Genomic DNA, 55925 nt, shown 5'->3' on the forward strand with positions numbered 1-55925 from the left:
GCGGGCTCGTCGATGGGGCGCAGGTGGCTGCCGGATCGGCGCGTTTCATGGAAACCCTCAATGTCGATATATCCATGCTCGCGGAAGTGTCGGAGACATATTCCGAAGCCGGGGCAACGTTGCTTTACATCGCTCATGACGGTGCGGCTATCGGCCTGCTTGCCGTTCGTGACCGGATCAAGGTCGGTGCGGCGGAAGCTGTCGCCGATCTGACCCGGGACGGCATTCGTGTGGTCATGGCGTCGGGCGACAATCCGAAAGCCGCCGCTGCCATCGGAGCCGAACTCGGGATATCGGAAGTGCATGGCGGATTGATGCCGTCCGACAAGGCGGATCTGGTCCGTGACCTGAAGGCTGCGGGGCGCACTGTTGCCATGGCCGGAGACGGCATCAACGATGCCCCGGCGCTGGCACTGGCCGATATCGGCATCGCCATGGGCAACGGCACGGATATCGCCAAGGAGAGCGCAGCAGTGACCCTGGTGAAAGGCGACGTGCGCGGGTTGGTGAAGGCCCGCCGCCTGAGCCGGGCGACCATGCGGAATATCCGGCAGAACCTGTTCTTTGCCTTCATTTACAACGCTTTGGGCGTTCCGGTTGCGGCTGGTCTGCTGTATCCGCTGTTCGGGCTGACCCTCAGCCCAATGCTGGCTGCGGCGGCGATGAGCCTTAGCTCCGTGTCGGTCATCAGCAACGCGCTCCGGCTCCGGTCGGCGAAACTCTGAGGAGACAGGCGATGCAAATCAGGGAGGTTGAACAGAGCGCAGGACTGCCGGCCAAGACCATCCGCTATTACGAGGAAATAGGTCTGGTCCGGCCGAACCGGCAGGATAACGGTTATCGCATCTATTCGACCGAGGATGTGCATCGGCTGCGTTTTCTGCAACGGGCGAGGGGACTCGGCTTCTCCATCGAGGATTGCCGGGCGCTGTTGTCGCTTTATGACGAGACGGGCCGGGAGAGTGCGGACGTTCGGGCCATTGCCGAAGCGCATCTGGATGAGATCGATCGAAAGATCCGGGAGTTGAAAGGGATGCGCCAGACATTGGCGCACCTCGTCCATGCCTGTCATGGCGACGAGCGGCCCGATTGTCCGATCCTCAACGATCTCGCGGGCATTGGAGATGGCGCATGAACTGGCGCTTTCTGGTTTCCGGCGCTGCCGTCCTCATCTTGCTCGGCCTTGCCGGTTATTCGCGTATGCAGGATCCGGAACGCCCGTCCGTGATCTCCAAGATCGTTCCGGGAGCAACTGAAGCCGAGAACAGTACTGTAATCAGGCTGCGGCCCGGGGATACCGGACTGGTCGCAGACGGGCGCGAGATTTACGCAGAGGCCTGCGCGAGTTGTCACGGCGCGGCCCTTGAAGGGCAGGCGAACTGGAAACAGCGTAACCCGGACGGCAGGTTGCCAGCCCCGCCGCACGACCCGTCCGGACATACCTGGCATCATCCCGATGGGCAGCTTTTTGCCCTTACGAAACTCGGCCCGGCCCGGATTGTCGGTGACGGTTACGAAAGCGACATGCCCGGTTTCGAGGGAACGCTCAGCGACAGGGAAATCGTCGCCGTGCTGTCTTTCATCAAGAGCACATGGCCTGCGGAAATAAGGGCCAGGCACGATGGCATTAACCGGCAGGCGGCCGGCGGCGGGTAACCAGCGGCGGGTAAAAGGATTGCCAAACGTAAAACGAACGTTTTACTTTTGGCGTCATGGATAAGCGCGAAGTCATTCTTTCAACCGCCGAGCAGGTTTTCTGCCGTGAGGGTTTCCGGGCAACCGGGGTCGACCGCTTGCTGGAGCCGGCCGGAGCCTCGACGCGCACGCTCTACAAGCATTTCGGCTCCAAGAACGGGCTGGCATTGGCCATTCTGAAGGGCCGTGACCAACGCTTCTTTGCCGCGATGAATGCCGTTGCCTGGACCGGCCCGGTCTCAGGTATGTTTGATGTTTTGCTGGATTGGATGCGTGAGGAGGGAGGCGTCGGCTGTCCGTTCCTGCGGGCGCTCGGCGAATATCACTCCGAAGACCCGGGGATCGCGGCCTTCGCTCAATCGCACAAGCAGCGCATGCGCGCGCTGATCGCCGAGCGGGTTGAGGCGACTGTCGGAGCCCCCGATCCGAGTCTGGCAGACCAGGTTTGGCTGCTCTTCGAAGGGGCGGTTTCCGCTGCGGCGGTCGCGGGCGACGAGATGGTGGATGCCGCGCGGGATGCGGCAGAGGCACTGGTCGCAGCGGCCTCCAAGAGGTGAAACCCGCGGGAACGATATCCTTCATTGCGGCCGGGTTTGCCTTGATTGCCGCTTCCTATGGGTTGGCGCGTTTCGCTTACGGACTGTTTCTTCCGGCGATAACAGCCGATCTCGGTCTCAGCCGGACTGAGGCCGGGTTGATCAGCGCCGGTGCCTTCGCGGCCTATTGCCTTGCGATTACCGTCGCGGCTCTGGCGAGCAACAGGCTCGGCGCGCGCCGGACTGTGCTGATTGCCGGTCTTGTCGCCACGACGGGCATGGCGGGGATTGCATGGTCCGATGGGGTCGGACAATTGGCTGCGGCTGTTTTCCTCGCCGGGGTGAGCACGGGGTTGGCATCGCCGCCATTGGCGCTGGCCGTCTCGCAGAGCATTTCCGGCGCCCGTCAGGGGGCGGCAAACACACTGATCAACAGCGGTACCAGTGCGGGCGTGGTCCTTTCCGGCCCGGTGGCGATCGGATTTGTTGAAGCTTGGCGGGAGGCTTATGCGGTCTTTGCGGTAATGGCACTCGGAGTGACGGTCTGGCTTGGTTATGCGATGCCAGCCGCCGCTTCGGTTGCTGCGCGTAGAGAGGAACGCGCCGGCCCGAATGCTCGTGTTTCCGGCGCTCTGAGACCGGTTCTTTTGGCGGCATTTCTCATGGGCATGACCAGCACGGCTGTCTGGACATTCGGGGGAGCGCTGTTGCACGGGCTCGCCGGGTGGGGAGAAGAGGCAATTGCACGGGTCTGGATCGTGATTGGTATTGCGGGAATTGTCGGCGCGGCTGCGGGGCCTCTGATCCGGCGTTTCGGGCTCAATCCGGTGCACCGGGTTTCGCTCGTCGCGCTCGCCCTATCCCTGCTTTTGATCCTCTTTTCCAATGCCTCTGGCGCTGTGCCCCTTATCGCCGCCGCATTATTCGGTGCGGCCTACATCATGCTGACGGGCGTCATTCTGGTATGGGGCGTTGAAATGGTTCCGAGCAGTCCCGCTTTCGGTCTGGGGGCCGGGTTTCTGGCGATTGCGGCGGGTCAGGTTGCAGGAGCGCCCCTTTTCGGGGCGCTCTATGACTGGAAAGGCGGGGAGGTCGCTTTGCTCGTATTCTCCGGCCTGGCCTGCACGGCGATGTGCGTGAGTGCCAGACCGGCGCGGCTACCCTAGTTTCAGTTTTTCTGTGCCATGTCCGGCAGTTGGTGCGCGATGCCCTTGTGACAGTCGATACAGGTTTTCTCGCCTGTCCCAAGCAGGCGCTCATGGTGGTCAGCCGCGCGTGGGCTTTGCTGAGTGAAATCCATGTAGGTGAAATCGTGGCAATTCCGGCACTCGAGCGAGTCGTTCGCTTCAAGCCGAGCCCATTCGTGACTGGCCAGTTCGAAGCGTTTTTCCAGGAATTTCTCACGCGTGCTGATGGTGCCGAAGATCTTGCCCCAGACCTCTTTCGACGCCTGCATCTTGCGGGCGATCTTGTCCGTCCAGTTGTGGGGGACATGGCAATCGGGACAGGTCGCACGGACACCGGAGCGGTTGGTGTAGTGGATGGTGGATTTCAGTTCGGCATAAACGTTGTCCCGCATCTCATGGCAGGAGATACAGAATTTTTCGGTATTGGTGATTTCGAGAGCGGTGTTGAAACCGCCCCAGAAGATGATCCCTGCGATGAACCCACCCATCGTCAGGAACGCGAGGGAGAAATAGCGCGACGGCCGCGTCAGGGTCTCCCAGTACGATTTCAGGATCCGGAAAAGCGACAATTGAAGGGCCTCCCGTCACCTGTTCAGCAGAGTGTCGACGTCAACGAAGGTGTTTTCCACCAGCGGTTTGGCGTCGGTCTGCGGAACGTGACACTGGTTGCAAAAGTAGCGCCGGGCCGAAACGGTGGCCCGCACCTGATTGTCGCGATCCATGTAGTGGGTCACGCTGATCATTGGTGCCTGGGACTGCTCGACCGCGGAGCGGCTGTGACAGGTCAGACAGCGATTTGAGTTTTTATCGACCTGATATCCCCTGATCTTGTGGGGGATCAACGGTGGCTGTTCCGGGTAGTTCCGGGCCTGCCGGAGGTCGTTGTTGGTGATCCGCCCCATTCGCGGGGCTTCCTTGTTCACCGATATCTCGGCCTCCCGAAGTGTTGCGGTTGGATCTTCCGCGAAGCTCACCAGTGCGGGGACCATGGAGGCGGTCACGATCAGCGCCAGAAGAAACGCTGCGTGCCGCACGGGCTTCATCAGGCCTTGGCGATTTTGACTGCGCATTTCTTGAAATCCGTTTGCTTGGAGATCGGGTCGGTTGCATCCAGCGTAACTTTGTTGATCAGCTGACTGGCGTCGAACCAGGGAACGAAGACGAGCCCTTGCGGAGGCTTGTTCCGGCCCCTTGTCTCGACGCGGGTGCGGATCTCGCCGCGCCGCGATGTGATGGTGACTTCATCGCCCCGGCGAAGGCCTCGTTTCTGAGCATCGTCCGGGTGCATGAAGACCACAGCATCCGGGAACGCCTTGTAGAGTTCCGGAACGCGCTGCGTCATCGAGCCCGAATGCCAGTGCTCCAGCACGCGGCCGGTGGAGAGCCAGAGATCGTATTCCTCGTCCGGTGCTTCCGCTGGCGGCTCGTAAGGCAGGGCGAAAATCCAGGCCTTGCCGTCCTTCTTGCCGTAGAACTGGACATCCTTTCCGGCCTCGACATAGGGATCGAGCCCCTCACGGAACCGCCAGCGCGTCTCCTTGCCGTCGACGACCGGCCAGCGCAGCCCGCGCACCTTGTGATAGGTGTCGAAGTCCGCCAGGTCGTGCCCGTGGCCCCGGCCGAAAGTCGCATACTCCTCGAACAGGCCCTTCTGCAGGTAGAAGCCGAAATCCTGGGACTCGGCATTCTCGAACTCGAGGCTCGCGTCCGACAGCGGGAACTTGTTCGCGGTGCCATTGGCAAAGAGCACCTCGTAGAGGGTCTTGCCGCGGTATTCGGGGTTCTTGTCCAGAAGATCGTCCGGCCAGACCTCATCCGTCTTGAACCGTTTGGAAAACTCGACGGTTTGCCAGATATCCGATTTCGCTTCACCGGGAGCCCGCACCTGCTGATACCAGAACTGGGTGCGGCGTTCGGCATTGCCGTAGGCGCCTTCCTTTTCAACCCACATGGCGGTTGGCAGGATCAGGTCTGCTGCCTGCGCCGTGACTGTCGGGTAGGCGTCCGAGACGACAATGAAGTTGTCCGGATTCCGGTAACCCGGATAGCCTTCCTCATTGATGTTGGCTGCCGCCTGCATGTTGTTGTTGCACTGGACCCAGTAGGCGTTGAGTTTGCCGTCCTTAAGCATCCGGTTTTGCAGCGCAGCATGGTAGCCGACCTTGCCTGGGATCGTGCCTTCGGGGATCTGCCAGATCTTCTCGGCGATATCCCGGTGCTCCTTCTTGGCCACGACATAGTCTGCTGGAAGCCGGTGCGCGAAGGTCCCGACCTCACGCGCTGTACCGCATGCGGAAGGTTGTCCGGTGAGCGAGAACGGGCTGTTGCCGGGCTCGGAGATTTTGCCCGTTAGAAGATGGATGTTGTAGATCAGGTTGTTGCACCAGACACCCCGGGTGTGCTGGTTGAAACCCATGGTCCAGAACGAGACGACCTTGCGGTTCGGGTCCGCGTAAAGCTCGGCCAATTCGATCAGTTGGTTCGTCGGCACGCCGGAGAGCTTCGAGACGCTATCGACGTCGTAGGCCGAAACGAATTTAGCGTAATCCTCGAAACTCATATCCGTGGAGCCGCCTGCCTTCTTGGCATTTTTGGCGTTTCTCTCCAGCTCGTGTTCCGGGCGGAGGCCATAGCCGATATCGGCATTGCCGAGCCGGAAACGCACGTGCTTTCCGACGAAGTTCTGATTCACACGATCATTCTGGATGATGTAGTTGGCGATAAAGTTGAGGATCGCCAGGTCGGTCTGCGGGGTGAAGATGAGACCGCTGTCCGCCAGATCGTAGCAGCGATGCTGATAGGTCGACAGCACGGTGACGTTGACATGCGGAGCGGAGAGCCGGCGGTCGGTTATCCGGGTCCAGAGGATCGGATGCATTTCCGCCATGTTCGAGCCCCAGAGCACGAATGCGTCGGTTTCCTCGATGTCGTCGTAGCACCCCATCGGCTCATCGATGCCGAAGGTCCGGATGAAACCGGCGACGGCCGAAGCCATGCAGTGACGGGCGTTCGGGTCGATATGGTTGGAGCGGAAGCCAGCCTTGTAGAGCTTGGAGGCGGCATAGCCCTCCCAGACCGTCCACTGGCCTGAGCCGAACATGCCGACCGGCGGCATCTCCCCGCTGTTGCGGGTCTTGGCGATGGCGGCCTTGAATTTCTCCGCCATGATGTCGAAGGCCTGGTCCCAGCTGACTTCGTGGAATTCGCCGTTCTTGTCGTACTTGCCGTCCGTCATCCGCAACAGCGGTTTCGTCAGCCGATCCGCGCCATATAGGATCTTTGAAAGGAAGTAGCCCTTCACGCAGTTCAGGCCGCGATTGACCTCTGCCTTGGCGTCGCCGTGTGTCGCGACGACGCGACCGTCCTTGACGCCGACCATGACCGAGCATCCTGTGCCGCAGAATCGGCAGGCGGCTTTGGACCAGCGCATTTCCGAGAGCTGGGCGGCGGCCTTCAGCTCTGCTGACTCGGCTGGAACGGGAAGGCCTGCACTTGCCGCTGCTGCCGCCGTCGCGGCTGCGACGGCCTGGACCTTGATATATTCGCGTCGGGAAAGCTTGGGACTATCGCCGTCTCTAGGCATTGTCGCCTCCGTCATCAATCTGGTGGTAGACGAGAGCAACGCTCATCACCCCGGGGGTCTGCTCGAAAAGGTCGACGAATTCGACCAATTCGTGATCGTTGCGCGTCTCGATCGTCGCGATCAGTTTTCCGATGCCGGGGGCATCGTGAAACTCGATGGAGGAGACCGGTGAAAAGCGCTGTCTGATCGCAGGCATGTTCTTCGGTTCGGCCTGAATGAGAATGCTGGCTATCTGATAGGGAGCGCTGGCGTCATTCGTGCCGGAACCTGTATCGCCGAAGAGAATTTTCCGCTTTGACGGGTCGACCCCGTCTTCTCGTTCCATGGCCATCTGCTTCTCCCACATTCTGGTCGTGGATGGATGTGGCGGCATCGCAGCGGCCGCCGTCACGCTTTAAGCGCCGGGCGGACCCGCGATGATCTGATAGATCCAGATCGCAAAGCCGAGGCCACCGACGAGTGTGACGGCGACGACTGGTGCCAGGACGATTGTCAGAAACAGGAAGGATTTGAGCTCGCGCGACTTCGCGGCCGACTGATCGGAATCCATTGCTCTCTCCCCAAGCCCATTTCGAGCCTTTGTTAATTCTTGCGCAGCATTTTGCCCGGGGAGCGATCCGCATCATTGATGCAGGTCAATATCGGAAGGTTTTTCTCTTTCCGTCAGGTCCCGAGGGCACTGCGTTTTACGAAGAGTGTCTAAAATTGAGTCCATTGCCTGAGATTTTCTTGGTTAACGCGAAAAAAGCATTTAAGCGGCGCGTTTCTAGAGCGGCAAGTACTGAGCCTCCGCCGATCCCAATGACCGGCGGAAGACGAATGACAATGCTGGGCTACCTCAGTTCGAGGACACGCGATACTCGTCCGGCAGGAAGAACATGCCGTCATTGTCTTCCGCGGCGTTATGGCAATCAGCGCAGAACTGGACCTTCTTGCTGTTCTTCCCGTTGGTGACGCCCATGGTTTTTCCGTTCGGAAAGATCAGCGCGTATTCCCAGTCGAGTGTGCCCGCGTTGAAGCCCGCCTCTTTCTTCACCATCGTGAAGAGAGGTGCGCGTTTGACCTCGCCCTTCATGGTGACGTGGAAGCCATCCTTGGCGAGCACGGTGCCGACCGGGACGGACTTGGTGTTCTCGAACTGGCCATAAGCCTTGCCGATGTTGTTACCCCAATTGTTCACATATCGGTTGCCGTGCGTGCCGGACTGATAGGGCAGGGTGTTGTAATGGTTCCAGGTGTGGAACTCCTTGGCGCCGGGCAGGTCGGACTTGGCAAAACGCGGGTACATCGTGGCCTTGATACATTCGTAGGCCGCTTTCGCTTCCTCTTCCGTCAGATCGGCCTTTCCCTTGACCTTCTTCGGACTGCCGGAGGCTTTCCATGCGTCCTCGACCCGTTTCACGGTGCAGGTGCTGGCTGCGGCGGCAAGCTGGTTGCTGTGATCCCAGACTGCGTCGAGCTGGGCCTCCAATTTGTCCATGCTTTCGGTCTCGGCCCGTGCGGGCAGTCCAGCGGCAATGACGAGGCCCAGAAAACCGACCGACGCCGAAAGCAGAACGAGGGATGTTCTGGTTAATTTCATGTCTCTCTCCTGAATGGCTGGCACCTGAATTGGAGCCTGTTTCAGGAGAGAGTGGCATGAGTTCAGATGTATGGCCGGTCACGCTCACTCAAACAAATGTGTGCGCGACGTGTGCATCAGTTTCAGGAGGCAGCCTGCGCGCGTTGCCCCTGTGCCCGCTTGTCCAGCCACCAGGCATATTGCGGCGGCCAGTTTTTGAATTCGGGATCCAGCCCGAAGGCGTCTGCAGCATGGCGCGGCCAGAACGGATTGTAGAGCGCCTCGCGGCCGATCGCGATCAGGTCCGCGTCCCCTGCTTGCAGGATGGCTTCTGCATGGTGCGGGTCTGTGATCAGGCCGACGGCCTGTGTCATCATGTCGACCTCGCGCCGGATCTCGGCGGCATAGGGCACCTGATAGCCCGGCTCCCGGACCAGCTTGAAGTTGGTTGCGCCTTTCGGGGACTGGCCGCCAGAGGAGCAGTCGATCACATCCACGCCGCGCGCCTTCAATTCTTTCGCAAAAGTCAGGCTGTCCTCCATCTCCCAGCCGCCTTCGATGGCGTCGACGGCAGAGATGCGGACAAACAGCGGCAGATTATCCGGCAATGCAGCCCGGACATCTTCCGCGATCTCCAGCGAGAGGCGCATCCGGCCTTCGAGATCGCCGCCATAAGCATCTTTGCGGAAATTGCCGAGCGGGGAGAGGAAGGTCTGCAGCAGGTAGCCATGCGCGCAATGGATTTCGACGGACTCGAAACCGGCATCGACCGAGCGTTTCGTCGCGTCCGCGAAGGCACCGCGGAGCCGCTTCATGTCATCGAGATCGAGCTCACGGGGCGTCAGCCAGCCGTCGGCCAGCGGCACCGGGCTCGGCGCTTCCGGCTGCCAGGGCGTGTCTCCATCGGCAATGTTCTCGGGTGTCAGCGGGCCGTTGCCCTTCCATGGGCGCTGCATGCTGCCCTTGCGGCCGGAATGGCCGATCTGGATCGCCGGGACGCTGCCTTCCGATTTCAGGAAAGTGGCGATCGGTGCCAGCTTTTTCGCCTGCTCGTCCGTCCAGATGCCGAGATCGCCGTGCGTGATGCGTCCGTCGCGGCTCACGGCCGTTACTTCCAGAATGACCATGCCGGCACCGCCGAGGGCGAATTTGCCGAGATGGGCCATATGGAAGTCGGTCGGCAAACCTTCTTCGGCGGAATACATGCACATGGGCGGGATCACGATGCGGTTCGGCAAGGTAATGTCGCGGAGCTGGATCGGCTGGAAAAGCAGTGGTGTGGATGCAGTCATTTAGTCCTCCCCATTTTTAGTCGTTCTCGTTTTTTCGGGGAGGATAACCGAAAACAGTCCAAATCGCGTAAGACAGGAAGGTTCTCCAAGGGTTAAGTCTTAAGCGCGCGTTCGGCACTTGACAGGGGCGCTCTGTGCGCCATCGTGCGGGTTGTTCCATTTCAGTGAAATCTTCCCGCCCGCAAGGAGCCGTTTCATGCCTATCGTCAATCGCATCGCCGATTTCCATGCCGAACTGACCGGCTGGCGACGCCATATCCATCAGAACCCGGAGCTTGGTTTCGAAGAGTTCGAGACCGCCGATTTCGTGGCGGAACGGTTGACGGATATGGGCCTTGAGATCCATCGCGGTCTCGGCGGCACCGGCGTGGTGGCAACGATCAAGGGCAATGGCGGGGATGGCCCGGCAATCGGATTGCGGGCCGACATGGATGCACTCCCGATCCAGGAAAAGGGTACGCCGGAATATCGGTCGAAGAATGACGGAAAGATGCATGCCTGCGGCCATGACGGCCACACCACCATGTTGCTCGGTGCCGCCAAGTATCTTGCCGAGACCCGCAATTTCGCCGGCACCGTACAGCTGATCTTCCAACCGGCCGAGGAAGGCAAGGGCGGTGGCAAGAAGATGGTCGAGGACGGCCTGTTCAAGCTGTTCCCGGTGGACGAGGTCTATGGCATGCACAACCGGCCGGAAATGCCGGTCGGCAGCTTCGGCGTTTCCGCCGGCCCGGTAATGGCCGCTCGCGATAACTGGGAGCTCTTCATCTCCGGCCGGGGCGCGCATGCGGCCATGCCGCATCAGGGGGTCGATCCGGTTGTGGTTGGCGCGAACATCGTGATGGCCCTGCAGACCATTACCAGCCGCAATATTGACCCGGCGGAAGCGCTCGTCATCAGCGCTACCCAGTTCCATGCCGGGGACGCCTTCAACGTGATCCCGGACGATATCATCCTGCGCGGCACCTGCCGGGTGCTGAACCCGGATTTGCAGGCAACCCTGCCGGAGAGCATCAAGAGAGTGGCGGACGGCATTGCCGCGACTTACGGGGCGACGGCGGAGCTGAACTATATCTCAGGCTATCCGGCGACCGTGAATACCGAGAAGGAAGCTGATTTCGCAGCCTCTGTTTGCGCCGAGATCGCCGGCGGCATGGGTACGGTAGACCGGGAGCTGCCGCCGAGCATGGGCGCCGAGGACTTCTCCTACATGCTGCAAGAGAAGCCGGGCGCCTATATCTGGTGTGGCAACGGTGACACCGCCGGCCTGCACCATCCGGAATATGACTTCAACGACGAAGCCCTGACCGTCGGCGCCAGCTATTGGAGCAAGCTGGTCGAAACCCGGCTAGCCAGATCGGCCTGAGGTCATGAGAGGCGCCAATGCGACGGTGGACCGCGATCTGCCGCAGAGACTGCATGTCTTTGGCGCCTCCGGCTCGGGCACGAGCACTTTTGGCCGTGCCTGGGCCGACCGCTACGGTCACAAGCATCTGGATACAGACGATTTTTACTGGATGCCGACCGAACCGCCTTTCCAGGAAAAGCGTCCGGCACCGGAGCGTATCCGGCTGTTGAAGCAGGCCTTCGCGGAGGCCGGAAGCTGGATACTGACTGGCTCGATGGTGTCCTGGGGCGAGCCGCTGATCGACAGTTTCCAGCTCGCTGTCTTTGTCTATACGCCCTTCAATCTGCGCTTGGAGCGTCTGATCGCTCGCGAGGAAGCGCGCTATGGCGCCGAAGCTCTTGAGCCGGGCGGAGCGCATTACGACGCGCATATGGCCTTTATAGAATGGGCGGCATCCTACGACACGGGTGGCCCTGAAATTCGCAGCCTGAAGATGCATGAGGCCTGGATCGAACGTCTGCCGTGTCCGGTCGTCCGCGTTTTTGGCACTGACACGACCGAGACTCAGATCGAGCAGGTTAGCGATTTAGTTTGGGCCTAGTGCGGTTCTGGCACCTCGATCCTTCCCGCCATTCTTCGTTTCTGAACCTGTTTTAGCTTTGCAGGCGTTCGCGGGTTACGGAGGAGATAGCCGCGTCCGCTCCGTCACGGGAATCGAGCCCGGACATGACGCCTTTCTTATCCTCCGCAGGGCGGTTCTGGCTCAGCTTCCACTTGCCGTCGATCCGGGTAATCGGAATTTCGAAGCCGATGATGCCCTTGAGGTGGGATTGCACGAAATTCTCCGGTGCGTCGTTCACGGCCCACGGCTCGGCGTTCTCCGCCTCGTGTTTGTCCGTCAGCCGAGATACCTGATCGCGCAAACGTTCCGTATCCTCGAAGAAGCTGATCTGCCCGTAGGCATGGACGGCGACGTAGTTCCAGGTCGGCACCACTTTGCCGTGCTCCTGCTTGGTCGCATACCAGTTAGGAGTGATGTAGGCGTCCGGCCCCTGGAAGATCGCCAGCGCCTCGATATTGGATGCCTCGGTCTTGGTCTGGATATTTGCCTTGGCGAGATGCCCGGTCAGCGTGCCGTGTGTGCCTTTTTCGGCGTCCAGCAGCATCGGCACATGACTGGCGACCAGCCCGTCGGGGCCGAGTGTTACCAGGGTGCCGAAGGCGATACGGCGGATGGTCTCATGCAGCAGGGCGATATCGTCTTCGCGAAAATGCGGCGGTGTGTACATGAGATTTCTCCGGTCATGAAAGGCGCCGGCGCAAGGTTGCGCCGGCGCGTTCCTCAATCTGATTTCGTCAGATTGGCAGGATATAGGCGGTTTTCACCGTTGTGTAGAATTCCGACGCATAGCGGCCCTGCTCGCGGGCGCCGTAGCTGGAGCCTTTCCGGCCGCCGAACGGTACATGATAATCAACGCCCGCCGTCGGCAGGTTGACCATGACCATGCCAGCCTCGGAATTGCGCTTGAAGTCACTGGCGAATTTCAGGCTCGAGGTGCAGATGCCGGAGGACAGACCGAAGGTCGTGTCGTTGGCGACGGCGAGGGCCTCGTCATAATCCTTCACCCGGATCACGCTGGCGACCGGACCGAACACTTCCTCGCGGTTGATGCGCATGGAATTGGTCGTCTCGGTGAACAGGGCCGGCTGCAGGTAGAATCCCGGTGTAGCGCGTTCGAGACGTTCGCCACCAAAGGCCAGCTTGGCGCCTTCCTGTTGGCCGATCTTGATGTATTCCTCGTCCTGCGCGAGCTGGCTGGCATCGACCACAGGGCCGATATGCGTGCCCTCGGCGAGCGCGTCATCCACCTTCAGGCCTTTCAGTTTCTCGATGCAGGCGGCAACGAACTTGTCGTGGATGCCTTCGGTCACGATCAGCCGGGAAGAGGCGGTGCAGCGCTGGCCGGTCGAGAAGAAGGCGCCGTTCACGGCAACATCGACGGCGGTTGCGAGATCGGCATCGTCCAGCACGACGAGCGGGTTCTTGCCGCCCATCTCAAGTTGGTACTTCTTCATGGTGGCGGAACATTTCGCCGCCACATGCGCGCCGGTCGCGACCGAGCCGGTGAAGGTCACAGCATTGATCTTGGTGCTGGAGAGAATGGTCTCGCCAACGGTGCCGCCGCTGCCCATTACCAGGTTCAGCACACCGTCCGGCAGACCGGCTTTTTTCAGGATGTCGACCAGTGCCCAGGCGCAACCCGGTACCAGACCGGCCGGCTTGAAGACGATGGCGTTGCCGTAGCAGAGCGCCGGGGCGATCTTCCAGGCCGGGATGGCGATCGGGAAGTTCCACGGTGTGATGATGCCGACGACGCCAATCGGCTCACGGGTGATCTCGACTTCGAGGCCCGGACGGGTGGAGGCGATCTTCTCGCCTGACAGGCGCAGGCACTCGCCAGCGAAGAAATCGAACACCTGGGCGGCGCGGATGGTTTCGCCGATACCTTCGGGGAGAGTCTTGCCTTCTTCGCGGGCGAGCAGGCGGCCGAGCTCTTCCTTGCGGGCCATGATCTCGGCGGACGCGGCGGCCAGAATATCGTGGCGCTGCTGGATCGGGCTGCGGGCCCAAGCGTGGGAGGCAGCGACGGCGGCGTCGATGGCCTGTTCCGTTGCGGCGGCATCAGCCTGCGCGAACTGGCCGACCACGTCGCCAGTGTTGGACGGATTGATGTTATCGCTCGCGTTCGTGCCCTCGACCCAGTCGCCGGCGATCAGATTGCGGTGCAGTGTCATGAGTTCCCTCTCTCGCTTCCGATCCGTTTCGGACCGGGTTTTAAATCGGAGGCGAGCTTACGCCGCATCTGGCAGGGATCAATGGGCTCCGCAGATTTTTATTTTATGCTCATGTGGAAAGAGTAGGGACGGAGTGGATCAGAGCGCGATCCCGCGTTTTGAGAGGGAGCGGAAAAGGGCAAGCGCGCCATCCTCCCATTCCGGTAGCGCATCCGACCGGCCAACCACATTCTCGAGACACCCGAGCCGCGAGCTAGCGATGCGCACAACATCGCCGAGCTTGTGGGTAAAGCCTTCGCCCGGCCGGTCCCGGTCATCCGTCGGGGCGAACAGCGTGCCAGTATAAAGCACAGCGCCGTCCGGATACTGGTGACTGTCGAACATCTGTTGCGCCAGGTCCTCCGGGTCGCGGCTGATCACCCGCATGGTGCTGGAACCACTGAGCACATAGCCGTCCGTGCCGGTGACCTCGAGCGACAGGTCCGCGTTGCGGATATCGGTCATGGTGAAATGATTGTCCAGAAGGCGGATGAACGGGCCGAGGCTGGCTGATGCGTTGTTGTCCTTGGCCCGGCCGAGCAGCAGGGCGCTGCGACCCTCGAAATCGCGCAGGTTCACGTCATTGCCGAGGGTGGCGCCGACGATCTTTCCGTCCGGTCCGCAGACCAGCACGACTTCCGGCTCCGGATTGTTCCAGTCCGAGCGTGGGTGCAGCCCGACCCCGGCGCCGTGCCCGACCGACGACATCGGTTGCGCCTTGGTGAATATCTCCGCGTCGACGCCGAACCCGACTTCGAGATAGGGCGACCAGAGATCTTTCTCCAGCAGGGTCTTGCGCAGTTTCATCGCCTCGTCCGAGCCCGGCACGATGGAGAACACATCGTCGCCGATATCCCGGCCAAGCTGAGCCCGGGCCTCGTCCGCCTTCAGCGGATCGCCCTTGGTCATTTCCTCGACCACGCGCTCGATCATGCTGTTCGGAAAGGTCACTCCGGCTGCCTTGATGGCCTGCAGGTCGATGGGGGAGAGCAGGCGTGGCCCGGTTGCCTTCGGATCGAAGCTCGTTTCCAGAATGTCGCCGATCTTTCCGATCACCTTGCCTTCGGCGCCGCGCACGATGCTGGCCGGGCAGGCGGCTTTCAGGGCATGGGTAATGGTCGGGAGGCGGGCGGTGATATCGATGACATCCTCACCGCGCAGGGTGCAGACGGCCGGACCGTCCGCTGTGGACACCCTGCCCAGCAATGTGGCCTTGTCCAGATCGACCGGCAGATCCCGTGCGATACGATCACTCATCTCTCAACTCCTCCCATAGCCGGCGCCTCGTGCTTCTTCCGGCACAGCGGCCCGGTGAATATTCGCTCGGGCAAAATATTGCCTCTCTGGGATACAAAATACCAGAGAAATGAAAGCCTGTTCCGCATCGTGGAGTGCGCACTTTGTCGCAGACCGCCTCGGGTCTCTGAAATGCTGAGTCGCACGCTACGTGAAGTTCGGATGGTTTTCGAGGGGGGATTGGTTTGCCATGCAGAGAGCGCAATTCGGGGGGTCCTAAAGATTTTTCTTGCATCTGAAGCCGCAACGTGGCTTTTTTCGGGAAGTGCGCTGCGCGTAGATGGTGAGTTTCTCGTCAGCAGCGTCAATTCTAGCAATACGTCGTATCGATCGTTGCCAGAACGCCCAACAGGGCAGATTAACAATACGGCAGCTGATCTACGCAAGCTTCCAGAACAGAAAAGGGTCATCTTCCGCTGCCAGTTTGGCGCGATTTGGGGGTGACCGGTGAAAGAGCCTACTTGAAACAGTTTAACGACCTTGGCCAAGCCAAGTCCCACCTTCGAGCCGATACAGCCGAAGGACACAGCATTCCCACTCCAACTCCCATTCAGGACGAAGTGACCCCTGCCATGCAGGCGGCTGAGCGCGTTCAGCATCAGGCTGACGCGATCAAGAGCTCGTCCCCGATTCAATCCCGGCGGTCCGTTTTGGGCCCGCGCCGTATTGAAAAGAATGCGCGACGTACCGACATGTCGGGCGAACGCACACCTGGCCCCGATGCTCCGACGGCGGGACTTTTCCGCATGTTGGGCAATATCGGTGCCACAACACCAGCTGTCCCCGCCTGAAGGCGGCAACAGGAACGACTACCAGACTACAACGATCAGTATAAGGAATATGATCATGGCTACAGGTACAGTGAAATGGTTCAACACCACCAAGGGTTATGGCTTCATTCAGCCGGATGATGGCAGCAACGACGTGTTCGTTCACGCCACTGCCGTTGAGCGTGCAGGCATGCACGGCCTGAACGAAGGCGACAAGATCAGCTACGACATCGAAGAAGACCGCCAGCGCGGCAAGTCTTCCGCTGCTAACCTGAAAATGGTCTAAGCCAGACCTTTTCAGATATATCCCGGGCGGCATTGTTCACCAGAACAGCGCCCCCGGGGCGGCCTTTCGGAATGCGGTTCACTGAGCCTCTTGCGTGACGGTCTGAAGAACGCCAATCCATTTTATGGGTTGGCGTTTTTCGTTTTCGGTCAGCTTCCGCTGCGCACAACCCGTTCGCGGTGGAAGGTGTAGATGCCGCTGGCGACGACGATGGTGGCGCCGATGATTGTCGCCAGGTCCGGCAGATCGTCGTAGATCAGGTATCCCCACAGCACCGCCCAGGGCAGCATCAGGTAGTTCAGCGGCTGGAGCACGCTTGCCGGGGCGAGGGACAGGGCCTTGATCAGCAACCCGTGGCCTGTCAGGCCGATCACACCAATCCCGGCCATCAGGGCGAGCCCCTGCCAGTCCGGCGTGATCCAGAAGAACGGGCCGATGCAGGTCATCGAGACGAGCCCGGTGATACCCGTGTAGAGCACCGTCGTGCTGGCGTTGTCGTAACGGGCGGCCTTGCGCGTCAGGACTTGGTAGAGGGCGAAGAGGGCAATGCCGAACAGCGGCACCAGCAACATCGCATCGAAGGCGGCGAAGCCCGGCCGGATGATGATCATGACGCCAATTGCACCGACACCGATCGCACTCCAGCGCCTGATCCCGACCTGCTCCCGCAGGAAGGGCACGGAAAGGGCGGTGGTGATCAACGGGCCGGCGGCAGCGATGGCCTGGACATCCGCCAGTGGCAGGTTGCGCAGGGCCACGATGAAGACAAGAATTTCGCCAGCCAGCAGGAACCCGCGAGTGAGCTGCAGGAGCGGCGCGCGGGAGGCGAAAACACGACGGCCGCGTTTGTGCAGGCCATGCGCCAGGGTGACGCTGGCGAACACCATGTAGCGCACCCAGAGAATTTGCGGCGCCGGGTAGATCTGCGCTGCCATCTTGGTCAGCGTGTCCATCACCGAGAAGGCGAAGGTGACGGCGAACATGATACCGACACCGGCGCGCGTGCCGTCTGCGTCCTCGGGCGCTCCGAAACGATCCGTCGTCATGTCTCAGCCGCGCCCTCTGCCGGTGTTGCACGATCCCGAATGCCGTGCCGATTCCGGAGGGAGTCAATTGACAGGGATCGCCGCCCGCTGTCCAGCGCAATGGCGGGCGGCGAAGAGCGGTGCGCCGTCAGACCGTGGCGACTGGGGTGGCGGGCGAGCCGACGACGCCCGGCAGGCGAAGCGGCGGCGCTGTCAGCAGGAAGCGCGAGCGGTTCTGGGCGCGCAGCCACAGCGCCAGGTCGTGCAGGTACCACAGCTCGCCAAGATGGACGCCCAGCTTGAAGATGCAATGGTGGTGCAGCGGCATGAACACCGTCGCGTCCTCCGGCAACGGCGCGTGCGGATCCTCGACGCCGTAATTATCCGCGATCAGGACCGAGAGACCGCTATCGGTGATCCAGTTCAGCAGGCGCTCGTCCCGGCCGTCCAGCACGCAGCAGGCATGCAGCAGCGTGTCTTCGTCCGGCTCCTTGTTCATGTCCATGATGACCTTGCTGAAGGCGGTATGCAGCAGCACCATGTCGCCTTTCTCGACGACGACCTTGTCCGCTTCCATGATCTGCATGAGCTGGTCGTAACCGACATAGGTCCGTTCCCGGCCGAGATGCTTCTCGAGATCAATCAGCACGCCGCGGCCCTGCACGCAGGTCTCGGCCATGTTCTCGATGCCGAGCCGCTTGGCGTCGGTGCCTTCGAAGCGGGTATGCTCGCTCCCCGGCTGCTCGCTGGTCGGCCCGGTGATGTGCTCGCCGCCGCGCCAGCCGTTGTAATAGACGATCTCCGCCTCGCCATCGCCATCCGCATCGAAGCGCGCGCCGATATGACAGAGGCTGTCCCACTGGGTCGAGTATTGCAGGCAGAGCAGCACCGCGTCGTCGGAGATGACATCCACCAAGCGTTCGTCGTTGAGGCTGAGCGGGAAGTTGAAATTCGCCAGCCCGCCACGTGCCGTCGCGAAATGTCGGGGCGGGAAGCGCCGCGGGTTGAGCAGGCGCTTGCCCGGATAATCCAGCGGCAGGGACAGGCAGAACGTCTCGCCGGTCTGCACCTCGGCCGCACCTTGGCGAACCTTCTCGGCCGTCAGCAGGTTGATCCGGCCCTTCTCATCATCCGCCCCGAAATCTCCCCAGGTCGACCCCTCGGGACGGTTCTTCCACCGCTTGCTCATGGTTTCCTCGCCGTTGTTTCTTGTTTATGTGCGCCGGTCGGGCGCGAGGTGGGAAGAGTGTCGGGCGGTGCGGGCGGTATGGCAAGAGCAGGAGCATTGCTGAATTAGTGCAATTTCATTTTGCGGACGCCACCGATCCATTGCGGACCTTCTTGAATGAAGTATCGTGTCTTTCTAACTCCAGTTGCGTAACCGCAGAGAAAGAGTTCCACCGTGGCGGACGAACTATACGAGGTGCTGGGCGTCTCCAAAGACGCATCCAGCGATGACATCAAGAAAGCCTATCGAAAGCTGGCGAAGAAGTATCATCCGGACCTCAATCCCGGCGACAAGGCGGCTGAGGAGACGTTCAAAAAGCTTCAGGCCGCCAACAACCTGTTGTCCGATCCGGAAAAGCGGAAACAGTACGATGCCGGTGAGATCGATGCCGAAGGGAACGAGACCCAACGGCACTATTACCGGGATTATGCCGGGGCGGGCGGGGACCATGCTTACAGGTCGAGCGCGGGGTACGAGGATATCAACGACGTCTTCTCGGATCTTTTCCGCGCTCATGCCCAGCGTGGTGGGCAGGGTGGCGCCCAGAGGGGTGACGGCGCCGACTTCCGCATGCGTGGCGGCGATGCCCGGTACTCGATAGAAGTCCCTTTTCTGGAAGCCGTGAACGGCGCGAAAAAGCGTGTCACCATGCCGAACGGCAAGGCGCTGGATATCGGTATTCCGGCGGGCGTGCATGAAGGCCAGATTCTCCGGCTCCGCGGCCAGGGCATGCCGGGATATGGCGGGGGGCCGGCTGGCGATGCCTATGTCGAGATTCACATCGCGGCGCATCCCGGGTTCCGCCGCCACGGCAACAACATCCATTCAGACCTTCCCATCGCCCTGCATGAAGCGGTTCTCGGCGCCAAGGTCCGGGTGCCGACCGTGACGGGCGCCGTGACGATGAGTGTTCCGGCCGGCTCCAACAGCGGTGACACCTTGCGGCTGCGCGGAAAGGGCGTGCCTGCTGCAAAAGGACGCGCGGCGGGCGATCAGGTGGTGACGCTGCGTGTGCAATTGCCGAAGAAGCCGGACGAGGAGCTGAAGAGTTTCCTTGAGGAATGGGCGAAGACCCATGCCTACGATCCGCGCGCCGAGAAGGAGGGCTGAGACATGCGGGAAGAAGCAGAAATCCTTGGCCTGTTTTCCGGACTTCGGCGCGAGACGCTTCACGTCTGGATCGAGCGCGGCTGGCTGGCGCCAACGCGCGGCGGTGACGGATACCGTTTTCAGGAAATCGACGTGGCCCGGCTGCGTCTGATTGTCGAATTCCGTACCGATCTGGCACTGGACGATGACGCTCTGGACGTCGTCCTGCCGCTGCTCGATCAGGTGCACGGCTTGCGCCGCGAGCTGCACCGTCTTGCCGACGCGGTCAATGCCCAGCCGCAGGACGTGCAGGCGCGGATCTCGGCGCATCTTGAGGAAAACTGAGAGACGCCGAGTCGGTAAAACAGGGCGTTAAACCGCCGATAGCGCGGCTCAGCCCTGCTTGCCGTTGAGCATTACTGCGTTGCGTGCGCCCGCGATTTCCGCCCAGTGCGCGAGATCGGGCTCGGTCATCAGGCTTGACGGCGGGCGACAGGGCCGGAAGTTCCCGTACCGGTCCTCGCCCCGCACCAGCATCGCGGCCATGTTGCCGCCCTCGGTCTGACGGGCATGGGCCGGAATGTAGCGAATGGCGAGGCCGATGCGGCGGTCGTCGGTCCGGTTCGGGTGGGAGGCGTGGAAGACACGGCCGTGATGGATCGACATCTGGCCGGGCATCAACTCCGCCTCGGTCGCGTCGCGCTCGTCCACCTTCACGGCGACTTCCTGACCGCGGGTCAGCAGATTGTCCTCGGCGAACGTGTCGCTGTGGTCCACCTGCCGGTCCTGCGAGCCGGCCACGAACCGCATGCAGCCGCTCTCCTTTGTCGCCGGCGACAGGGCAACCCAGGCGGTCACCTCTTCCTCGGTCTCCAGGCCCCAGTAATGCAGGTCCTGATGCCAGGAGACGAAGCTCTTGGTATTCGCATCCTTGATGAAGAACGGCGCGTCGAGCACCAGCAGGTCCGGCCCCAGGATCTCCGCGATGACGTCGGTGATTTCCGGGCGCCGGGTGATCTCGTCGACGAAGGGCAGGGCGAGGTTCGGATAGCGCCTGAGGATCTTGCGGAAGCTCTTGTCGGCGCCGTGCTTGGCCTCGGCGTCTTCCAGTTGCCTGCGATAGTCCGCCGCGTCCTCCGCCGACATCACGGTGATCGGGCAGACGAAACCGTCGCGTTCGAATGCTGCTTTCATTGTCCTCTCACGCTCCGACTTTCTCGCGGGCGGTGAACGCGCTGCGGGCGCCACCGGATTTCTGTGTTTTGAAGATCGATCCTGCGTCCGGGGCAGGCGGGAGCGGCAGGCGCATTGGCACCGCCTCCGCGCGCGGCTCGGTGGTCATGCTGCCGGTGATGACGCTGTCCGCGAAATGGTCCCAGAGTACCTGCCCGCCACCGGACGCGATCTTCCCGTAACTGGCCGAACCGACCAGCGGCCAGGCGTCGGCGGCGCGGCATTCGTAGAACAGGATCAGCCGGTTACGGTTGGAGAGGTTCGGAGCCGAGCCGTGCAACGTGCGGACATGATGCACGGTCATCGACCCCGCCTTGCCGGTTAGCGTCACGGCCTTGTCGCGCTCGAACAGCGGGTCCTCCGGGTCGACTGCCCCGCAGAACAATCCGCTCTCGGCGGAATGGTGCGAGAGCACCGGGCCTTTATGCGTGCCCGGGATCACCTGCAGCGGCCCGTTCGCCTCGTCCACATCCTCCAGCATCAGCCCGAAGGCCAGCATGTCGTCGTTCGAATGCGGGTAGAAGGCCCAGTCCTGATGCCATTCGACAGCCGCGCCGCCGACCGGCGCCTTGGTGTTGAGCTTGCTGGTCTGGATCATGGCGTCCGGGCCGAGCAGGGCGGTCAGGACCTCCGTCATGCGGGAGTTTTTCAGCACGTCCCAGTAGTATGGATCCTGCTTGTGCGGGAGTTTGATCCGGGTGAGGCGGGGCCGTTCCGCCGAATGGCCCTCGTCGAGGTCGAAGACGTCGTCGCTCTTGCTGACGGCGCGGGACTTCTCGATCAGCGCGTAGGTGATTTCCCGCAGCCTGGCGAGCTGCTCAGCGCTCACCGCATCCTCGACCATGAGGTAGCCGTTCTCGCGATAGAACGCGATATCGTCCGCATTCAGCATCGGTATGTCCTCCCGTTATTTCGCCGGAAGATGGAAGCCGACCGGCGCGCGTTTCTTGTTTGAAGGGAAGTATGCCCCGGAAAACCCGCGCGGGAACCGCGATTTTGGCCGGACTGCGCTTGCGATCGGTCAGTAATCCGATGGGAGAGGAGCCCCCGATTGCCATTCTATGAAATCGGCCTCGGCACCGGGCTGGTATCCGGACCAGTATCACGCTCGGGCGACTCCACCGCCTCGATCAATCACGGGAATTCGGTCTCGGGCGATTGTGAATGGTGCTCCCCGTTTGATGGGGCCAATTGAAGTAAGGGTTTGAAAATGAAAGCACATATCGTACTCGCGCATCCCGAACCCAAATCCTTCAATGCGCATATGGCGGCGCTTGCGCGGGATACCCTGCAGGACAGAGGGTGGGAGGTATCCACGACCGATCTCTATGCGATGGGGTTCGATCCTTGCGAGCGTGCTTCGCATTATCAGGATGTTTCCGATGCCGGGCGTTTCGATGCCCAGGCCGAACAGCGCCATGCATCGGACAATAAAACCCTGCCGCCGGAAGTGCGTCATGAACTCGATCTGCTGGACCAGTCGGATCTGGTGATCCTGCAATATCCGATGTGGTGGCACATGCCGCCGGCCATCCTGAAGGGATGGTTCGACCGTGTGTTTGTGTACGGCGACGTCTATTCCAGTCAGCGAAAGATAGAGAACGGACGGTTCTTCGGGAAAAAGGCGATGCTTTCCTTGACCGTGGCGCCAAGCCGGGACGCCTATGCCTTCGATGGCCGGTGCGGTGAGATTGGCCTGCAGCTCTGGCCGATCAATTTCTCGCTCACCTATGTCGGCTTTTCCGCGCTTGAGCCGCAGGTGACCTATGGCGTGACGTCGGGGGCTTTCAATGCGCGGCCAGAGGATCACGAAGAGCGGCTGCAAAAGGCGCAGGACGATTATGTAAGGCGCCTGCAAAACATCGAGAACGAAGCGGAAATGCCGTTCAACACCATGTCGGATTGGGGCGAGGATGGCCGGATCAAAGCCTCCGCACCGTCTCACAGCCCGTTCATTCGCCACAGTGAGCGGCTGGACTACAGCTGAATTGGGTTCTGCGTTCGCTCCCAAGCAGGTCTAACCGGTGCGGTCACCCGCGAGACCCTCAGGCCGCAGCGCGCGGAAGGTGAGAAGTGCGGCGGTCATCAGGACCGCTACACTGAGAAAGGCAGACCCCCATCCTATCGTCGACATGCCACTGGTCAGATCCAGCGTCCAGCCGATCAGCAGGGGGCCGAGGAAACCGCCGCTGTAGCCGAGCATGGAATGAACGGCCAGCGTGGCTCCGCGCCGCGCCGGTTCGGCGGAGCCAGCGGCGCCGGCCGTCAGAGACGACGAGTCGAGCCAGATGAAAATGGCATAGAAAAACAGCAGCGCCGCCGCGAGTGCGTAGGATATTCCGCCGAGAAAACCGATGCTGGCACCGAACATGATCGATGCGAGCATCGCAGTCTGAACAAGCCGGCGCCGGCCGAAGCGGATCGCTGCCTCGTTACCGGCGATGCTCGCCACCGTTCCGGCGATGCCGAGGCCGGTGGCGACAACAGCCGGGGAAATTATAGAGGCCGTGGCTCCGGTCGTAAGCGCGACGTAGCCGAGAAACGCGACGGCCCATCCCCTCAAGGCACTCATCTCAAGAGTATGGATGGCATAGGCTATGGCATAGGCCATCGCCGATCGGTTTCTGAAGACCGGCCGGAAATCAAACAGACCGCCACCATCCTTGCGGCGTGGCAGTTCCCCTTCGCGGCGCGGCATGACGATGGCGATAACGAGCCATGCGGCGGCCGCACTGGCCGACGCGGTGATGAACGCCGCCTGCCAGCCGAAAGCACCTGCGATGGCATCGCCGAACGCGAAGGATAGAGCACCGGACAAGCCGATGCTTGCGGCATGCCCGGCCGTCGCCCGGGACATCATCCGGGCATCGACGCGATCGGCGAGCAGCTTCAGCCCGGTCATATAGGTGCCGGCCCAGCCCATGCCTGTCAGCGCACGCGCGGCCATCGCGGGCCAAAAGCTGTCCGCGAACAGGGCGAACCCGAGATGGCCGATGACCGTCACGCCGACGCCGAACAGGTAAATGAACTTCGGATCGATCCGGTCCGTCGCCGTCACCAGGACCGGCACGGAGATCATGTAGGCGCCATAGAAGATGGCCGTGATCCAGCCGGCTTCGCTATTGCTGAGCGCCCATAGAGGCATCATCGTCGGCAACAATGCCGGCCAGAAGAAAGCACCGATCTGAACCATGACCTGAGCGCCGCACATGACAGCGACGAGGAACCAGGTTTTCGCGGCAGGGGTGGGGGCACTGATAGACATGCACGGGGGCAGCTCAAATTCAGGAACAACAGCGCCAGACAAGGACGCTTGCTACGCTAGCAGTGCGGCTATGGCCCGTCAAAGGCGGCCAGATACCTGCCACATCCGAAATTTTCGGTGGCTCGCTGCAAAACAAATTCATTGAAAAAGCTGGTGGGCGCGACAGGGATTGAACCTGTGACCCCTGCCGTGTGAAGGCAGTGCTCTCCCGCTGAGCTACGCGCCCGTCGCTTGACGGACCGCTCTCTTAAGCGGCGCGCTTTGTGCTGTCAAGCGAGCGATGCGATGGCTTTCGGCAAATCACGGAAATGGTCGAGCCGGACTGCCGCCGGGATCTGGTCCAGCGGTGTGCGGGCATAGCCGTAGCGCATCAGGATGAAGGGCATGCCGGCGCCCTTGGCGGAATGGGCGTCATGCTCGTTATCGCCGACCATGCAGGCACTTTCCGGCGCTGCGCCCAGGCGCTCCAGAACCGCGGCGGGGTGGGCCGGGTCCGGTTTGCGGACAGGCAGGGTGTCGCCGCCGACAATGGCTTCGAAAAGATGATCAAGGCCGAGCAGGGCGAGCACCTTGTGGGTGGCGCGCTCCGGCTTGTTGGTGCAGATGCCGAGGCGGAAACCGCTTACCTTCAGGCTTGCCAGAGTTTCCGGCACGTCCGGATAAGGCACGGTCCGGTCGCTGGCATGGTCTTCATAGAGCGCGATGAAGCGTTCCGTTGCGACCGTCAGGGCGGCATCGTCCGGCGTCTGGCCGCGGGCATCGAGGGACCGCTTGATATAGACCCGGGCGCCGTCGCCAACGAAGCTGCGCGCGGTCGCGAGATCGATCGGGGCAAGGTCGTGCTCCGCCAGCAGCATGTTGCCGGCGGCATGCAGGTCGGGCACGGAATCGATCAGTGTGCCGTCCAGGTCGAAGACGATGGTGGAGAGAGTGCGCATCATGAAGCTCGCCGAGGCCGTTCGGTTGTTTGGAATGTTGGCTATAGCACGGGAGGACCGCCGTCATTGTGCCGAATTTGGCCGCGCGATATACCAGATGAGCGGTTGTGCCAAATCAGCATAGCAAGCTGTTGTGAAGAGTAAGAAATCGTGACTGTTTCGGCGCCGGGCCCTGTGGCATTTTTGCTCTGCGCATAACCTTTTTGAACTCTCAGGGAAACTCGCGGTTCATGAAAGCTCCCGTCGCTGTCGTCATCCTTGCCGCGGGCAAGGGAACACGGATGAAATCGGATCTGCCGAAGGTCCTGCATCAGGTCGCGGGCCGGCCGATGCTGCACCACGTTCTGGCTGCCGCGGAAACGCTCTCGCCGGAGCGTCGGGTTGTTGTGCTTGCGCCGGGCCAGGACGCGGTGGCGGCCAGTGTCGCGCCGATCCCGACGGCGATCCAGCATCCGCCGCGCGGGACGGGGGACGCGGTTAGGGCTGCACTCGGCGAGCTGGAAGGTTTCACCGGCACGGTGCTGGCGCTTTTCGGCGATACGCCGATGCTGAGCGAGGACACGCTCGCGCGGATGGTCGCGGCAACGGAGGGACCGGACGGTGCGGCCTTTGTCGTGCTTGGTTTTGAAAGCGACAATCCGGGGCGGTATGCCCGTTTGGTGCAGGATGACGCAGGAAACCTGCTGAGGATCATCGAGGCACCTGACCTGAAGGATGAGGAGCGCGCGATCCGGCTCTGCAACGGCGGCGCGCTGGCCGTCGACGGGGCGCGGCTGGCCGACTGGCTTGGTCGGCTGGAGCCGCATAATGCGCAGGGCGAGTTCTATCTTTTCGATCTTCTGGAATACGCTCTGGAAGAGGGCCGCCGGGGCGCTGTCGTCTGGGTCGACCCGGTGGAGACCATGGGCGTTGATTCACGCGCCGGGCTCGCCGCCGCCGAGGCGCGCATGCAGGAGCGGCTGCGTCGCCGCCTGATGGAAGAGGGAGTAACCCTCGTTGCGCCGGAGACAGTGTTCCTCAGCTACGACACGCAGATTGGCCGGGACAGTGTGGTGCAGCCGCATTGCGTCTTCGGGCCTGGTGTCTCCATCGGCGAGGGTGTCGAGATCAAGAGCTTCTCCCATCTCGAAGGCGCCAAGGTGGCGGACGGCGCACGGATTGGTCCCTACGCTCGATTGCGGCCGGGAGCGGATCTTGGGGCCGGGGCGCATATCGGCAATTTCGTCGAGGTGAAAAACGCAACCTTTGGCGAAGGGGCCAAGGCCAATCATCTGAGCTATATCGGCGATGCCAGTGTTGGCGCCGGATCGAATATCGGCGCCGGGACGATCACCTGCAATTATGACGGCTATGAGAAGCACCGCACCGAGATCGGCGCGGGAGCCTTCATCGGCTCGAATTCCTCGCTGGTGGCGCCGGTCAGTATTGGTGACGGCGCGCTGGTCGGGGCCGGCAGCACAATCGGTGACGATGTGGGGCAGGACGACGTCGTGGTCGTGCGCGGTGAGCGGACGGTCGGCGAGGGGGCTGCCAGGCGGTTCCGAGAGGTTCGCGCGGCCCGCAAGGCAGCCAATAAGACCAAGAAAAAGTAAATCTGACTAAATCTGACTGAAAGGACGCCCGACGGATGTGCGGCATCATCGGAATGATCGCGAACCGGCCCGTTGCCGGACCCATTGTCGACGCCTTGAAGCGGTTGGAATATCGCGGCTACGATTCCGCCGGGGTGGCGACGCTGAACGGCGGCCCGGCCGAGCGCCGGCGGGCCGAGGGCAAGCTCTACAATCTTGAGAAATCCGTCACCGAACAGCCACTTGCCGGTGCCATCGGCATCGGCCATACCCGCTGGGCAACGCATGGCGCGCCGACCGAGCGCAACGCCCACCCGCACCGGGCCGGTCGGGTGACCATCGTCCACAACGGCATCATCGAGAATTACCAGGAACTGGCGGCGGAACTCGCGGCCGAGGGCATCACCCCGGAAAGCGAGACAGACACCGAGATCGTCGCGCTTTATTTCGAAAAATTGCTCGACGCTGGAAAAAGCCCGGAAGCGGCGATGAAGGAAATCGCCCTCAGGGTGACAGGCGCCTATGCGCTGGTGCTGATGATCGACGGCGAGGAAGATTTGCTGCTCTGTGCCCGCCGCGCGTCGCCGCTGGCCATCGGTTATGGCGAGGGGGAGATGTTCATCGGCTCCGACGCGCTGGCGCTGGCGCCGTTCACCCGGAAGATTTCCTATCTGGAAGACGGGGACTGGGCGGTAATTCGCCGGGCCGGCGCCGAGATCCATGACGAGACCGGGGCGCCTGTGGAGCGCAAGATCAGCCTGACCGAGGCGACCGGCGCACTGATCGGCAAGGGCAATTACCGGCACTTCATGGAGAAGGAAATCCATGAGCAGCCTGAAGTCATCGGCTACACGCTGTTCCAGTATTACAGCGCCACCGACCGCTCCATCAAACTGCCGGACCTGCCGTTCGATCCGGCCACCCTGCCGAAACTGACCATCGTCGCTGCCGGGACCAGTTTTTTGGCGGGAATGGTGGCGAAATACTGGTTCGAGACGCTGGCCCGGGTGCCGGTGGAGATCGATATCTCTTCGGAATTCCGCTACCGCAATCCGGTGCTGCCGGAAGGCGGGGCGGCGTTGTTCATCTCCCAGTCCGGCGAAAGCCTCGATACGCTGATGGCGTTGCGTCATGCCCGCGAGGCCGGACAGCACATTCTCTCGCTGGTCAATCAGCCGGAAAGCACCATTGCGCGGGAATCCGACGTGGTGCTGGAAACCCTTGCCGGACCGGAAATCTGTGTCGCCTCGACCAAGGCCTTCACCACCCAGCTTGTCGCCCTGCTGACCATGGCGGTGGATTTCGCCCGCAAACGCGGCACAGCGTCCGATGAGGTGCTGAACGGGGTTCTCGACAGTCTGGTGCATCTTCCGGCGCAGATTGGCGAGGTGCTCAAGGATATGGAGCGCTGGCAACCGGTCAGCCACGAGCTGTCCACGGCCCGCGACGTGCTCTATCTCGGCCGCGGCCTGTCCTATCCGGTCGCCCTGGAAGGCGCGCTGAAGCTGAAGGAGCTGAGCTACATCCACGCGGAAGGCTATGCCGCGGGCGAATTGAAGCACGGCCCCATCGCGCTGCTGGAGGAAGGGCTCCCGGTCATCATGGTGGCGCCGATGGATCCGTGGTTCGAGAAGGTGGCGAGTAACGCGATGGAGGTGCGCGCGCGCGGCGGCAAGGTCATCCTGCTGTCCGACAAGACCGGGATCGAGCGGCTCGGCGACCTCGCGACATGGTCATTCGAGATGCCGGAATGCGACCCGATGGTGGCGCCGATCCTCTATACAGTACCGGTTCAGTTGCTGGCCTATTTCACCGCGACGGAAAAAGGCACCGACGTCGATCAGCCCCGCAACCTTGCAAAGAGCGTGACCGTGGAGTAACGCGGTCGGAGTGATTTGTACGAGGAGCGGACGGGATGACGATGGAACGGGAACTTTTGGCGCCGGAACTGCTTCGCCAGCACGCGGCGCATGGCACCGTTGGTGGCACCTATCCGCGCGCACTGGAGGCCGAGTTCCCGACGGGGATGGCGGAAGCCGCTATTGCGGAGATTTCATCTTGGCCGGGGTATGCGCCGACACCGCTATATTCGCTCGGAAAGCTCGCCGACCAACTCGGCATTGGGGCGGTGCTTTACAAGGATGAGGAACCTCGCTTCGGCCTCGGCAGTTTCAAGGCTCTTGGCGGCGCCTATGCGGTCATGCTGCTTGCCCGCAAATGGCTGGCTGAGAAGGGGCACGGCAATGCTGCACTGGCCGATATTCGCTCCGGTAAGTTTGCCGGTATCTTAAAAGACATGACGGTGACCTGCGCCACCGACGGCAATCACGGCCGCTCCGTCGCCTGGGGTGCCGAGATGGCGGGCTGTGCGTGCGTCATCTTTATCCATGCAGAGGTCAGCCAGGGCCGGAAGCTGGCGATGGAAGCCTTCGGTGCCGATGTTCGCCGGATAGATGGCGACTATGACCTGTCCCTGAAACACTGTGAGAACGAGGCCCAGGCAAACGGCTGGTTCGTGGTCTCCGATGCCTCCTATCCCGGCTACCTCGATATCCCGCGCGACGTGATGGCTGGCTATACGGTGATGGCGAGCGAAGTGCTGGGACAGGCCGAAGAAGCGCCGACCCACATGTTCGTGCAGGCCGGTGTCGGTGGTTTCGCCGCCGCGATGGTCGCGCGGCTCTGGCAGGGATATGGGGAGAAGGCTCCGCGCACGATCATTGTCGAGCCGGACCTTGCCGCCTGCGCCATCGAGAGCGCGCGGCAGGATAAACCCGCGATCGTGCCAATCCACGAGGAAACCTTGATGGCGGGGCTTTCCTGCGGGGAAATGTCTTTGGTTGCCTGGCCGATCCTGTCTGCCGGGTGCACCGATTACATCACCGTCGGTGAAGAAGGCGTCGGACCGGCCATGCGTCTGCTGGCCTCTGGTGAGGCTGGCGTGAAAATTACGGGCGGCGAGTCCGGTGTTGCGGGGCTGGTTGGTCTGCTTGCCGTTGCCGCGAACCCGGCGCTGAAGGAACAGCTCGGTCTCGGGCCGGACAGCCGGGTACTGCTGATCGGCAGCGAAGGCGCGACGGACCCCGAAATCTACAAGACGATCGTCGGCGATCTGGCGGCATGAGCGCGGTGCGCGGCTTCCCAGTCTCTGAATTCGAGGCGCGGGTCGCACGGGCACAAGCGTTGATGGCGGCAGAGGGGCTCGACCTGCTACTGCTGACCACCGAGCCTGAAGTCCGCTACTTCAGCGGCTTTCTGACCCAGTTCTGGCAAAGCCCGACGCGTCCATGGTTCTTGATTGTGCCGCGCGCGGGCAAACCGGTGGCAGTGATCCCGGGTATCGGTGCCGCCGCCATGGAACGGACCTGGCTCGACGACATCCGAACCTGGCCGTCCCCGCGCCCTGAGGACGAGGGGCTGTCGCTGCTGGCGGATACGATCACGGAACTGGGTGGAGGCAAACCGGTCATCGGCGTTCCGTCCGGCCCTGAAAGCCATCTTCGATTGCCTCTCTCCGACTATGCGGCGCTCCGGGCGTCTTTGCCGGATGCGGTGTTTCGGGATGATGCGGGCATTCATCGTCGCCTTCGCATGATCAAGTCGGAGGCCGAAATCGACAAGATCCGGACAGCTTGCCAGATGGTGTCAGGCGTGTTCGAGGACTGGTCGTCCTGGCTCAGCGTGGGGATGACCGAGCGGGATATTTTCCGCGAGTTCAAGGTCGCCTGCCTCAAGGCGGGCGCGGATGACGTGTCCTATCTGGTCGGCGGCGCCGGGTCCGGCGGGTATGGCGATATCATCTCGCCACCGACGGATCGCAAGATCACCGGTGGAGACGTGTTGATCCTCGATACCGGCAGTATGCATGACGGTTATTTCTGCGATTTCGACCGGAATTTCGCCATTGGAACACCGTCCGGTGATGTGCGTTCTGCCTATGAGTCTGCTTATGCCGCGACCGATGCAGGACTGGCGGAGGCCCGGCCCGGTGCAACCTGTGCCGATCTGTTTCGGGTGATGGTGGATGTGCTAGAGGCGGGCGGCGCCCAGGTCGGCGATGTCGGCAGGCTCGGGCATGGTCTCGGCATGCAGCTGACCGAATGGCCGTCGATCACGGCCAGCGACATGACGGTGCTGGAGCCGGGCATGGTGCTCACCCTGGAGCCGGGTCTTGAATTTGCGCCGGGAAAGATGATGGTGCATGAGGAGAATATCGTGATCCGGGAGGATGGCGCCGAGCTGCTGACCCGGCGCGCACCGCTGGAACTGCCGGTGGTTCATTGAGATTTCAGTCTTGCCGGGGACGCTGTTGATTGCAGCGGCTCCGCAGGGCCATGGTGGTGCGATCAGGAGGAGGTTTTTTTGATGGCGCAAGATGCAGAGAGTGGCATGCAGGAGCATGACATCGATCCTGCCATGCCGTGGCCGCATCGGCTTGGTCTGATCGTCCTGCAGACGGATGAGACCATCGAGCAGGATTTCCGTATCTTCACAGCGGACCCGTCGATTGCCCTCTACCACGCACGTATCCCCAGTTCTCCGACAGTGACGACGGATACCCTGCGGCAGATGGAGGATCACATTCCATCCGCTGCGTCCCTGTTGCTGAAGGAGCCGCCACTTTCCGTCATCGGCTACGGCTGTACCTCGGCCTCGACGGTGCTCGGTGAGGAGCGGGTGAGAGAGCTAGTGCAGTCGGAGCATCCGGGCGTTCCGGTGACCAACCCGCTCTCTGCCTTGAAAGCGGCTGCGGCGGCCCTCGGAGTGACACGGCTGGGGCTTGTCAGTCCTTATATCCGTTCCGTGACGGACGCCCTGGAGACTGAGCTGTTCGAAAGCGGCACGCCCTTCGTCCGGGCTGTTGTGTTTGGCCGGGAGGAAGAAAACCTGGTTGCCCGGATTGCACCGCGCTCGATTTTGTCTGCTGCGGACAAAGTGGCATCTGATCCGCAGGTCGAAGCGGTTTTCGCGTCTTGCACAAATCTTCGCGCATCAGCAGTCATTGCCGATGCGGAGCGGGTAACCGGCAAACCGTTCCTGTGTAGCAATCAGGTGCTTGCCTGGCATATGTTGCGCTTGGCTGACATTGATCGGACGGTGCCTGAACTGGGGCGGCTGGGGAGCTTGGGTCTTGCTCTGGGCGGTGCCGCTCCTCATGAACATGATTGCGTGGCCTGACGGCGCATCCTATCAGGTGTATTGAATGAAATTTTCCCGGGCCTGCATGAGTGCGGCCGGGTTTTTGTCCCGTGTGCCCGGTCGGAAACGGCTTACGGCTGCCGGGTGAAAGAGGGAGGAACCCCCGATGGATATCAGAAGTAAACTTTCCGACCCGTCCCTGTTCTGCGAGCAGGGCTATATCGATGGCGCCTGGGTTGACGCCGATGGCGGCGGCCGGGTCGATGTGACGGACCCGGCGACGGGCGACGTGGTTGGCACGATCCCGGATATGGGGGCGGACGAAACGCGCCGCGCGATCGAGGCGGCGAATGCGGCCTGGCCTGCCTGGCGTGCCAAGACGGCGAAGGAACGCTCCGCCATCCTGCGCAAATGGTTCGACCTGATGATGGAGAACCAGCGCGACCTCGGGATTATCATGACCGCCGAGCAGGGCAAGCCGCTTGCCGAAGCCATGGGCGAGATTGCCTATGGGGCTTCCTATGTCGAGTTCTATGCAGAGGAAGCGAAGCGGATTTACGGCGATATCATTCCGAATACCGCCGATGGCAAGCGCATCGTCGTTCTGAAGCAGCCGGTCGGCGTCGTCGGCTCGATCACGCCATGGAACTTCCCGAACGCGATGATCACCCGCAAGGCTGCTCCGGCGCTGGCGGCGGGCTGCACATTTGTCTCCAAGCCAGCCAAGATGACGCCGTTCTCGGCCATTGCACTGGCAGTTTTGGCGGAACGTGCGGGCATTCCGAAAGGCGTGTTCAACGTGGTCTGCGGCGCCAGCTCGTCCGCCATCGGCAATGAGCTGACGCACAGCAAGCTGGTCCGCAAGATCACCTTCACTGGCTCGACCGAGGTCGGCAAGAAACTGATCGCGCAGTCGGCTTCGACGGTGAAGAAGGTCTCCATGGAGCTTGGCGGCAACGCGCCTCTGATCATCTTCGACGATGCGGATATCGATGAAGCCGTGAAAGGCGCGATCATCTGCAAATACCGCAATGCCGGTCAGACCTGCGTCTGTGCGAACCGCATCTTCGTGCAGGACGGCATCTATGACGAATTCGCCAAGAAATTCGCGGCGGCGGCAAAAGCGATGAAGATGGGCAACGGTTTCGATGACGGTGTCACTGTCGGTCCGCTGATTGAAGCGGCGGCTGTCGACAAGGTCGAGGAGCATGTGCAGGACGCGGTTGCCAAGGGCGCGAAGGTTGCCGTCGGCGGCACTCGCAGCAATATAGGCGCGCTGTTCTATGAGCCGACCGTGCTGACCGGGGCGACCCGTGACATGGCGATCTTCCGCGAGGAAACCTTCGGCCCGGTGGCCCCGCTCTTCCGTTTCAAGACGGAAGAAGAGGTGATCGAGTTGGCCAACGATACCGAGTTCGGCCTTGCCTCCTACTTCTATGCCCGGGATCTCGGCCGGGTCTGGCGGGTGGCGGAAGCGCTGGAATACGGCATGGTCGCGATCAATGAGGGCATCCTGTCCTCCGAAGTCGCGCCGTTCGGTGGCGTGAAGGAATCCGGCCTCGGTCGCGAAGGCTCGAAATACGGCCTCGATGACTATCTCGAGATCAAATACCTCTTGATGGGCGGCCTGAACGGCTGATCACCCTAGATACCTGAAGAAAAGGCGGCCGTCGGGCCGCCTTTTCTGTTCTGGGATTATCTCTGTGACGTTCAGGACGCGGGTCAGCCCGGGTTTTGGGCGCTCGACGACGTGGCCATGGAAGGCCCGGTGGTTAAGCTTCCGATCCGTTGACTGTCTTGTGATGGACAGGCATCAATTGCGTTCCTATTTGACCATCAACACATTGAACCAGTCCCGAAACCCGATCCGACCCTTGGAGCGAGCCCGTGTCCGACTATGATTTTGACCTGATTACCATTGGTGCCGGCTCTGGCGGCGTGCGGGCAAGCCGTCTGGCTGCCGGTTTTGGCGCGAAGGTCGCGGTTATCGAGGAAGAGCGTGAAGGCGGGACCTGTGTGCTGCGCGGCTGCGTGCCGAAGAAGCTGTTCGTCTATGGCTCCCATTTCGGTCACGACATGCAGGACGGCAGTGGTTACGGCTGGTCCGCGGATAATGTGCGTCACGACTGGCCGGCCATGATCGCCGCCAAGGAAAAGGAACTGGACCGGCTGCACGGCATTTATGTCAGCCTGCTCGAAAATGCCGGCGCGACGCGTATTCACGGGCGCGGCACTGTGGTCGACGCCCACACTGTGGCGGTCGGCGACAAGCACTATACGGCAGAGCGCATCCTCATCGCGGTCGGCGGCTGGCCGAGCGTGCCGGTCCTGCCGGGTGCGGAGCATGCCATCACCTCGAACGAGGCGCTGGAGCTGCCGAAACGGCCTGACCGGATCGTCATTGTCGGCTCCGGTTTCATCGCCGTTGAGTTCGCCGGGATCTTCAATTCCTTCGGCTCGGAAACCCATCTGGTTTATCGCGCCGACAAGGTGATGCGCGGCTTCGATGAGGATGTGCGCGACACGCTGACCGAGGAAATGTCCAAGAAGGGTATGCATTTGCATCCGGGCACCCTGCCGGATCGGATCGAGAAGGTCGGGGATGTCTACAAGGTGCACTTGAACGACGGCTCGACCCTCGAAGTCGACGAAGTGATGTACGCCACCGGACGCCATCCGAACACCAAGGGCCTCGGCCTCGCGGAAGCCGGTGTGGAGCTGACCAAGGGCGGGGCTGTCGTGGTGAACGAGTGGTCGCAGACCTCGGTGCCCAGCATCTATGCCGTTGGCGATGTGACGGACCGGATCAACCTGACGCCGGTTGCCATTGCCGAAGGCCATTCCTTCGCCGAGACAGTTTTCAACAATCGCCCGATGCAAGCCGATCACCGGGACGTGCCGAGCGCTGTCTTCAGCCAGCCGCCAATTGGCACGGTTGGTCTGACGGAAGCCGAGGCGCGGGACCAGTATGGCGAGATCGATGTTTATGTCGCCGGGTTCCGGCCGATGAAATACACGCTAACGGACAATCCGGAGCGCGGCATGCAGAAGCTGATTGTCGACCGTGCGTCCGACCGGGTGATTGGTGCCCACATGGTCGGCCTTGACGCGCCGGAGATCATCCAGGGCCTTGGCATTGCCATCAAGGCCGGTGCGACGAAGGCGGAGTTCGACGCCACCATCGGCATTCACCCGACAGCGGCAGAAGAATTCGTCACGATGCGCACGAAGCGGCCTGACCCGCAGGAGCGGCAGGCGGCGGAATAAGCGTTCGGCTTCTCCGTTGCCGTTCAATCGGCCGTGCTTCTACCGCGCGCTTTCCTTAGGCGGGAGCGTGCGGATGAAGGCGACCAGCGCGGCCATGTCCCGGTCGTTGATCGAATTGTAGTAAAAGACCCCCATCGGCGGGAAGAGGCGGGTGTCGTCCGGGCGCATACCGGTGCGGATTGCGGTTGCGAGCTCAGCGTCGCTGTAGTCCGCCACATTCCCGTCCGCGTGCGGTGTGATGTTGCTGGATACCGAAACTCCCCAGGGACCCTCGAATCTCAACCCGCCTGCGCCAGCCTGATTCTCATAGTCGAAGCGGCCTTTTACCATCGGTGTGTGGCATTCGAGGCAGTGGCCCGCGGGGCCTGCGAGATAGGCGCCGTAATCGAGAATGTTTTCCGGACGCGGTTCGGGAACGGAGCCGACCGGCGGTCCGTATGCAGGGGGCAGAGGAATGCGGTATTCGGACTTCGGAACCGCGTTGGAGATCGCTGGAACCTGCATCACGTAGGTCGCGATTGCCTCGACGTCCCTGTCGGAAAGGTGGCGGTACATGCCGAACGGCATGGGTGGCCCGATCAGGCTGCCGTCCGGGCGGATGCCGTCACGGATCGCCCGGACCAGCTCTGCCTTTGTCCAGCTTCCGATACCGGTTTCCCTGTCCGGTGTGATGTTCGAGGCGAATGCGGTGAATTCCGGCGTGTCGGCGATGATCGTGCCGGCAAACTCCTGCCCCGGGGCAGGGCCTTTCGGCGTCTGTGGCGTGTGGCAGTTGCCGCACGCTACGATGCCATTAACGAGATACGCGCCGCGTTCAAGAAGTGTCTCTGCGACAGCGTGGCTGGCGGTGCCAGCCAGGACAGCCAGCATCAGGATCAAGATCCGCATTTGTGAAGCCCCGCCGGAGGATTGTTATTTTTGTTTACCAGTCCACGATAGCGGGTTGAGTGCATGGCGTCCAACTGGATCCATGGTTTGAAATAAGCGGTTACGGTGCGTGCCAGAGATGCTGGTATTCCCGGAACTCCACTGTTACAAAACTCGTCCGCTCTCGCTGAAAATGGCGAAAAGCGGTCGATTCGATTACTGGGAGAAGAACAATGGCCGGCACATGGAGCCCCGACAGCTGGCGCGGCAAACCGATCAAGCAAGTTCCGTCCTATCCGGACGCGGCCCGTGTTGCGGCTGTAGAGAAAGAACTGAGCGGTTATCCGACCCTGGTTTTTGCAGGGGAAGCGCAGCGACTGAAAGCATCGCTGGGCAAGGTCGCACGTGGCGAGGCCTTCCTGCTGCAGGGCGGGGATTGTGCCGAGAGCTTTGCCGAATTCTCCCCGAACAACATCCGTGACACCTTCCGGGTGCTGCTGCAGATGGCGGTGGTGCTGACCTTCGGTGCGGGTATGCCGGTTGTGAAAGTTGGACGGCTTGCCGGTCAGTTCGCCAAGCCCCGCTCGTCCGATGTGGAGACCATCGACGGCGTCGAGCTGCCGAGCTATCGCGGTGATATGGTCAATGGCATCGAGTTCACCGAAGCTGACCGCATTCCCGATCCGGACCGGTTGCTGAAGGTCTATAACCAGTCTGCTTCGACGCTGAACCTGCTGCGCGCTTTCGCTCAGGGTGGTTTCGCCAATCTGGAACAGATCCATCGCTGGACCTTGAGCTTTGTCGAGAACTCGCCGCAGGGGGAGCGTTTCGAAAGCGTGGTCTCTCGTATCGATGAAGCGCTTGAATTCATGCGGGCCTGCGGCATCACGGCAGAGAACAACCAGCAGCTCCGCGAGACTGAATTCTATACAAGCCATGAGGCTCTGCTGCTCGGCTATGAGCAGGCGCTGACCCGCAAGGACACCATCACCGAACATGGCGGCTGGTATAACACCGCCGCGCACATGCTCTGGGTTGGCGACCGGACCCGTCAGCTGGATGGCGCGCATGTCGAGTATCTGCGGGGGATTTCCAACCCGATCGGTATGAAGTGCGGGCCGAGCCTCGAGACCGATGACATGCTGAAGCTGATCGATGTCCTGAACCCGCAGAACGAGCCGGGCCGCCTGACCATGATCGTGCGCGTCGGCGCGGGCGAGGTGGACAAGCATCTGCCGCGCTTCATTCGTGCCGTCGAGCGTGAGGGCAAGAACGTCGTCTGGTCCTGCGATCCGATGCACGGCAATACGATCAAGGCTTCCAGCGGCTACAAAACCCGGCCGTTCGATCGCATTCTTGGCGAGGTGAAGGAATTCTTTGAAGTGCACCAGGCCGAAGGCACTCATGCCGGCGGCGTGCATTTCGAGCTGACCGGGCAGGACGTCACCGAATGTATCGGCGGCGCCCAGGCAATCACCGACGATGCTTTGGCTGACCGCTATCACACCCATTGCGACCCGCGTCTGAATGCATCTCAATCGTTGGAGCTTGCTTTCCTGATTGCGGATATGATGAAGCAGAGCCGTTTGAACGGCAGCGCTGCCAGTATGGCTGCTGCTTCCTGACAAGGCTGAATGGGGTTGGGGTTCATGGACGGCTCTGAAGGTATTGCGTCTCTGACAGGGGACGATACACCGCGGACGGTGAGCCATCCTGCGGAATCCGATCTGCCGCGTTTCGTCGACAAATACTTCCTTCGCACCAAGGAGGTGGTCGCGAAGTTCGGCGACGTCGATGTCACCTATGCCGTTTTCATGCGGCGCCCGGTGACATCGGCTCCCAGGCTCGCGATGCAATGGCTGGAGCGGATGGCCAAGGCGCGTGACGTGGAGCTCAAGGTCGACCTGAAGCAGAAGGAAGGCTCATGGGTCGGTGCAGGCGAGCCGATCATGTATGTCTCCGGATCGCTTTATCACCTGATCGATCTGGAAACCCAGTTCCTGCAGAAGCTCGGTGCCTGCTGCGTCGCTGCCTACAATTCCTACGTGATGTGCGCGGAGATGCCGAAGACCGCGTTTCTTGCCATGGACGCCCGGCACTGCGCCGGTACCGAAATGGCGGAAATGATGGCCTATGGGGCCAGCGTGGGCTCCGCCAAGGCGCAGCGCAAGCTGAACGCGGTCGGGTTCATTGGCAACGCTTCGGACGAAACAGCGCATTTCTTTGCCAAGGACCGGGGCTACGGCACCATGCCGCATGCCCTGATCGGCTATGCCGGCTCGACAGTGCGGGCGGCGGAAATGTTCCACGAGACTCACCCGGAAGAAAACCTGACGGTTCTGGTGGATTATTTTGGCCAGGAATTCACTGATGCTCTGGCGGTTTGCCGGCGCTTCCCGGAACTGGCGGCGGCCGGCAAGGTATCGGTTCGGCTCGACACACACGGTGGGCGCTATGTCGAGGGCATGGATATCGGCATGTCCTATCAGGTGCTCGACCGGACGGCCCCGCAGGCAATTCGCGGATACCGAACGGACAACGAGCTGCGTTACCTGATCGGTACCGGCGTTTCGGCGGCAGCGATCTGGCATATGCGCGAGCGTCTTGACCGGGATGGCTTCAAGGCGGTGAAGATCGTCGCCTCCAGCGGCTTCTCCCCGGAAAAATGCCGGGTCATGGCGCTGGCCGATGCCCCCATTGACGTTATCGGCACGGGCTCCTATCTCCCAGAGAAGTGGAGCGAGACCTATGCGACCGCCGACATCGTGCGTTACGGTAGCGAAGAGCGCGTCAAGGTCGGGCGCGAGTTCCTGTTGGACAAAACCAGATAGGGTTGCCGTGACTTCCAAGATTCTGATCGTCGTACACCAGAAGACCTCCGTCGCAGGCCATGTCGGTGTGCTGCTTGAGGAACGTGGATACACGCTGGACCGGCGTTGTCCGATGATCGGGCATGAGCTTCCGGAGACGCTCGAGGATCATGCGGGCGTGGTGGTCTTCGGCGGCCCGATGAGTGCCAATGACGAGCATCTGGACGGCATCGGGGCTGAGCTCAAGTTCATGGATGCGGTGCTGGCGTCCGATACACCGTTTTTCGGCATTTGCCTCGGTGGCCAGCTTTTGGCCCGTGCACTCGGCGCGCAGGTTTATCTGCATGATGAGGGGAATGTCGAAGTCGGCTACACGAAGATCCATCCGACCGATCTGGGCCGTCCTTATTTTGAGCATTCCGAGCATTTCTATCAGTGGCACAAGGAAGGCTTCGAGGTGCCTGACAGCGCCAGCCTGCTGGCTACTGGCACCCGCTTTCCAAACCAGGCCTACCTCTATGGCGACAACAAGCTTGGCATTCAATTCCATCCGGAGATCACGCTGGAAATGATCCAGCGCTGGACTGCCGGTGCTGCGCATAGGATGGAACTTCCTGGCGCGCAGCCGAAGGAAGCCCATATCAAGGGCTTCGAGATGTTCAGCGAGAGCATTGACCGTTGGGGCAGGGCGACGCTGGATTGGCTGGGGCTGGACGGCTCACCGCGCGCGGTGATGGATGCGGCCGAGTAGGCCGCTTCCGCCTTTTCCGCTGAGCATGCCGATCTTGATCTGCTCTGTCTGGTTCTTGCCGGACGCTGCATAGCGCATCTGTTTAATTCTATTGATGTAATTGCTGGAAATGACGAATGAGCTCGAATTCTTCCTCGGCAATTCCTGCACTGTCTGAACTCAGCGACGACAAGTTGCTTGCACGGTTGCTTGATCTTCAGCAGAGAACGCGCGGGATGTTGATGAAATATCAGCTCAAGCCGGCCTCTTTCAGCGCGATGGCACGGAATGCGCGGCGTTCCATTTCCAATACGGAAGAGCTATCCGAGCTGTTTGAGCTGTTCATCAACCTCCAGGAGCTCGGCAATGAAGCCAAACAGCGAAAAGTGCTCGACGAAGCGTCGATGACAGAGTCCGGTGAGCAATCGCAGAGTGCGGTGACTGCATCGTTCCTGCGCCGAGAAGGGCGTACAAGCCTTGAAGAGTCCGAGAAGGCGCTAACAGCGAAAGCACCGGTGCCAGTGCGTCCGGATGGCAAGAGTTCAGCCGAGACCGCCGCGTCTGACGAGAAGGCCTCCCGTGATTTCTTCAGCACCCTCGACCAATAATTGGCGGCAGAGCACTTTGATGCCGAAGACATTGCCTTACGCTGGAGTGGGGTATTTGCAGGCCTTCAAGACGACATTCAATTCCTGAATGACGCCCCATCTTTCCTGAGCAATCTCATGGAGGTCTTCTTTGGAAATCTCATTGTCGTTCAGTTTTTTAGCCCAAGCAGAATCGTACTTGTAGGAAATTTCAATCGTTTCAAAATCAATATCAAGCATAAATGCAAGCATCGTTGCGTTGACGTTGCGCTCCATCCAGTCTTTGTTGACTTTCTTGCTCATCATTTTGAATGTTCCAGATGTGAATGAGCGGACATGTGTTGGATCTGTGTAGAATGTTGGGTGCATATAAAATGGAACGGAAATTCTAAATATTCCATCGTGTTTCAGTACTCGATAAATTTCTTTTAAAATATTGAAGAACGTTTCTCTTTGTTCGCCGAGGTGTTCAAGAACATGAATAGCTGTAATTTCAGAAACAGAATTGCTATTAAATTGCCATGGCGTTTCTTCAAGATTCATTAAAACGTCAGGTTCGCATTCTTTGAAATTATCGACGTTAACGTAGCCGTCCATTTTGCGAAAACCGCTACCAATATTCAATTTCATTTTAAAAATTTCTCTCTAACATCAATTGAATGGACAAGATTTGATGGATATATCAGGCGAATAATCAGGTCAATAGCTCTGGGGATTGATGCCGATCAAAAGAAAAGCGGAGCGGGATAGACCCGATCCGCTCTCTTTATTTGTGTGTTGGAAAGCTTATTTCAGTTCGAGACTGAGTCCCTTGTACAGACCGGCACCGTAGATGCCATGTGCCTCAACCGGCTTCAGGCGCGGCCCGGCGCGTCCCTGAAACGGCAGCAATTGCCATTTGAAGCCGACATACTGGATCAGTACCAGACCGAACCAGAAGATCGGCATGGAGACCCCGGCAACAGAGGCCGCCATGATGATGCGGTCCGAGATCTTGCCGCGCCGCACGGCCGCGAGGGTGCCGAACAGAATGCCGAGGGGGGTGGCCCAGATCAGGCTGGCGGTCATCAGTTCGATTGTCGGGCCAACGGTATTGGCAAGCTCGTCGACAACCGCGCTGTTGGAAATCATCGAACGGCCGAGATCGCCTTGCAAGACGCGGCTGAGGTAGATGCCGAACTGGACGATGACTGGCTCGTTCAATCCCATCGACTCCCGGATGGCCTCGATGTCCGCCGCGCTGGCTGTGGGGCCGGCGAGAACAGTGGCCGGATCAGTCGGCACCACCTGCATCAGCATGAAGCCGATAAAGAGCACCCCGAAGAGAACGGGAATGGAAACGAAAAGCCGTTTTGTTATGTGTCTAAGCATGATTTCGCGATCTAAAGTCGCTGAAGGAGGGCAGGGAATTCTTCGCAACGGATGTGCCAAGTCCGCGCCGGGAAGGGAATTAGATCTGGATTTGGCCGAATGCCCGCGAGAAGGGGCGGAGAAGGCAGGATGCCAGGACAGGATGCCCTGTCCTAGGCTGCAATAATTTTAGGCGATTTTCATGCTGCGTCGCACAAAAAAGCATCAATTGACGTTCACCGTGCCGGTAAATCGCATCGCAGCACGGTAAGAGGTGTCACACGCCTTCTACCAGGACGGCATTGCCTGAGGATGCGGCCCGGCGAAGAGCTTTCGGCTTTTCATACTCGGCGGAATAATACCATTTCCGGGCTTGCTCGAAGCTGTCGAAGCGAACCACCACTGTGCGAGGGTTGGGAGAGCCTTCAAGGTCTTCCTGCTTGCCGCCGCGGATGATGTACTCGCCGCCATATTGCTTGATCGTGCCAGGGACCAAGGCACGATATTCTTCGAATGCAGCAGCGTCAGAGACGTCGATCTGGGCAATGATGTATCCGGCCGGCATCGTGTCTTCCCCCGTTTGTTTTCTCTTCGATGCACTGTAGCCGTTCCGGACCTCCTGTTGCCAATCGGCGAGGCGAATGCTTCAGTTCCCGACACGCATCAATGGAATGTCGAGGGAGGACATTATGAGCGCGGGTGAAGGCGAGATTCTGCTGACGGTGTTTCTGAAGCATCAGAAAGATAAAAATCTCAGCGAAATCAATGAGAAGCTTGAGAATGCCGAGTTCTGGAAACTGTTTCCGCCGGAAGGCATCGAAGTGGTCAACTGGTACGTGATGATGGGGATCGGGCAGGTTGCTATCCTGCGGGTGCCGGGCCATCGGCTGCGTGAGGTCAACCTGGCGATAGAGAAAAGTGCCTGGGGTGCGTTCGATACCGAATTCTACCCGACTTACGATTTCATGCCGGTGTTGAAAGACATCAAAGCCCGGCAATGCCGGGAGGCTTGAGCGCTGGGCTGACTGTTTTCGCTTTGTGAGCTTGCCCGCGCCGCGCTAAGAGAAGCGCCATGACCGAGACACTTACGATTGCGTTGGCCCAGTTGAACCCGACTGTCGGGGACTTTCAGGGCAATCTCGAACGGTTGCGCAAGGCGCGGGCCGAGGCGGCGGAGCATGGCGCGGACCTGCTGCTCACGAGCGAGCTGTATATCTGCGGCTACCCGCCGGAAGATTTGATCCTGAAGCCGATGTTCGTCGACAGCATCCGTATCGCTGTCGATGCGTTCGCTGGGGAAACCGCCGACGGCGGACCAGCGGTGCTGCTTGGCACACCGTGGCGCGGCGATGACGGCCGGGTCTATAATGCGATGATTCTGATCGAGGACGGCAAGGTCACTGGCGAGCGCTACAAGGCCGATCTGCCGAATTACGGCGTGTTCGACGAGAAGCGGGTGTTCGCCGCGGGCGACATGCCAGGGCCAATTGCCTTCAAGGGCGTGCGCATCGGCATTCCGATCTGCGAGGATATCTGGACCCCTGATGTGGTCGAGTGCATTGCCGAGACGGGCGGTGAAATCCTGCTGGTTCCGAACGGCTCTCCGTTCGAGGCAGGCAAGACGGATCAGCGCCAGCAGCTCGGGATCTCCCGCGTGGTGGAAAGCGGCTTGCCGCTGGTTTATCTGAACCAGCTTGGAGGCCAGGACGAATTGGTGTTCGACGGCGCGTCCTTCGTGCTGAATGCGGACCGGACTCTCGCGGCGCAGCTGCCCGCGTGGCAGGAGAAGGTCGTCATCACGCGCTGGCGCAACGGGCCGAATGGCTGGGTTTGCGCGCCGGCTGAAACCGTCGAGATCGAAACCAAGGACGCGGCGCTTTATCAGGCGCTGATCTGCGGTGTCCGCGATTATGTGAACAAGAACGGCTTCAAGGGCGTGCTGATCGGCATGTCGGGCGGTATCGATTCCGCCCTGAGTGCCGCCGTCGCCGTCGACGCGCTTGGGCCCGACCGGGTGCATTGCGTGATGATGCCGTCGCCTTATACCAGCCGGGAGAGCCTGGAAGACGCGGCTGAAGCGTCCCGGTTGCTTGGCGTGCGTCTGGACGAGATCAATATCGGCCCGGCCATGGCCGCCTTCGACGAGATGCTGGCGCCGTTCTTCAAGGGCACCAACAGCGACATTACAGAAGAGAACATCCAGTCCCGCTCACGCGGCATGGCCCTGATGGCCCTGTCCAACAAGTTTGGCTACATGGTGCTATCGACCGGCAACAAATCCGAGATGTCCGTCGGTTACGCGACGCTCTATGGCGATATGTGCGGCGGCTATAATGTGCTGAAGGACGTCTACAAGATGTCCGTCTTCGCGCTCTGCCGCTGGCGCAACGAGAACAAGCCCGCCGGCGCTCTCGGCCCTGACGGTGCGGTCATGCCGGAGCGGATCATTACCAAGCCGCCGTCCGCCGAACTTCGGCCTGATCAGAAGGACGAGGATTCCCTGCCGCCCTACCCGGTGCTGGATGCGATCCTGGAAGAGCTGATCGAGAATGAGACACCGATCGCGGATATCGCGGCCAAAGGCTATGATGCGGAGACAGTGCTCAAGGTCTGGCGGCTTCTGGATCGCGCGGAATACAAGCGCCGCCAGGCACCTCCGGGCGTCAAGGTCACGCTGAAAGCCTTCGGCCGTGACCGCCGTTATCCGCTGACCAATGCCTTCCTCGGCGCCTATGTGGCGTCGCCCGCAGCCAAGGCCGCAGAATGACCTCTTCGAGTAATGTGATCGTCCGTTTCGCGCCGAGCCCGACGGGCCGCCTGCATGTTGGCAATACCAGGACTGCGCTGGTCAACTGGCTGTTTGCCCGAAAGGCCGGCGGTACTTTCCTGCTGCGCATGGACGATACTGACGACGAGCGTTCGACCGAGGAATATGCGCGCGGTATCGAAGAGGACCTGACCTGGCTCGGTCTCACCTGGGACCAGTTCGCGCGCCAGTCGGACCGGCTGGACCGCTATGACGCCGCCGTTGAGCGTCTGAAAGCCTCCGGGCGGCTTTATCCCTGCTACGAGACCCAGGACGAACTCGGCTTGAAGCGCAAGGCGCAGCTCTCCGCCGGACGGCCCCCGGTCTATGACCGCTCGGCGCTTAACCTGACCGACGCGGAGAAGGTGGAGAAGGAAGCGGCGGGCATTCAGCCGCACTGGCGCTTCAAGCTGATCCATGAGGAAGAGCGCTGGAGCGATCTGGTGCGGGGCGAGTCCCATTATCACATGGCCAGCCTCAGTGACCCGGTGCTGCTGCGCGCCGATGGCCGGCCGATCTACACGCTGGCCTCCGTGGTTGACGATATCGAGCTCGGTATCACGCATATCCTGCGCGGTGAGGATCATCTGACCAACTCCGCCGCCCAGATTCAGCTCTTCAAGGCTCTCGATGCCGTCCCGCCGCAGATGGGACACCTGTCTTTGCTGACGGACGCGGACGGGCAGGGGCTTTCCAAGCGGCTCGGCTCGCTCGGTTTGCAACAGCTCCGGGATGATGGTCTCGAAGCCATGTCGATCAACACGCTGCTGGCCAAGATGGGCACCTCGGACCCGGTCGAACCCCGGCAGAGCCTCGATCAGCTCGTCGCCGATTTCGATATTTCCAAGTTCTCCCGCGCGACGCCGCGCTTCGATCCGGCGGAACTGCATGGTCTGAATGCTAAGATCCTGCACGACAAGGCATTCACTACTGTTGCCGACCGGCTGGCGGGGATGGGCATTGCCGGCGGTGAGCCGTTCTGGCTGGCGGTGCGCGGCAATCTCGAACTGCTGCGGGACGCAAAACTCTGGTGGGATGTCTGCTCGGGCGAGATCGATCCGCTGATCGAGGATGCGGAATATGCCTCCGCCGCTGCGGCTGTCCTGCCGGACGTTCCGTGGGACCAGGGAACCTGGAAGGCATGGGCGGATGCGGTCAAGACGGCGACCGGGCGCAAGGGCAAGCAGCTCTTCATGCCGCTGCGCGAGGCGGTCACCGGGCAAAGCCGTGGACCGGACATGGGCGAGCTGCTACCTTTGATCCCGCGCGAGAAAGTGCTCGCTCGGCTGCAAGGCTCCCGCGCCTGAGGAACAAACCCGATGTTTTCGCGCAAGTTGCATGACGTGATCAATGTACCGGCTTTTCTTGCCGGCGATCTCTGTCGCGCCTAGGCGCCCGGACCGGCTCTGCCCGGTTCCCTTAAATAGTCCCCATTCCACGCGAAACGGAAGCCCGCGCGATGTCCGCCATGACCATTAAATTGCACAATACGCTGACGCGTCAGAAAGAAACCTTCGAGCCGATCGACCCGTCGAACGTGCGGCTCTATGCATGCGGGCCGACCGTTTATGATTATGCTCATATCGGCAATGCGCGGCCTGTCGTCGCTTTCGATATGCTGTTCCGGCTGCTGCGTCTCGTCTACGGCGAAGAGCATGTGCTCTATGTCCGCAACATCACGGACATCGACGACAAGATCAACGCACGGGCCAAGGAGTCCGGCATAAGCATCCGGGAGCTGACGGACGGCACCGCCGACATCTACCGGGCTGATATGGCCGAGCTGCAAGCGTTGCCGCCGTCGGTCGAGCCGCGTGCGACGGAGAATGTCGCCGGCATGATCGAGATGATCAGCGTACTGATCGAAAAGGGCCACGCATATGCTGCGGATGGTCACGTCCTCTTCAGCGTGCCGTCCATGGAGAAGTATGGCGAGTTGTCCCGCCGGAACCGGGATGAGCTGATAGCGGGTGCCCGTGTCGAGGTGGCGCCGTACAAGAAAGATCCGGCCGATTTCATACTCTGGAAGCCGTCGGACGAAGAAACACCGGGCTGGGAAAGCCCATGGGGATATGGCCGGCCCGGCTGGCATATCGAATGCTCGGCCATGAGCGCGCGCTATCTTGGCGAGGAGTTCGACATCCACGCCGGCGGGCTCGACCTGATCTTCCCGCACCACGAGAATGAGATCGCCCAGAGCTGCTGCGCCTTCGGTACCGACCGGATGGCACGCTATTGGGTGCATAACGGCTTCGTCACCGTCGAAGGCGAGAAGATGTCCAAGTCCGTTGGCAACTTCTACACCGTCAACGACTTGCTGAAGGACTGGCAGGGCGAGGTGATCCGCTATCATCTGCTGTCCACCCACTATCGGGCGCCGATGGATTTCTCCAAGGACGGCCTGAGAGAAGCGAAAGCCGCGCTCGACCGGTTCTATCTGGTGCTGCGCAATGTGGAGGTGGACGAGCTTCCCGACTCGAAACCTGATCGGCATCTGGTCGATGCACTGGCAGATGATCTCAACACGCCGCTTGCGATTGCCCGTCTGCATGTGCTTGCGACAGAAGCCAACAAGGCGCCGACCCGGCGCAAGAAGGCGAAGGCGCAGGCCAAGCTGAAAGCATCGGGTGAGCTGATGGGGCTCTTCGGCAGCGATCCGGATGCCTGGTTCCGGTGGTCGTCCGACGCGGGGGAAAGCCTCAGCGATGCCGACATCGAGGCGCTGGTCGCACGCCGCATCGAGGCACGGAAGGAAAAGGATTTCGCCGAGGCTGATCGTGTCCGCGATCAGCTTGCCGAGGCCGGTATCGTGCTGGAGGATGGCGCGGGCGGGACGGCTTGGCGGCGCGGCTAGGCTGTTAAGCCCTAGCCTGGTCTCAGACGCTGTTGAAGGGAATCTCGGTGGCGACCATGCTGACGAGAATTCGTTTCACCGTCGCGTCCTTGTCGACGAGCGGAAGGATCAGGCGGGACCAGCGGTCCCAGCGGGCGATCTTGTCCAGCTCATGAGTTCGTTTCTTGTCGTGCTCGGTATAGACAGTGATGTTGTTGCGTGCGGCCGCCTGATATTGCGGCCGCACATTACGCGTCGATTCCGTATTCAATTCCTCGCTGGTGCGCCCGGTGAGATCGGCTCCATAGGTATCGACCACCTGTGAGCCGTAAAGCCGATAGCGATAATTCGCGTAATTGTCCGTCGGCTCCAATACGACAATAGTCCCGAGCGCTGGCTTGACGTCGAGCGGATCGAACCGTTTGTAGAAAACCCCGTTTATGTCATCGCGGTATTTCGATTTGAACCAGTCCACCAGACAGCGATGCTGCGGATGGATGAAATGGTTGCTGTCGAGGTCTGCATTGCGGACGGCGGAGATCGCATAGTTGTGCAAGGTGTAGCCGCGCGGATCCGGCAGTAATCTCTGTAATTTTGGATCCGTGGGGGCCAAGGATGCGTAAATGAAATGGTCGTCTCGCAATGGTGCACTCACAGGGTTGCAGAGGGTCTGAACTGGTAGGTGTACTCATACCGAGATGTGAATAATTTTAAGTTAAAACGCTAATTAAATTCAATAAATTTAGGGCTGATTTCCGAGGCGGGTTCACCAATCGTGAGCCATGGGCGTCACCTGTTGAGGTCGTTGTTCAGTCCTGCCGGGCTAATGCCTTTGTGCCAGCCATCGCGGCAATGCTAAAACACCGTCACGCATAACAGGATCGGGCCCATGACGGACAATCGTATCTATCTTTTCGACACGACACTCAGAGACGGACAGCAAACCCGCGGCGTCGATTTTACGCCGGCGGACAAGATTGCGATTGCACGCGCTCTGGACGAGATTGGGATAGATTACGTCGAGGGAGGCTGGCCGGGCGCCAATCCCACCGATGACCGGTTTTTTGCCGATCCGCCGAAACTGGAGCGGGCAACCCTTGTTGCTTTTGGCATGACGCGGCGTCCTGGGCGCAGTGCGGAGAATGATCCGGGGCTTGCCGGTGTGCTCGGCTCGAAAGCGGGTGCGGCGTGTCTGGTTGGCAAGACATGGGATTTTCACGTCGATGTCGCCCTTGAGATCGAACGGGACGAAAATGTCCAGATGATCCGCGACAGCATGGCCCTGGCGATCAAACGCGGTTTCGAGCCCATGTTCGATTGCGAGCATTTCTTCGATGGCTACAAGGCCAATCCGGAATATGCGCTGTCCTGCGTAACGGCAGCCTATGAATCCGGTGCGCGCTGGGTCGTGCTTTGCGACACCAATGGCGGCGCGCTGCCGCATGAGGTCGAGCAGATCGTCACAGAGGTCATCAAGGTGGTGCCTGGCAGTCATATCGGCATCCACACGCATAACGACACCGAGAATGCGGTGGCCAATACGCTGGCGGCTGTGCGGGCCGGAGCGCGGCAGGTGCAGGGTACGATCAACGGTCTTGGCGAGCGCTGCGGGAATGCAAACATCGTCACCCTGACGGCAATCCTAGGCCTTAAAATGGGTTACGAGACCGGCGTCGACGCGAAGGGCATGAAGCAGCTGAAGAAGCTGTCACGGATGCTGGATGACCGTCTGAACCGGTCGCCGAACCCGCATGCGGCCTTTGTCGGCGACGCGGCCTTCGCTCATAAGGGCGGTCTGCACGTTTCGGCGGTCCAGAAAGACCCGAAGACTTATGAGCATATCGATCCGGAGCTGGTCGGGAACCAGCGCCATATTCTGGTCTCCGATCAGGCGGGTCGCTCGAACATTCTTGCCCGCTTTGCCGAGATCGGGGTTGAGATCGACCCGAAAAACCCGAAGATCCAGCGTCTGGTCGAGGATGTGAAAGAGAAGGAATTCCTCGGCTATTCCTTCGACACCGCGGAGGCCAGCTTTGAATTGCTGGCGCGCAGGACCGTTGAGTCTGTGCCGGATTACTTCTCCATAGAGCGGTTCCGGGTAATGGATGAACGCCGCTTCAACGCGAAGGGGCAGACGGTGATCGAGTCCGAGGCGACAGCCACCGTCGTGGTTGCCGGTCAGCGCCTGCACGAAGTCGCGGTCGGTAACGGTCCGGTCAACGCGCTCGATCTTGCCATTCGCAAGGCTCTGAGCACCGCTTACCGGAACATCGATGACGTGAAGCTGATGGACTACAAGGTGCGTATCCTTCCGCCGCCGCCGAACAGCGACGGTACGGACGCGGTGACCCGGGTGATGATCGAAAGCGCCGCGCCGGACGGCTCCACGTGGCGAACGGTCGGCGTCTCAGCCAATATCATCGACGCGTCAATAATGGCGCTTTCCGACAGCCTGAACTACCGGCTGCTCAAATCCGGAACCGCCGCGAAGGTCGACGCCTGAGCCATGGCTGGAACAGATAAGAGCAAGGCGGGCGCCCGCGGTGATGCGGATGCGCCGGTTGTCATTCTCGTGCGCCCACAATTGGGAGAGAATATCGGTGCCGCCGCGCGGGCCATGCTGAATTGTGGGCTTGAAGAGATGCGGCTGGTGGCTCCGCGTGACGGCTGGCCGAATCCGAAGGCGGAATCAATGGCGGCCGGCGCCGTCACAGTCCTGGAAAATGTCAAAGTCTTCGAGACCACGAAAGACGCGATTGCCGATCTCAAGCTGGTTTTGGCAACCACGGCCAGGAGCCGGGATCAGGTGAAGCGCGCCTTTACGCCCCGTGCGGGTGCGGCGGAAATGAAGCGCCATATCGGTAGCGGCCATCGGGGCGGTCTCTTGTTCGGGCCGGAGCGGTCAGGGCTGGAGAATGACGAGGTGGCTCTGGCCGATGCCATCGTGCATGTACCGCTGAACCCGGCCTTCTCCTCGCTCAATCTCGCGCAGGCGGTCCTTCTGCTTGGCTACGAATGGTATCAGGCGGGGGACGAGACCCCGGATCATATCCTGAGCGGCCAAAGCGATCCCGCCAGCGTCGAGGACAGGGAGTATTTCCTGAACCGCCTGGAAGACGAGCTGTACGAGGGGGGCTTCCTGTTTCCCGAAACCCTCGCGCCGACCATCCGCCGCAACATCCGCAATATCTTCAACCGGGCTCAAATGACGGATCAGGATGTGCGGACGATGCATGGCGTGGTCAGCACGCTGCTGAAAAAGAAAGACCGCTCTGACTAGGTCTCCCGGCAGATCCTTCAACAGGCAATCCGGGACGAAGTGTCGTGAGGAAAATCACCCAGATTTTCTACTAATTGACATCATAATGCATTCTGAATTACCTCTTATAAGGGAAAACTAAAAAAATAGTTTCCCGAATAAAGAGAGTAACCGGATGATTGAATACCGCAAAATCGTTCAAGTCGTTTGTTTCTCGGGGATTATTGTACTTATCTCGGGAGAGGCGGGCGCCCAACTGGCTGAACAGGCGGTATCAGTGGCTAGTCAGGACGCAAAACCGTCTGGAGCGGACAGGCTTTCACAAATTGTCGCCAGTTGGTTCTTGTACGCAGCATTTCTGCCCACCGTTTGCCTTCTCGCTCACAAGTCGTTCGCGAATCAACACGAACAAGACGACAGACTGGTTTTCCCTCCCCGCTTTCTGATGCGACAGGGGCCGTATCAAATCGGCCTTTGGTTGTATGTCGCGCTGGCGGCTGGATTATTTCTGGCTCTGGTCTTGTTGGATGAGTTCCGAGGCCTTTTGACGGATTTCCTGCAATACGCCGAAATCGACTGGAAGATGTCCGACGATGCGGAGCAAATTGCTGTTTTCACGATCAGTTTCGGGATCACGAGCCTGCTGCTGACGAATGATTTCAAGATCAATCCTTTCAAGCATTTCCGTTTTATTTTCTGCAAGCTCGCGGCTGTACCCGACCGTGTCGACGAGATTGCGCACGGTCTCGCCAATCTCAGCATTTCCGATGTGGCGGGGAACAGACTGATCAATGCGGCGAAGATCAGTGACCCTGTAAAGCACGTCACGGCGCAGGAGCTGGCGATACAGAACAGAAACTCGCCAGCTTACCGATGGTCGATGATTTCCCATTTGTACTTGTTTCTACACGACAGCGCGAAACTATCTGGCAACCGCTCTTTCTTCATCGACCCGAATACTAAATGGAAAGAAGTCCAATTGCGCTATGACGAACTGGCGGGGATGTATCTGATCACTGACAAAGTTCGCTCGGAGGATGCGGATGCATGGAGGGGAATGCTCGACGCCCTCGTTGGTTTTCAGGACAGGATTGTCCACCTCACGGCGTATTTTCTGATCTCCCGCAGCGATAAAGAGGAGGAAATCTGGGCCGCGGCGCAGGCACTTGGCGCGTATGAAGACGAAGACCGGAATTTCGCGCCGGACCCATTGAACACTGTTGCCGCCTTGATCCTTACGGTCTCTTTGACGGCCTTCGTCGGGACACTGGTCGGTCTTATGTTCCTGACTTGGTTGCCAGGCGTTTTCGAAAATTGGGCGTGGGGTCAAAAATTTTTCGGATTCGAAAGGTTTTTCGCGTTCGAAGACTGGAAAAATATCGATTGGGTTGAACTCAAGACGCCGGCTAAATGGGGTGGATTCGCCGTCGCCGTTTACATCGTTCCGATTGTACTGATGCTCGGGCTGAAATGGATCGCCTTCCAACTGCATGGCAGGGTGACGATGTTCCGTTGGCGTCTCCTTTTGGTTTTCGTGATCGTGGCTTATGCAGGAGCAGTTCTAGGACTCGTGGGAATGTCCGCTGCGATAGAAGCCTATCAAAACGGGCGAATGAACTTCCGTCTGTCCGTCGAAGAGAACCTGCTCTGGGGCATCGCCCCGGCGCTGCTGACGGTAACGCTGATCTGGGTGTTGCACTTTATTCATCGCAGGTCGCCTTCCGCGCACCTCTCGATCGCCGCCGGGCCATTTGCGATGGTGCGGGACTGGTGGTCCGAAATTCCGACAGAACGTCGCTTCAACGCAGGCAGTTGCGCTCTTCTCGCCGGTCTGGTCTCGACTGGGATTTCACTCGCGGTTTTGAATGACGCGCCGCACGAGCGATATTTCACTGAGGCAGTGATTGAGAAAGCGCTGAAACCGGATGTCACGGGGCTCAGCGTGGTTGAGTTGGACATTCGGGATCGCTGCCAGAACCATTTCAACGAGAAAGTTCTGGAGTTTCCCAGGGCTCGGCCAGTGCGGAACAAAAAGCCTGCGCCGCCACCCTGGAACACGAAAGCTGAATACTGCCTTGAATATACCAGGGCGACATCGGCCGCGATGCGGATCGTTGTGGCAGTGGTCTCGTTTTTTGTCGGCGCGGGGCTTTTTCTTCCGGTATTTCTCTTCAATATCGGACTAGGCCATCCGTCACAAAGCATCGACGGGAAATCTCTGCTCAGCCTGTTTTTCGGAAGCGATGACGAAGGAAGCGTCAGGCGCGTTGTCCTGAAGCCCGGGGCCGGGAAGGGGGCGACGCTGTTCCATGAAGGTGACAAGGCCGATGCAGCCTACCTTGTGATCGAGGGATGTCTCGAGGTCTTCCGGACAGTCAATGGCGAAGAAAGGGTGATCGCGCAGGTTGGTCCTGACAACATCATCGGCGAGTACGCGTTGGTCATGGGGGAGGACAACCCGAACCGCTCGGCCTCCGTTCGCGCGGTTGAACCGTCGGTCGTGGTCCATATATCGGCCAGCAGGTTCAAGTTCATACTCGAGAATATGGAGCCAACGATGCGGCGGCTCGTGGAGATCATTGTCCGCCGGGAAGTCGAGTTGACCCGTAAGTTCTCGGAAAGCGAAGCCGGCGCGGGCTTATAGTCCGGCTTCGTTGCCGCTGGCGGTTACACGGTATTTTTGCGCCTGTCCCTGGCCACCAGGTTGAGCACTTCCACTGCGGCCGAGAAGAACACCGCGAAGTAGATGTACCCGCGCGGGATGTGGAAATGCAGCCCGTCGGCGACCAGCGCGACGCCGACCAGCATCAGGAAGCTGAGGGCCAGCATCTTGGTGGTCGGGTGCTTCTCGATGAAGCTGGCGATCGGGCTGGCGGCGGCGATCATCACTGCCATGGCAATGACGACGGCGGCGATCATGACGCCCAGATCGTCGACCATGCCGACGGCAGTGATCACGGAATCGATGGAGAAGACGAGGTCGAGCACGATGATTTGGCCGATCACGCCCGCGAACCCGGCGCTGACCTTTGCCTTTGTCTCTCCATTTTCGCCCTCGACCGAATTGTGAATTTCGTGCGTGCCCTTGTAGAGCAGGAACAGCCCGCCGAGCAGCAGGATGAGATCGCGCCAGGACAGCGTGAAGCCCTGGATGTCCGCCAGAGGTGCCGTCAGGCCGACGATCCAGGCGAGCGCCGAAAGCATCACCAGCCGCAGGATAAGCGCCAGCCCAAGGCCGATCCGCCGGGCCATGGGCCGCTGGGCTTCAGGCAGGGTCTCGGCGACGATCGAGACGAAGATGATGTTGTCGATGCCGAGAATGATTTCCAGCGCCGTCAGTGTCGCTAGGCTTGCCCAGATCGCGGGGTCCAGAATCCAGTCCATGCGCTGATATCCTTCTTTGGCTGCGTTGCTCGGTTAAGCTTATAACGTGCTGCGTTTTATCCGGTTCCATCCCGCAGTGCACCGCCTCGTTACAGCATCCGTTCCGGTGCTTGACTTGAGGGCCGCGATCCTTATAGTGCGCGCCTCAATTCCCGAGAACGTGGGGCAGGCGGATAAGCCGTCGGTCCCCGGCCCAAGGCTCTCAAAAGTCATGGGCACTATCGGGACAAAATGAAGAAAACTAAAGGAGATGGGTTATGGGCAAGCGCCTTAACTCGAAGCATAAAATTGACCGGCGCCTTGGCGTCAATCTCTGGGGCCGCGCGAAGTCTCCGTTCAATGACCGCGAATATGGCCCGGGCCAGCACGGTCAGCGCCGCCGCAAGCCGTCCGACTTCGGCATTCAGCTCATGGCGAAGCAGAAGCTGAAAGGCTACTACGGCAATATCGGTGAGAAGCAGTTCCGTAAGTATTTTGCAGAAGCGGTCCGGCGCCGCGGTGATACCGGCGAGAACCTCGTTGGTATTCTGGAGTGCCGCCTGGACGCCGTTGTCTACCGCATGAAGTTCGTGCCGACCGTGTTCGCTGCACGTCAGGCCGTCAGCCACAACCACGTGATGGTGAATGGCAAGCGCGTCAACATTCCGTCCTACATGGTCAAGGAAGGCGATGTCGTCGAGCTTAAGGAAAAGTCCCGCGAGATGCCGATGGTGATCGAAGCCGCTCAGTCGAACGAGCGCGACATTCCGGACTACATGGATGTCGACCTCGACAAGAAGCGCGGCACCTTCACCCGCATTCCGAAGCTGGAAGACGTCCCGTATCCGGTTCACATGGAACCGAACCTCGTGGTCGAGTTCTACTCCCGTTAAACCGGGACCGCAGAGTTACGGAAAAGGCCGCTCTTTGGAGCGGCCTTTTTTGATTCTGCATGTCATCCTTGGTGTGCTGTCAACCGTAGACGGTCGGCGTAGGATTACTGCCCCGCCGCCATGCTCGCTGACCGCTTCGGCAGGACCCAGTTCGGGCGCGGGAAGTGGCAGGTGTAGCCGTGCGGGACGCGGAGGAGGTAATCCTGGTGCGCGGGTTCGGCGTCCCAGAAGTCGCCTGCAGGGGTGACTTCCGTCACTACCTTGCCGGGCCACAGGCCGGAGGCCTCGACATCGGCGATGGTGTCCTCGGCCACCTTCTTCTGATCCTCCGACAGGTAAAAGATCGCGGAGCGGTATTGCGGGCCGCGGTCGTTGCCCTGGCGGTCTGCTGTGGTCGGGTCATGGATCTGGAAGAACAGCGCCAGGATATCTCGGTAGCTTGTCTCCGCCGGATCGAACTGGATCTGGATGGATTCCGCATGGCCGCTCTTGCCGGTCTTCAGATCCTCGTAGGTTGGGTTGGCAACCGTGCCGCCGGTATAACCGACGCGGGTTGCGGTGACGCCCGGGTGTCTGCGGATCAGGTCCTGCATGCCCCAGAAGCAGCCTCCGGCGAGGAGGGCGGTTTCTCGTTCCGTGCTCATAAATCAGCTCCCTTTGCTCACAACATCGCTCATTCTCTGATATAGGGCAAAATTTCCGGGTTTCAGGTCACAATGCCGCGTCTTTGGATCGGCCTTTTCCTTGCCGATCATGACAGTTTGCCTATACTCCCGCGCCGTTGGTGGTGCAGCGGCCTCTTAGCCGCGCCCCGCTTGTGTTTCACGGGCCCCGCCGGGCCCTCTACCGTCAAGGCGAACCCATGTCCGAGAGCGTCAAAAAAGTTGTGCTGGCCTATTCCGGCGGCCTCGATACCTCCGTCATCCTGCGCTGGCTGCAGGACACGTATAATTGCGAGGTTGTCACCTTTACTGCCGATCTGGGGCAGGGAGAGGATGTCGAGCCGGCGCGCGAGAAGGCCCGCATGATGGGCATCAAGGAAATCTATGTCGAGGATCTGCGCGAGGAATTCGTGCGCGACTATGTTTTCCCGATGTTCCGTGCCAACGCGCTCTATGAAGGCACCTATCTGCTCGGCACCTCGATCGCCCGGCCGCTGATCTCCAAGCGCCAGATCGAGATCGCCAAGGAAGTCGGTGCTGACACCGTCTCCCACGGCGCCACGGGCAAGGGCAACGACCAGGTTCGTTTCGAGCTTAGCTATTACGCGCTGCAGCCGGACA

Annotated in this window: 54 protein-coding genes and 1 tRNA gene (2 of these 55 cut by a window edge); 31 read left to right on the forward strand and 24 right to left on the reverse strand. The window is 60.7% G+C overall.

The window, feature by feature from the left end; translation table 11 throughout:
• The 5 genes in view from VOI22_RS02940 to VOI22_RS02960 are tightly spaced (at most 56 nt apart) and all read left to right on the forward strand, a layout consistent with a single transcriptional unit that may run on beyond the window.
• On the forward strand, positions 1-725 hold the final stretch of the coding sequence (locus tag VOI22_RS02940) for a copper-translocating P-type ATPase (RefSeq protein ID WP_323795094.1). Its footprint begins 1540 nt before the window's first position; the window shows 725 of its 2265 coding nt (coding positions 1541-2265); the start codon falls outside the window, past its left edge; its stop codon occupies positions 723-725.
• A gap of 11 nt (positions 726-736) precedes the next feature.
• Positions 737-1135 (forward strand): Cu(I)-responsive transcriptional regulator, encoded by a 399-nt coding sequence (gene cueR, locus VOI22_RS02945; protein ID WP_323795095.1) that lies wholly within the window; start codon positions 737-739, stop codon positions 1133-1135.
• Positions 1132-1656, forward strand: coding sequence for a cytochrome c (locus VOI22_RS02950; protein ID WP_323795096.1), 525 nt, complete (start codon positions 1132-1134; stop codon positions 1654-1656). The genes cueR and VOI22_RS02950 overlap by 4 nt, the downstream gene beginning before the upstream one ends.
• 56 nt (positions 1657-1712) lie before the next feature.
• On the forward strand, positions 1713-2252 hold the full coding sequence (locus VOI22_RS02955; RefSeq protein WP_323795097.1) for a TetR/AcrR family transcriptional regulator: 540 nt from the start codon (positions 1713-1715) through the stop codon (positions 2250-2252).
• A complete protein-coding gene (locus VOI22_RS02960) occupies positions 2249-3397 on the forward strand; it encodes an MFS transporter (RefSeq protein WP_323795098.1) in 1149 nt (382 codons plus the stop codon). Before VOI22_RS02955 ends, VOI22_RS02960 begins: the two co-directional genes overlap by 4 nt.
• 2 nt (positions 3398-3399) lie before the next feature.
• Here the strand turns inward: VOI22_RS02960 and VOI22_RS02965 are convergent, their stop codons facing one another.
• The 7 genes from VOI22_RS02965 to VOI22_RS02995 all read right to left on the reverse strand — a co-directional run bounded on the left by VOI22_RS02965 (position 3400) and on the right by VOI22_RS02995 (position 9854).
• Positions 3400-3987: a cytochrome c3 family protein gene (locus VOI22_RS02965; RefSeq protein WP_323795099.1), complete on the reverse strand. Its 588-nt coding sequence runs from the start codon at positions 3985-3987 to the stop codon at positions 3400-3402.
• Between the two features lie 15 nt (positions 3988-4002).
• Positions 4003-4488: a nitrate reductase cytochrome c-type subunit gene (locus VOI22_RS02970; protein WP_226886511.1), complete on the reverse strand. Its 486-nt coding sequence runs from the start codon at positions 4486-4488 to the stop codon at positions 4003-4005.
• A complete protein-coding gene (napA, locus tag VOI22_RS02975; protein WP_323795100.1) occupies positions 4461-7001 on the reverse strand; it encodes a nitrate reductase catalytic subunit NapA in 2541 nt (846 codons plus the stop codon). The genes VOI22_RS02970 and napA overlap by 28 nt, the downstream gene beginning before the upstream one ends.
• Positions 6994-7332, reverse strand: a complete 339-nt coding sequence (locus VOI22_RS02980) for a chaperone NapD (RefSeq protein ID WP_323795101.1) — start codon at positions 7330-7332, stop codon at positions 6994-6996. The genes napA and VOI22_RS02980 overlap by 8 nt, the downstream gene beginning before the upstream one ends.
• A gap of 63 nt (positions 7333-7395) precedes the next feature.
• Positions 7396-7551 (reverse strand): periplasmic nitrate reductase, NapE protein, encoded by a 156-nt coding sequence (gene napE, locus VOI22_RS02985; RefSeq protein WP_028465432.1) that lies wholly within the window; start codon positions 7549-7551, stop codon positions 7396-7398.
• 288 nt (positions 7552-7839) lie between these two features.
• Positions 7840-8583, reverse strand: a complete 744-nt coding sequence (locus VOI22_RS02990; RefSeq protein ID WP_323795102.1) for a cytochrome P460 family protein — start codon at positions 8581-8583, stop codon at positions 7840-7842.
• Positions 8584-8705: 122 nt separating this feature from the next.
• Complete coding sequence (locus VOI22_RS02995) at positions 8706-9854, reverse strand: NADH:flavin oxidoreductase/NADH oxidase (RefSeq protein ID WP_323795103.1); 1149 nt, start codon at positions 9852-9854, stop codon at positions 8706-8708.
• A gap of 196 nt (positions 9855-10050) precedes the next feature.
• On the opposite strand from VOI22_RS02995, the gene VOI22_RS03000 reads away from it, so the two are divergent.
• Positions 10051-11220 (forward strand): M20 aminoacylase family protein, encoded by a 1170-nt coding sequence (locus VOI22_RS03000; protein WP_323795104.1) that lies wholly within the window; start codon positions 10051-10053, stop codon positions 11218-11220.
• Positions 11221-11224: 4 nt separating this feature from the next.
• Positions 11225-11803: a hypothetical protein gene (locus VOI22_RS03005; protein ID WP_323795105.1), complete on the forward strand. Its 579-nt coding sequence runs from the start codon at positions 11225-11227 to the stop codon at positions 11801-11803.
• 52 nt (positions 11804-11855) lie between these two features.
• Here the strand turns inward: VOI22_RS03005 and VOI22_RS03010 are convergent, their stop codons facing one another.
• From VOI22_RS03010 to VOI22_RS03020, 3 genes are all read right to left on the reverse strand, one after another.
• Complete coding sequence (locus tag VOI22_RS03010; RefSeq protein ID WP_323795106.1) at positions 11856-12491, reverse strand: FMN-binding negative transcriptional regulator; 636 nt, start codon at positions 12489-12491, stop codon at positions 11856-11858.
• A gap of 67 nt (positions 12492-12558) precedes the next feature.
• The gene (locus VOI22_RS03015; RefSeq protein ID WP_323795107.1) at positions 12559-13998 is read right to left on the reverse strand and encodes an aldehyde dehydrogenase family protein; all 1440 of its coding nucleotides are present in this window, start codon (positions 13996-13998) and stop codon (positions 12559-12561) included.
• Between the two features lie 138 nt (positions 13999-14136).
• Positions 14137-15294: a fumarylacetoacetate hydrolase family protein gene (locus tag VOI22_RS03020; protein WP_323795108.1), complete on the reverse strand. Its 1158-nt coding sequence runs from the start codon at positions 15292-15294 to the stop codon at positions 14137-14139.
• An 885-nt stretch (positions 15295-16179) separates the two neighbouring features.
• Here VOI22_RS03020 and VOI22_RS03025 point away from each other — a divergent pair.
• Positions 16180-16389, forward strand: a complete 210-nt coding sequence (locus VOI22_RS03025; RefSeq protein WP_028465424.1) for a cold-shock protein — start codon at positions 16180-16182, stop codon at positions 16387-16389.
• Positions 16390-16538: 149 nt separating this feature from the next.
• Here VOI22_RS03025 and VOI22_RS03030 read toward each other — a convergent pair whose 3' ends face one another.
• Complete coding sequence (locus VOI22_RS03030; RefSeq protein WP_323795109.1) at positions 16539-17435, reverse strand: DMT family transporter; 897 nt, start codon at positions 17433-17435, stop codon at positions 16539-16541.
• A gap of 127 nt (positions 17436-17562) precedes the next feature.
• Entirely contained in the window at positions 17563-18603 is a 1041-nt protein-coding gene (locus tag VOI22_RS03035) for a cyclase family protein (RefSeq protein ID WP_323795110.1), read from the reverse strand.
• Positions 18604-18816: 213 nt separating this feature from the next.
• Between VOI22_RS03035 and VOI22_RS03040 the strand changes: the two genes are divergently transcribed.
• Positions 18817-19752: a DnaJ C-terminal domain-containing protein gene (locus VOI22_RS03040; RefSeq protein ID WP_323795111.1), complete on the forward strand. Its 936-nt coding sequence runs from the start codon at positions 18817-18819 to the stop codon at positions 19750-19752.
• Positions 19753-19755: 3 nt separating this feature from the next.
• Positions 19756-20076, forward strand: coding sequence for a chaperone modulator CbpM (locus VOI22_RS03045; RefSeq protein WP_323795112.1), 321 nt, complete (start codon positions 19756-19758; stop codon positions 20074-20076).
• Positions 20077-20124: 48 nt separating this feature from the next.
• Here the strand turns inward: VOI22_RS03045 and VOI22_RS03050 are convergent, their stop codons facing one another.
• The gene (locus tag VOI22_RS03050) at positions 20125-20925 is read right to left on the reverse strand and encodes a phytanoyl-CoA dioxygenase family protein (protein WP_323795113.1); all 801 of its coding nucleotides are present in this window, start codon (positions 20923-20925) and stop codon (positions 20125-20127) included.
• A 7-nt stretch (positions 20926-20932) separates the two neighbouring features.
• Positions 20933-21856, reverse strand: a complete 924-nt coding sequence (locus VOI22_RS03055; RefSeq protein ID WP_323795114.1) for a phytanoyl-CoA dioxygenase family protein — start codon at positions 21854-21856, stop codon at positions 20933-20935.
• A gap of 318 nt (positions 21857-22174) precedes the next feature.
• On the opposite strand from VOI22_RS03055, the gene VOI22_RS03060 reads away from it, so the two are divergent.
• A complete protein-coding gene (locus tag VOI22_RS03060) occupies positions 22175-22951 on the forward strand; it encodes an NAD(P)H-dependent oxidoreductase (protein ID WP_323795115.1) in 777 nt (258 codons plus the stop codon).
• A gap of 30 nt (positions 22952-22981) precedes the next feature.
• On the opposite strand, the gene VOI22_RS03065 is transcribed toward VOI22_RS03060, so the two are convergent.
• The 3 genes from VOI22_RS03065 to gph form a co-directional block, all read right to left on the reverse strand.
• Positions 22982-24229, reverse strand: a complete 1248-nt coding sequence (locus tag VOI22_RS03065; RefSeq protein WP_323795116.1) for an MFS transporter — start codon at positions 24227-24229, stop codon at positions 22982-22984.
• Between the two features lie 151 nt (positions 24230-24380).
• A tRNA-Val gene (locus VOI22_RS03070) sits at positions 24381-24455 on the reverse strand.
• A 43-nt stretch (positions 24456-24498) separates the two neighbouring features.
• Complete coding sequence (gph, locus tag VOI22_RS03075; RefSeq protein WP_323795117.1) at positions 24499-25170, reverse strand: phosphoglycolate phosphatase; 672 nt, start codon at positions 25168-25170, stop codon at positions 24499-24501.
• Positions 25171-25397: 227 nt separating this feature from the next.
• Here gph and glmU point away from each other — a divergent pair, with 227 nt between their 5' ends.
• From glmU to gor, 7 genes are all read left to right on the forward strand, one after another.
• Complete coding sequence (glmU, locus tag VOI22_RS03080) at positions 25398-26759, forward strand: bifunctional UDP-N-acetylglucosamine diphosphorylase/glucosamine-1-phosphate N-acetyltransferase GlmU (protein ID WP_323795118.1); 1362 nt, start codon at positions 25398-25400, stop codon at positions 26757-26759.
• Positions 26760-26794: 35 nt separating this feature from the next.
• A complete protein-coding gene (gene glmS / locus VOI22_RS03085) occupies positions 26795-28618 on the forward strand; it encodes a glutamine--fructose-6-phosphate transaminase (isomerizing) (protein WP_323795119.1) in 1824 nt (607 codons plus the stop codon).
• 35 nt (positions 28619-28653) lie between these two features.
• Positions 28654-29862 (forward strand): diaminopropionate ammonia-lyase, encoded by a 1209-nt coding sequence (locus tag VOI22_RS03090; protein WP_323795120.1) that lies wholly within the window; start codon positions 28654-28656, stop codon positions 29860-29862.
• A complete protein-coding gene (locus tag VOI22_RS03095; protein WP_323795121.1) occupies positions 29859-31022 on the forward strand; it encodes a Xaa-Pro peptidase family protein in 1164 nt (387 codons plus the stop codon). Before VOI22_RS03090 ends, VOI22_RS03095 begins: the two co-directional genes overlap by 4 nt.
• A gap of 81 nt (positions 31023-31103) precedes the next feature.
• Positions 31104-31916 carry an Asp/Glu racemase gene (locus VOI22_RS03100; RefSeq protein WP_323795122.1) on the forward strand — a complete coding sequence of 271 codons (813 nt, stop codon included), beginning with the start codon at positions 31104-31106 and terminating at the stop codon, positions 31914-31916.
• 127 nt (positions 31917-32043) lie between these two features.
• On the forward strand, positions 32044-33516 hold the full coding sequence (locus tag VOI22_RS03105; RefSeq protein WP_323795123.1) for an NAD-dependent succinate-semialdehyde dehydrogenase: 1473 nt from the start codon (positions 32044-32046) through the stop codon (positions 33514-33516).
• 248 nt (positions 33517-33764) lie between these two features.
• Positions 33765-35144, forward strand: a complete 1380-nt coding sequence (gene gor, locus VOI22_RS03110; protein WP_323795124.1) for a glutathione-disulfide reductase — start codon at positions 33765-33767, stop codon at positions 35142-35144.
• 39 nt (positions 35145-35183) lie between these two features.
• Here the strand turns inward: gor and VOI22_RS03115 are convergent, their stop codons facing one another.
• On the reverse strand, positions 35184-36032 hold the full coding sequence (locus VOI22_RS03115; protein ID WP_323795125.1) for a c-type cytochrome: 849 nt from the start codon (positions 36030-36032) through the stop codon (positions 35184-35186).
• 212 nt (positions 36033-36244) lie between these two features.
• Here VOI22_RS03115 and VOI22_RS03120 point away from each other — a divergent pair, with 212 nt between their 5' ends.
• From VOI22_RS03120 to VOI22_RS03135, 4 genes are all read left to right on the forward strand, one after another.
• Complete coding sequence (locus tag VOI22_RS03120) at positions 36245-37636, forward strand: class II 3-deoxy-7-phosphoheptulonate synthase (protein ID WP_323795126.1); 1392 nt, start codon at positions 36245-36247, stop codon at positions 37634-37636.
• A 24-nt stretch (positions 37637-37660) separates the two neighbouring features.
• Positions 37661-38842, forward strand: coding sequence for a nicotinate phosphoribosyltransferase (locus VOI22_RS03125; protein ID WP_323795127.1), 1182 nt, complete (start codon positions 37661-37663; stop codon positions 38840-38842).
• A gap of 7 nt (positions 38843-38849) precedes the next feature.
• Entirely contained in the window at positions 38850-39572 is a 723-nt protein-coding gene (locus VOI22_RS03130; RefSeq protein WP_323795128.1) for a glutamine amidotransferase-related protein, read from the forward strand.
• A gap of 116 nt (positions 39573-39688) precedes the next feature.
• Entirely contained in the window at positions 39689-40159 is a 471-nt protein-coding gene (locus VOI22_RS03135; protein ID WP_323795129.1) for a hypothetical protein, read from the forward strand.
• A gap of 36 nt (positions 40160-40195) precedes the next feature.
• On the opposite strand, the gene VOI22_RS03140 is transcribed toward VOI22_RS03135, so the two are convergent.
• From VOI22_RS03140 to VOI22_RS03150, 3 genes are all read right to left on the reverse strand, one after another.
• Positions 40196-40768 carry a class I SAM-dependent methyltransferase gene (locus tag VOI22_RS03140; protein WP_323795130.1) on the reverse strand — a complete coding sequence of 191 codons (573 nt, stop codon included), beginning with the start codon at positions 40766-40768 and terminating at the stop codon, positions 40196-40198.
• A 156-nt stretch (positions 40769-40924) separates the two neighbouring features.
• Positions 40925-41509, reverse strand: coding sequence for an ABC transporter permease (locus VOI22_RS03145; RefSeq protein ID WP_323795131.1), 585 nt, complete (start codon positions 41507-41509; stop codon positions 40925-40927).
• A 256-nt stretch (positions 41510-41765) separates the two neighbouring features.
• A complete protein-coding gene (locus VOI22_RS03150; RefSeq protein WP_323795132.1) occupies positions 41766-42053 on the reverse strand; it encodes a DUF1330 domain-containing protein in 288 nt (95 codons plus the stop codon).
• Between the two features lie 124 nt (positions 42054-42177).
• On the opposite strand from VOI22_RS03150, the gene VOI22_RS03155 reads away from it, so the two are divergent.
• The 4 genes from VOI22_RS03155 to cysS all read left to right on the forward strand — a co-directional run bounded on the left by VOI22_RS03155 (position 42178) and on the right by cysS (position 47148).
• Complete coding sequence (locus tag VOI22_RS03155; protein ID WP_084608143.1) at positions 42178-42501, forward strand: hypothetical protein; 324 nt, start codon at positions 42178-42180, stop codon at positions 42499-42501.
• Positions 42502-42560: 59 nt separating this feature from the next.
• Positions 42561-44255, forward strand: a complete 1695-nt coding sequence (locus VOI22_RS03160) for an NAD+ synthase (RefSeq protein WP_323795133.1) — start codon at positions 42561-42563, stop codon at positions 44253-44255.
• Positions 44252-45601, forward strand: coding sequence for a glutamate--tRNA ligase (gene gltX, locus VOI22_RS03165; RefSeq protein ID WP_323795134.1), 1350 nt, complete (start codon positions 44252-44254; stop codon positions 45599-45601). Before VOI22_RS03160 ends, gltX begins: the two co-directional genes overlap by 4 nt.
• A gap of 161 nt (positions 45602-45762) precedes the next feature.
• Entirely contained in the window at positions 45763-47148 is a 1386-nt protein-coding gene (gene cysS, locus VOI22_RS03170; RefSeq protein WP_323795135.1) for a cysteine--tRNA ligase, read from the forward strand.
• A 22-nt stretch (positions 47149-47170) separates the two neighbouring features.
• Here cysS and VOI22_RS03175 read toward each other — a convergent pair whose 3' ends face one another.
• Positions 47171-47683 (reverse strand): PAS domain-containing protein, encoded by a 513-nt coding sequence (locus VOI22_RS03175; protein WP_323795136.1) that lies wholly within the window; start codon positions 47681-47683, stop codon positions 47171-47173.
• A 333-nt stretch (positions 47684-48016) separates the two neighbouring features.
• Here VOI22_RS03175 and cimA point away from each other — a divergent pair, with 333 nt between their 5' ends.
• The 3 genes from cimA to VOI22_RS03190 all read left to right on the forward strand — a co-directional run bounded on the left by cimA (position 48017) and on the right by VOI22_RS03190 (position 53030).
• A complete protein-coding gene (gene cimA, locus VOI22_RS03180; RefSeq protein WP_323795137.1) occupies positions 48017-49630 on the forward strand; it encodes a citramalate synthase in 1614 nt (537 codons plus the stop codon).
• Positions 49631-49633: 3 nt separating this feature from the next.
• On the forward strand, positions 49634-50407 hold the full coding sequence (locus tag VOI22_RS03185) for an RNA methyltransferase (RefSeq protein WP_323795138.1): 774 nt from the start codon (positions 49634-49636) through the stop codon (positions 50405-50407).
• 154 nt (positions 50408-50561) lie between these two features.
• Entirely contained in the window at positions 50562-53030 is a 2469-nt protein-coding gene (locus tag VOI22_RS03190; RefSeq protein WP_323795139.1) for a cyclic nucleotide-binding domain-containing protein, read from the forward strand.
• Between the two features lie 23 nt (positions 53031-53053).
• Here the strand turns inward: VOI22_RS03190 and VOI22_RS03195 are convergent, their stop codons facing one another.
• On the reverse strand, positions 53054-53770 hold the full coding sequence (locus VOI22_RS03195; RefSeq protein WP_323795140.1) for a TerC family protein: 717 nt from the start codon (positions 53768-53770) through the stop codon (positions 53054-53056).
• A gap of 257 nt (positions 53771-54027) precedes the next feature.
• Between VOI22_RS03195 and rpsD the strand changes: the two genes are divergently transcribed.
• A complete protein-coding gene (rpsD, locus tag VOI22_RS03200; protein WP_323795141.1) occupies positions 54028-54642 on the forward strand; it encodes a 30S ribosomal protein S4 in 615 nt (204 codons plus the stop codon).
• Positions 54643-54746: 104 nt separating this feature from the next.
• On the opposite strand, the gene msrA is transcribed toward rpsD, so the two are convergent.
• Complete coding sequence (gene msrA, locus VOI22_RS03205) at positions 54747-55286, reverse strand: peptide-methionine (S)-S-oxide reductase MsrA (protein ID WP_323795142.1); 540 nt, start codon at positions 55284-55286, stop codon at positions 54747-54749.
• 218 nt (positions 55287-55504) lie between these two features.
• Between msrA and VOI22_RS03210 the strand changes: the two genes are divergently transcribed.
• A protein-coding gene (locus VOI22_RS03210; protein WP_323795143.1) for an argininosuccinate synthase crosses the window boundary here: on the forward strand, positions 55505-55925 show its beginning. It continues 791 nt past the right edge of the window; only the first 421 of its 1212 coding nucleotides appear in the window; it begins with the start codon at positions 55505-55507; its stop codon lies off the right edge, out of view.

The organism is Nisaea sp. (assembly GCF_034670185.1).
Lineage (GTDB): Bacteria > Pseudomonadota > Alphaproteobacteria > Thalassobaculales > Thalassobaculaceae > Nisaea.

Bases quoted from the DNA above. Each gene is read 5' to 3' on its own strand.
- msrA (WP_323795142.1), bottom strand. From the start codon at position 55,286: ATGAGCACGGAACGAGAAACCGCCCTCCTCGCCGGAGGCTGCTTCTGG.
- VOI22_RS03185 (WP_323795138.1), top strand. From the start codon at position 49,634: ATGGCTGGAACAGATAAGAGCAAGGCGGGCGCCCGCGGTGATGCGGAT.
- VOI22_RS03005 (WP_323795105.1), top strand. From the start codon at position 11,225: ATGAGAGGCGCCAATGCGACGGTGGACCGCGATCTGCCGCAGAGACTG.
- VOI22_RS03000 (WP_323795104.1), top strand. From the start codon at position 10,051: ATGCCTATCGTCAATCGCATCGCCGATTTCCATGCCGAACTGACCGGC.
- VOI22_RS03150 (WP_323795132.1), bottom strand. From the start codon at position 42,053: ATGCCGGCCGGATACATCATTGCCCAGATCGACGTCTCTGACGCTGCT.
- VOI22_RS02995 (WP_323795103.1), bottom strand. From the start codon at position 9,854: ATGACTGCATCCACACCACTGCTTTTCCAGCCGATCCAGCTCCGCGAC.
- glmS (WP_323795119.1), top strand. From the start codon at position 26,795: ATGTGCGGCATCATCGGAATGATCGCGAACCGGCCCGTTGCCGGACCC.
- VOI22_RS03120 (WP_323795126.1), top strand. From the start codon at position 36,245: ATGGCCGGCACATGGAGCCCCGACAGCTGGCGCGGCAAACCGATCAAG.
- VOI22_RS03140 (WP_323795130.1), bottom strand. From the start codon at position 40,768: ATGAAATTGAATATTGGTAGCGGTTTTCGCAAAATGGACGGCTACGTT.
- rpsD (WP_323795141.1), top strand. From the start codon at position 54,028: ATGGGCAAGCGCCTTAACTCGAAGCATAAAATTGACCGGCGCCTTGGC.
- VOI22_RS03125 (WP_323795127.1), top strand. From the start codon at position 37,661: ATGGACGGCTCTGAAGGTATTGCGTCTCTGACAGGGGACGATACACCG.
- gph (WP_323795117.1), bottom strand. From the start codon at position 25,170: ATGATGCGCACTCTCTCCACCATCGTCTTCGACCTGGACGGCACACTG.
- VOI22_RS03160 (WP_323795133.1), top strand. From the start codon at position 42,561: ATGACCGAGACACTTACGATTGCGTTGGCCCAGTTGAACCCGACTGTC.
- VOI22_RS03065 (WP_323795116.1), bottom strand. From the start codon at position 24,229: ATGTCTATCAGTGCCCCCACCCCTGCCGCGAAAACCTGGTTCCTCGTC.
- VOI22_RS03010 (WP_323795106.1), bottom strand. From the start codon at position 12,491: ATGTACACACCGCCGCATTTTCGCGAAGACGATATCGCCCTGCTGCAT.
- VOI22_RS03035 (WP_323795110.1), bottom strand. From the start codon at position 18,603: ATGAGCAAGCGGTGGAAGAACCGTCCCGAGGGGTCGACCTGGGGAGAT.
- VOI22_RS03025 (WP_028465424.1), top strand. From the start codon at position 16,180: ATGGCTACAGGTACAGTGAAATGGTTCAACACCACCAAGGGTTATGGC.
- VOI22_RS03050 (WP_323795113.1), bottom strand. From the start codon at position 20,925: ATGAAAGCAGCATTCGAACGCGACGGTTTCGTCTGCCCGATCACCGTG.
- VOI22_RS03030 (WP_323795109.1), bottom strand. From the start codon at position 17,435: ATGACGACGGATCGTTTCGGAGCGCCCGAGGACGCAGACGGCACGCGC.
- VOI22_RS03095 (WP_323795121.1), top strand. From the start codon at position 29,859: ATGAGCGCGGTGCGCGGCTTCCCAGTCTCTGAATTCGAGGCGCGGGTC.
- VOI22_RS03135 (WP_323795129.1), top strand. From the start codon at position 39,689: ATGAGCTCGAATTCTTCCTCGGCAATTCCTGCACTGTCTGAACTCAGC.
- VOI22_RS03020 (WP_323795108.1), bottom strand. From the start codon at position 15,294: ATGAGTGATCGTATCGCACGGGATCTGCCGGTCGATCTGGACAAGGCC.
- VOI22_RS03105 (WP_323795123.1), top strand. From the start codon at position 32,044: ATGGATATCAGAAGTAAACTTTCCGACCCGTCCCTGTTCTGCGAGCAG.
- cimA (WP_323795137.1), top strand. From the start codon at position 48,017: ATGACGGACAATCGTATCTATCTTTTCGACACGACACTCAGAGACGGA.
- cueR (WP_323795095.1), top strand. From the start codon at position 737: ATGCAAATCAGGGAGGTTGAACAGAGCGCAGGACTGCCGGCCAAGACC.
- VOI22_RS03045 (WP_323795112.1), top strand. From the start codon at position 19,756: ATGCGGGAAGAAGCAGAAATCCTTGGCCTGTTTTCCGGACTTCGGCGC.
- VOI22_RS03090 (WP_323795120.1), top strand. From the start codon at position 28,654: ATGACGATGGAACGGGAACTTTTGGCGCCGGAACTGCTTCGCCAGCAC.
- gltX (WP_323795134.1), top strand. From the start codon at position 44,252: ATGACCTCTTCGAGTAATGTGATCGTCCGTTTCGCGCCGAGCCCGACG.
- VOI22_RS03195 (WP_323795140.1), bottom strand. From the start codon at position 53,770: ATGGACTGGATTCTGGACCCCGCGATCTGGGCAAGCCTAGCGACACTG.
- VOI22_RS02990 (WP_323795102.1), bottom strand. From the start codon at position 8,583: ATGAAATTAACCAGAACATCCCTCGTTCTGCTTTCGGCGTCGGTCGGT.
- VOI22_RS03145 (WP_323795131.1), bottom strand. From the start codon at position 41,509: ATGCTTAGACACATAACAAAACGGCTTTTCGTTTCCATTCCCGTTCTC.
- napA (WP_323795100.1), bottom strand. From the start codon at position 7,001: ATGCCTAGAGACGGCGATAGTCCCAAGCTTTCCCGACGCGAATATATC.
- VOI22_RS02955 (WP_323795097.1), top strand. From the start codon at position 1,713: ATGGATAAGCGCGAAGTCATTCTTTCAACCGCCGAGCAGGTTTTCTGC.
- VOI22_RS03115 (WP_323795125.1), bottom strand. From the start codon at position 36,032: ATGCGGATCTTGATCCTGATGCTGGCTGTCCTGGCTGGCACCGCCAGC.
- VOI22_RS03155 (WP_084608143.1), top strand. From the start codon at position 42,178: ATGAGCGCGGGTGAAGGCGAGATTCTGCTGACGGTGTTTCTGAAGCAT.
- cysS (WP_323795135.1), top strand. From the start codon at position 45,763: ATGACCATTAAATTGCACAATACGCTGACGCGTCAGAAAGAAACCTTC.
- VOI22_RS03060 (WP_323795115.1), top strand. From the start codon at position 22,175: ATGAAAGCACATATCGTACTCGCGCATCCCGAACCCAAATCCTTCAAT.
- VOI22_RS03055 (WP_323795114.1), bottom strand. From the start codon at position 21,856: ATGCTGAATGCGGACGATATCGCGTTCTATCGCGAGAACGGCTACCTC.
- VOI22_RS02980 (WP_323795101.1), bottom strand. From the start codon at position 7,332: ATGGCCATGGAACGAGAAGACGGGGTCGACCCGTCAAAGCGGAAAATT.
- VOI22_RS02970 (WP_226886511.1), bottom strand. From the start codon at position 4,488: ATGCGCAGTCAAAATCGCCAAGGCCTGATGAAGCCCGTGCGGCACGCA.
- VOI22_RS03100 (WP_323795122.1), top strand. From the start codon at position 31,104: ATGGCGCAAGATGCAGAGAGTGGCATGCAGGAGCATGACATCGATCCT.
- glmU (WP_323795118.1), top strand. From the start codon at position 25,398: ATGAAAGCTCCCGTCGCTGTCGTCATCCTTGCCGCGGGCAAGGGAACA.
- VOI22_RS03190 (WP_323795139.1), top strand. From the start codon at position 50,562: ATGATTGAATACCGCAAAATCGTTCAAGTCGTTTGTTTCTCGGGGATT.
- VOI22_RS03015 (WP_323795107.1), bottom strand. From the start codon at position 13,998: ATGACACTGCACCGCAATCTGATCGCCGGCGACTGGGTCGAGGGCACG.
- VOI22_RS02950 (WP_323795096.1), top strand. From the start codon at position 1,132: ATGAACTGGCGCTTTCTGGTTTCCGGCGCTGCCGTCCTCATCTTGCTC.
- napE (WP_028465432.1), bottom strand. From the start codon at position 7,551: ATGGATTCCGATCAGTCGGCCGCGAAGTCGCGCGAGCTCAAATCCTTC.